Source organism: Rathayibacter sp. AY1C2 (genome assembly GCF_002931195.1).
GTDB lineage: Bacteria > Actinomycetota > Actinomycetes > Actinomycetales > Microbacteriaceae > Rathayibacter.
The window spans coordinates 1-57671 of the sequence record NZ_PSWG01000010.1 but is presented as its reverse complement, the minus strand read 5'-3'; the positions used below and the strand labels follow the sequence as shown (position 1 = coordinate 57671).

Here is a 57671-nt window from a genome sequence, read left to right as displayed (position 1 = left end):
TCAGGTCGAGCACCTCGCCGCCGCCCTCCTCCTCCGGCGCCTCGCCGAAGGTCGCGGCGGTGTCGAGGGCGTCGCCCTGCTCGATCTTGGCGTCGATCAGCGTGCGCAGCTCCTCCTGGTACGCGTCGTGGAACTTCGCGGCGTCGAAGTCCTCGGAGTAGGAGTCGACCAGGTGCGCCGACATCTCGAGCTCGCGCGCCGCGATCCGGGTGCTGCCCTCCAGCGACGGGAACTCGACCTCCCGCACCTCGTCCGCCCAGAGCAGGGTCTGCAGCATCAGGAGCTTGCCGCGCACGCGCAGCGCGGCGAGGCGGGTCTTCTGCCGCAGCGCGAACTCGACGATCGCGGTGCGGTCCGTCTGCTCGAGGGTGCGGCGCAGCAGGACGTAGGCCTTGGGGGAGGAGGAGTCGGGCTCCAGGATGTAGGCGCGGTCGAACATGATCGGGTCGACCTGCTCGCTGGGCACGAACTGCACGACGTCGATCTCGCGGTCGCGCTCCTCCGGCAGCGCCTTGAGCTCGTCCTTGGACAGGACCACGGTGCGCTCGCCGTCGTCGTAGGCCTTGTCGATGTGGTCGAAGGTGACGACCTCGCCGCAGATCTCGCACTTGCGCTGATACCGGATCCGCCCGCCGTCCTTGTCGTGGACCTGGTGCAGCGGGATGTCGTGGTCCTCGGTCGCGCTGTAGATCTTCACCGGCACGTTGACCAGGCCGAAGGTGATCGCGCCCTTCCAGATGGCTCGCATGCGCCCAGTGAACACCGTGTCCCCCGGCCGCCGGAAGCCCTGTCGGACGCGAGGGAGCCCCCGACCGTCGAAGGGACCCGCTGCAGCGGGTGGTCTCGACGGTCCGGGGTCCCCCCAGGGCGGAACGACGGTGCCGTCCGGTCGTCGCGCGGGGCGACGGCCGGACGGCACCGGGGCGGTGGCGGCTAGGCGCGCTCGGCGCGCCGGCGGCGCAGCGCGGCGAGCAGGAGCCCGCCGACGCCGCCGGTGATCAGCAGTCCGCCGAGGCCCAGCGGCAGGCCGACGTCGGCTCCCGTCGAGGCCAGGGGCGGGCGGCCGCCGGGGTGCGGCGCCACGGCGGTCGGCGTGCTGCTCGGGGTGGGAGCGGCCGTCGGCGCGGTGGTGGGCGCGGTCGTCGGGGCGACGGTCGGCTGCGCGGTCGGAGCGACGGTCGGCTCGGCGGTCGGGGCCACGGTGGGCTCCGGCGTCGGGGTCGGCGTGGTCGGGTCCTTCTCGGCGTCGATCGCGGAGGTGTCCGCGGCGAACGAGGCGGTCACGAAGGCGATGGCCTTCGACGTGATGCCGAGCGCCTCCTGGTTGATGTTGTCGATGTCGTCGGCGGCGGAGTGGTAGTTCGGGTCGTGCGTGATGCCGGCGGTGCCGCCGAACAGCGCGACCTCCTCCTCCGTCTTGACGTCGTCGGCGCCGGTGAAGACGCCCGAGGACGGGATGCCGACCGAGATGAAGCCGTCGTAGTCGCTGCGTCCGTCGAACGCGGTGTCGATCCAGGGCTGGTCGATCGAGTCGAAGTAGTCGGTGAACGCCTTCTCGGTCGCGATCGAGCCGGCGGGCACGTCCACGGGGGCCTCGTAGGTGGACTGGTCCGCGTCGTAGACGGAGATCACGTAGTTCGGCGAGGCGACCATGTCGAAGTTCATGTAGGTCGCGATCTTCGAGGCGTCCTCCTCCGTCAGGGAGTCGACGTAGGTGTAGGAGCCGACCAGGCCCACCTCCTCGGCGCCCCACCAGGCGAAGCGGACCGCGTTGGTCGTGTCGCCCGCGGCGGCCAGCTGCACGGCCGTCTCGAGCAGCGTCGCGGATCCGGAGCCGTTGTCGTTGATGCCGGGGCCGGCGGGCACGCTGTCGAGGTGCGCGCCGAGCATGACCACGTTGTCGTGGTCGCCGCCCGGGGTCTCCGTGACGATGTTGAAGGTCTCCACCTCGGTCGTCGTCTGGTCGATGAGGACCGAGACGCTCGCGGGGAGTGACGCCAGCAGCGCCTGACCCTCGGCCTGCGTGACGCCGACGCCGGGGACGGCGGCCTCGTCCTGTCCGCCGAACGTCCCGTTGAGGGCGTCGCTCGGCGCGTTGTCGTAGATGATGATCGCGGCGGCGCCGGCGGCACCGGCGGCGACCGACTTCTCGAGGAAGCTGCAGGAGCCGCGGCTGACGAGCGCGACCTTCCCGGTGGCGTCGAGGCCGGTCCAGGCGTCCGTGGTGCAGCCGAGCGGATCGACGGGGGCGATGAGCTCACCGGTCACGCCGCCCTCGGGCGTCGACGGAGTGAACTCCATCGGGGTGCCGACGGCGCCGGTCCCGGTGGTCAGCGTGAACGCGTCGATCGTCTGCGTCGCGGTGGTGAAGTCCTGGCGCTGCGTCGTGTAGCCGGCGCCCGCGAGGACCTTCTCCACGTACTCGCCGCTCAGCTCGTAGCCCGGGGTGCCGATCGCGCGGGTGCCGCCGTTGGCGTCCGCGATCGACTGGAGCGCCTCCAGGTGGGTCATGATGCCGTCGACCGTGACGGTGTCGGCGAAGTCGACCGGCTCGACGGCGCTCGCCGTCGGCGCGAAGGCGAAGCCGGCGACGAGGGCGCCCGCTCCGATCATCGCGCTCGAGCCGATCAGCGAGCGGCGTCGGCGGCCGCTCGGGGTGTTCGTGGTGGTTCGCGCCACTGGGGCTCCCTCTCCTCGAGAACGGGCCGCCGCGTCGGCGGCCCCGACGCGCACCTCCCGAAGACTGGGAGGGGATCGCGTCCTCTGCGAGGGTATTCACAGGAAACGGTGCGGCCCAGTCCCCCCTGCCAGATTTCATCCGGACGAAACACGGACCGGGCCGGCGGGTCGGTCAGGCTGTCGCCGGGCTCTCGGCCCACTCGCGGAGCATCGCGAGCGTCTCCTCCGGACGGTCGCGGTGGGGGCTGTGACCTGCGCCGGCCACGACCGCGTACCGGATGCGCGGATTCGCGCGCAGCACCAGGGCGGCGAGGGAGGGAGGGAGCAGCGTCTCGACCTGCGGATCGCCGGCCAGCACGAGGACCGGCGGGCGGAGGCCCGGCAGGTCCGCCAGCAGGTCCCACGGATCGTTGTCGTCGATCGTCGCCGCCACCGCGGCCGGATCGGCGGCCCGCACCGCGGCGAGCTTCTCGGCCCGGTCCCGCTCGTCCCAGAGCGGCTGCGCGACAGCGAGCTCCTCGGCCGAGACCACGAGACCGGCGAGCTCGCCCGCGCGGACGGCGGCCCGCTGCTCCGGGGCGAGCCGGAGCACCGGGTCCAGCAGCGCCAGGCGCCCCGCCCAGCCGGACTCGCGGGCGGCGGCGCGCACCGCGACCGCTCCGCCGAGCGAGTGCCCGACGACGAGGTCGAACGGTCCCCGCGCGAGGGCGTCGTCGGCGTAGGCGTCGTGGCGGGCGGAGCCGCGGCGCGGCCCGTCGCCGTGTCCGCGCAGGTCGGGAGCGGAGACGCTCCAGCCCGCCGCGGTCAGCTCGCGGCTCAGCCGCCACCAGGTGCGGCCCGAGCCGCCCAGGCCGTGCAGGAGCAGGACCCTGCCCGCCGTCATCGCCGGAGCCTCAGTCGAAGCGCGGGTCGCGGCCGGTGCGCTCACCGGTCGCGAGCCCGGCGATCGCGGCGAGGTCCTCGTCGTCGAGGGCGAAGCCGAAGACGTCCAGGTTCTCGCGGATCCGCTCCGGCGTCACCGACTTCGGGATCACGACGACGCCGAGCTGCACGTGCCAGCGCAGCACCGCCTGCGCCGGCGAGACGCCGTGCTTCGCGGCGACGCGGGCCAGGGCAGGCTCGTCGAGGAGGCGCCCGCGTGCCAGCGGCGACCAGGCCTCGGTGACGATCCCGTGGGCGGTGTCGAAGGCGCGCAGCTCCTCCTGGGGCAGCCGCGGGTGCAGCTCGACCTGGTTGATCGCGGGCACCACTCCCGTCTCGTCGAGCAGGCGCTGCACGTGCTCCTCGGCGAAGTTCGAGACGCCGATCGAGCGGGCCCGCCCCTCGCTCTGCAGGCGCTCGAGGGCACGGTAGGTGTCGACGTAGCGGTCGCGCGAGGGGATCGGCCAGTGCACGAGGTAGAGGTCGACGTAGTCGGTGCCGAGCAGCTCGAGGCTCCGGTCGAAGGCGGCGAGGGTCTCGTCGAAGCCGTGGTCGTCGTTCCAGACCTTGGTCGTCACGAAGACCTGCTCGCGGGGGAGGCCGCTCGCGCGGATCCCCTCGCCGACTCCGCGCTCGTTGCCGTAGAGGGTGGCGGTGTCGACGTGCCGGTAGCCGGCCTCCAGGGCGACGGCGACCGTGCGGGCCGCCTCCTCGTCGCCGATCTTGTAGACGCCGAGCCCGAGCTGGGGGATCGCGCGGCCGTCGTTGAGGGGGATCAGGGGGACGCTCATGCCTCCCATGCTGGCACGCGCCTCAGACGCTCCAGTCGAGCTCGCCGTGCGGTCCCACGTGCACGTCGTCCTCGATCAGCGCCGCGAGACCGGCCACCCCGAAGAGGAGGCGTCGCTCGGCGCGCTCCGCGTCGCTGCGCTCGTCGATGCCGCGCGCGGCGAAGTGCACGTCGTGGCCCGCCTGCAGGCCCTCGACGCCGAGCCGGCCGCGGAGCGCGCGCACGGGGCGCCGGCCGATGCCGAGTCCGCGCCAGAGGGAGCCCGTCTCGAGGACCACCGCCGTCTCGGAGGCGACGACCCCGTGCTGCTCGCGGTGCGCGGTGAGCTGCCACCCGTAGCCGAGGTGGTGCAGGCGGGTCGAGTGCGGGCCGCGCCAGGCGTGCGAGGACTCCTCGCGGCGGAAGTAGACGGGACTCGGGCGGAAGGACCCCTGCCAGAGCGCGGCGGCGAGCTCCGTGCACCACTCCGGGGTCTCCGGATCGGACCAGGGGTCGAGGAGGTCGGTCCGGGCGGCGGCGCGCCGGTGCTCGCGCACCAGCTCCTCCGCGTCCTCCCGCAGTCCCATGCCGTCCCCTCGTCGTCGTGGGCCTTCACCCTAGGGTGCCCGACAGGCGCGGGACAACCGGGGTGGCGGCCTAGGAGGGCAGCGTGACCGGCTCGGTGTCGGGCAGCGGGCTGGCGTCGCGCCCGCGGAGATCCGGGTGGTAACGGCGGCCGAGCAGGGGCACCAGGAAGCCGACCAGGGCGAAGGCGGCGGCGACGACGATGGCGGCGGTCGGCCCGGCCTGGTCGATCTGCACGCCGGCGATCGCGGAGCCCAGCGCCGCGCCGATCAGCTGACCGGTGCCGACCCAGCCGTAGGCCTCCGCCGTGTCCGAGAAGCGCACGCTCGAGGCGGTGATCGCGAACAGAGCCGCGAGAGCGGGGGCGATGCCGATGCCCGCGAGGAACAGCGTGACGCACAGCCACCAGAAGTCGGTCGAGACCGCCGCCAGACCCATGCCGACCGTGACGATCAGCATCCGTCGCGCGGTCGCCCACCGGCTGATCGGGATGTGGCCGAGGGCGAGGCCGCCGACCAGGGACCCCGCCGCGAACACGGCGAGCACGACGCCCGACTCGACTCCGCCCTCGCCGAACACCGCGACCACGCCCGCCTCGACCGCCGAGCAGGCGCCGATGAGGAGGAAGCCGACGACCGTGGCCAGCAGCACCGGGGGCTTCGTGAGCACCACGCCGAGGCGGCGCTTCGAGCGCGGGATGCGGACGCGGCCCACCTCGGGCGAGGCGATGAACCAGATCCCGCCGCCGATCAGGAACGCGGCGGCGGTCAGGATGCCCGCGACCGTCGACACCTGGATCGACACGAGCGTCGCCAGCACCGGGCCGAGCACCCAGATGATCTCCTGCGCGGAGGCGTCGAGCGAGAAGAGCGGGGTCAGCTGCGAGCTGGTGACCATCTTGGGGTAGATGGTCCGCACGGCGGGCTGCACCGGCGGCATGCTCAGGCCGGCGACGAACCCGATCACGACGAACTGCCACACCTCGAGCGGGAGCACGGCCATCGCGATGATCGCGCCCGCGCAGACCACGAGGGTGATCGTCAGCACGCGGCGCATTCCGAGCCGCCCCATCAGGCGGCTGGTCAGCGGCCCGGCGATGGCCTGCCCGATCGACATCGAGCCGAGCACCAGGCCGGCGGCGGCGTAGGAGTGGTGCACCCGCTCCACGTGCAGGAGGAACGCCAGCGAGAGCATGCCGAACGGGAAGCGCGCGGTCAGCTGCGCGAGGATGATGCGCCCCACCCCGGGGGTCTTCAGGAGATCGGTGTAGCTGCCCACCGGACGACACTAGCGCTCCGGAGGGGACTGCGGTTCGTCGAGGGAGACCGCTGCCCGAGGGCCCCTCGACGGGTCGCGGTTCCCTCGGCGGAGGGGCGCGTCAGCCGGCCAGCACCTTGCGGATCCGCTGCAGCGACACGCTCTCGGCGGTGCCGAGCGACTGCGCGAAGAAGCTCACCCGCAGCTCCTCGATCATCCAGCGGGCGCGCGCGATCCGCTCCGGGGCGTGCGCGGGCAGCGGCACGACGCCGCCTGCCGAGCGGTAGAGCTCCTGGGCCGCCTGCACCTCGTTCAGCCAGACGCGGTCGCGCCCGACGTTCTCGGCGATCTTTCCGAAGCGCTCGGTGATCCCGCCGAGGTAGCGCGGGAGGTGCCGCAGCCGCTCCACTCCGGTCGCCGAGACGAAGCCCGGGTAGACCAGACCGGAGAGCTGCTCCCGCGCATCCGTGAGGGCGGGCAGGAGCGCCATGCTCGTCGAGGCCTTGAGCGCCTTCTCGACGCCCCGGGCGGTGGTGAGGATCGTCGTGACCGTCTTCACGGTCTCGAACATCGCGTCCATGACGCTCGCCGAGACCCGGTCGCGCACGGCGTCGAACTCGGCGCGGAGGAAGAGCATCCCGTCGGGCTTCATCCGCCAGAGGACCGCGTCGACGCAGGCGAGCAGGCAGTCGGTGAAGAGCGCGGTCGTGTTCTGGTACGGGCTCTGCGCGAGCACGAGCTTCTCGTTCGAGGTGAGGTGCTGCTGCACGTAGGCGACGGGGCTCGGCGTCGCGAGCAGGAGGAGGCGGCGGACGCCTCTCGGGTGCTCGCGCGCCTGGTCCTCGGCCGTGGCGAGCAGGCGGATCGAGACAGAGTCGCCGTCGTCGATCAGGGCGGGGTAGGCGCGGATGGTGTTCCCGCCCTGCCGGGTGTCGGTGACGCGGGGCAGCTCCGGCATGTCCCAGGTCTTCAGACCCCGGCGCTCGAGCGCGTCGGGGACCCGGGCCTCGACCACGCGGGCGACCTCGTCGCGGACCCGACCGCGCAGGCGCTCGGCCAGCGGGGCGAGCTCCTTGCCGGCGGCGATCGTGCGCCCCCGCTCGTCGGCGACGGCGAAGGTGACCCGCAGGTGCGAGGGGATGCGCTCGAGGTCGAAGTCCTCGGGCTGCACCACCACGCCGGCCTCGCGGCGGATCGCTCCGGCCAGGGTCGCCGCGAACGACTCCGTCGGCGGATTCGGCACGTCGTGCGGCAGGGACGCGGTGAGCTTGCGCGCCCAGTCGTTCGCGGGCACCACGTTCCGGCGCAGGTGCTTGGGCAGCGCCTTGATCATCGCGGTGACCAGCTCGGCCCGGAGCCCCGGCACGAGCCAGTCGAAGCCGAGGGGCGTCACGCGGGGCAGGAGGGCGAGCGGCACGTGCACCGTCACTCCGTCCTCCTCCGTCCCCGGCTCGAACCGGTACGAGAGGCGGAAGCGCTGGTCGGCCTGGCGCCACTGCGTGGGGAACGCGGTCTCGTCGATCTGCTCCGCGTCCTCGGGGAGGAGCGTCTCCTGCGTCATCGTCAGCAGGTCGGGCTCGTCGTGCTGGGTCGTCCGCCACCAGGAGTCGAACGAGCGCACCGAGGTGATGTCGCGGGGGAGTCGGCGGTCGTAGAAGTCGAACACGGCCTCGTCGTCGACGAGCAGGTCGCGGCGGCGCGTGCGCTCCTCCAGCCGCTCGAGCTCGGCCCGCAGGGCCCGGTTCTTGCGGTCGAAGGCGTGGCGCGACTCCCACTCGCCCTCGACGAGGGCGTGCCGGATGAACAGCTCGCGGGCGTACGAGGCGTCGATCCGCGAGAACTGCACGCGGCGGCGGGCGATGATCGGCACGCCGTAGAGCGTGACCTTCTCGTAGGCGACGGCCGCGCCCTGCGCCTTCTCCCAGTGCGGCTCGCTGAACTGCCGCTTGACGAGGTCGCCCGCGATCGCCTCGGCCCAGGCCGGATCGATCGCGGCGTTCGAGCGGGCGAAGAGGCGGCTGGTCTCGACCAGCTCGGCGCTCATCACCGCGTCGGGGAGCTTCTTGGCCAGGGCGCTGCCGGGGAAGATCGAGAACTTCGCGTTGCGGGCGCCGATGTACTGCACGTTCTGGCGCTCGCGGCTCTTCGCCGCGCGCTGCGCCTGCTGCGAGGTGGTGTCCTTGATGCCCAAGTGCGAGAGCAGGCCGGCCAGGAGGCTCCGGTGGATCCCGTCGGGGTCGACCTTCGGCTCGCCCAGCTCGAGCTTGAGGGGGCGCGCGAGCTGGCGCAGCTGGCGGAACACGTCCTGCCACTCGCGCACGCGCAGGTAGTTGAGGTACTCGGCCTTGCACAGGCGCCGGAAGGCGCTCGAGGAGAGCTCCTCCTGCTTCTCCTCCACGTAGTTCCAGAGGTTCAGCAGGGTGAGGAAGTCGCTGGTGGGATCGACGAAGCGCGCGTGCTGCTGGTCGGCCTGCGCGCGGCGCTCGAGAGGGCGCTCGCGGACGTCCTGGATCGTGAGGCCCGCGACGATCGCCATCACCTCGCGGCTGACGCCGTGGCGGCGCGACTCGATCACCATCCGGCCGAAGCGCGGATCGATGGGGAGCCGCGCGAGGTCGCGCCCGATGCGCGTGAGCTGCGGCGCGGCCTCCGCCCCCTTGCGCGGGACGCCGCTCGAGTGCGCGCTCGGCGGCGTGCCGCGCACCGGAGCGGCGTCTCGCGGCGCGGCGGAGGGGGAGCCGGGGACGCGGAGGGCGCCGAGCTCCGTGAGCAGGTCGAGGCCGTCCTTGATGCCGCGGGAGTCGGGCGGAGTGAGGAACGGGAACGAGGCGATGTCGCCCAGTCCGAGCGAGATCATCTGCAGGATGACCGCGGCCAGGCCCGTGCGCAGGATCTCGGGATCGGTGTACTCGGGGCGGCGGAGGTAGTCCTCCTCGGAGTAGAGGCGGATCGCGATGCCCGCGCTGGTGCGGCCCGAGCGGCCGGAGCGCTGGTTCGCGGAGGCCTGCGACACCGCCTCGATCGGCAGCCGCTGCACCTTCGAGCGCGCGCTGTAGCGCGAGATGCGGGCCGTGCCGCCGTCGATCACGTAGCGGATCCCGGGGACGGTGAGACTCGTCTCCGCCACGTTGGTCGCGAGCACGACGCGGCGGCGGACGCCGGGGGTGCGCCCCTTCTCGAAGACGCGGTGCTGATCGGCCGCCGACAGGCGCCCGTAGAGGGGGAGCACCTCGGTGCCCGGCAGGTTCCGACCGCGGATGGCGTCCTCGGCGTCGCGGATCTCGTTCTCGCCCGAGAGGAACACCAGGACGTCGCCCGGATCCTCGCGCGCCAGCTCGGCCAGGGCGTCGGCGATGCCGGTCATCAGGTCGCGGCTGCCGCTCGTCGCGTCGGGGACGTCGGTGTCGTCGTCCTCCTCCGGTTCCTCGGCGACCAGCGGGCGGTAGCGGATCTCGACCGGGTAGGTGCGGCCGGAGACCTCGATGATCGGCGCGGGCTCGCCGGCGGCGTCGGCGAAGTGGGCCGCGAAGCTCTGCGGATCGATCGTCGCCGAGGTGATGATCACCTTCAGGTCGGGGCGCTGCGGCAGCAGGCGGTGCAGGTAGCCCAGGAGGAAGTCGATGTTGAGGCTGCGCTCGTGCGCCTCGTCGATGATGATCGTGTCGTACCGGCTGAGCATCCGGTCGTGGTTCATCTCGTTGAGCAGGATGCCGTCGGTCATCAGCTTGATCCGCGTCGAGGCGGACGCCTTGTCGGTGAACCGGACCTGGTAGCCGACCAGCCCGCCGACCTCGTCGTCGAGCTCCTCCGCGATGCGCTCGGCGATGGTGCGCGCGGCGATGCGCCGGGGCTGCGTGTGCGCGATGCTCTCGCGGCCGAGCTCCAGGCAGATCTTCGGCAGCTGGGTCGTCTTGCCCGATCCGGTCGCGCCGGCGACGATGACCACCTGGTGGTCGCGGATCGCGGCGGCGATGTCGTCGCGCCGCGCCGACACGGGGAGTTCGGGCGGGTAGCGGATGCTGAGCACGTCTGACATGAGCCCTCCATCCTACGCCGCGTGCGACAATGCCCTGTCTCGTGAAACATCGCGGGCCACCCTGCCCGGTCGGGCGCTCCGGCGCCGGTCGACCGCGGCGCACGATCCCGTGGAGCACCCCGATGAATCCGCAGTCCCTGCTGGTCGTGCTGAACATCGTGCTGCTGCTCTTCGCGATCCGGGGCGTGCTGTCGAACCCGAGGCTCTCGAAGGTCGCGAAGGTCTCCTGGGTGGCGTTCATCGTGATCGCGCCGTTCATCGGCAGCCTCGCCTACCTGGCGGTGGGCCGTCGCGGTGGGAGCGGCGGAGGCGGCACGGTCGTGCGCGGCACGGAGCGGCCGTCGGGCTGGTTCTTCGAGCGCTGAGCGGCCGGGCGGGCCGGCGGCGGGGGAGACCCGCGGACCTCGGCGTCCCGCGGACCTCCTGACCCTCCGTCCCGCGGCAACCCCCTGACCGGAGGCTCCGCCCACGTCTAGCGTGGGGCGCATGGCCGATCGTCTGCGCTCCAGTGTCAGCCCCTACCTCCGCTCGCACGCGGACAATCCGGTCGACTGGTTCCCCTGGGGCGAGGAGGCGTTCGCCGAGGCGGTGCGCCGCGACGTCCCGGTGATGGTGTCGATCGGCTACTCCACCTGCCACTGGTGCCACGTGATGGCGCGGGAGTCGTTCTCGGATCCGGTGCTCGCCGCTCGGCTGAACGCGGACTTCGTCGCGGTGAAGGTCGACCGCGAGGAGCATCCGGACGTCGACACGGCCTACCTGACGGCCGCGAGCGCGTTCACCCGGCAGCTCGGCTGGCCGCTGACGGCCTTCGCCACCCCCGCCGGCGAGACCTTCTTCGCCGGCACCTACTTCCCGCCGCGCGCCGTCGGCGGCGTGCCCGCCTTCTCCGACGTCCTCGACGCGGTCTCGGAGGCGTGGCGGCTGCGGCGCGACGAGGTGCAGGCGACGGCGGGCGGCCTGGCCGCGGCCCTGCGCGAGGCGACCGCGGCGCTGCCCGCCGATGCCGCACTGCCCGGCGACGCCGAGCTCGACGGCGCCGTCCGCGCACTCGCGGACGAGGAGGACCGGGTGCACGGCGGCTTCGGCGGCGCCCCGAAGTTCCCGGTGGCCCCCGTGCTCGGGTTCCTGGCCTCGCGGCCCTCGGGAGCGGCGCTCGCCGAGCGCACGCTGCTCGCGCTGGCCGCGTCCCCTCTCCGCGACCGCGACGGGGGCTTCTTCCGCTACGCGACGCAGGCCGACTGGAGCGATCCGCACTACGAGCGGATGCTGTACGACAACGCGCAGCTGCTGGACGTCGCGGCCGTCCTGCTCGGGCACGACGGCGCCCGGGTGGAGGAGCTGACCGGGATCGCGGAGGGCGTCGCCGCGTTCCTCCTGACCACTCTCGAGCGGCCGGGCGGCGGCTTCGCGTCGGCGCAGGACTCGGAGAGCATCGTCGACGGTCAGCGCTCGGAGGGCGGCTACTACCTCGCCGAGGACCGGTCCCGCCTCGCGCCACCCGCTCTCGACGAGAAGGTCGTCACCGGCTGGAACGGCCTGGCGATCCGCGCGCTCGCCCGCGCCGGACGCGTGCTCGGACGGGAGGAGTGGATCGACGCCGCCCGGCGCGCGGCGGACGCGGTGCTGCAGCGGCACCTCGTCGACGGCCGCGTCGCGGTGCGCGCCTCCCTCGACGGTGCCGTCTCCGCGGCCCGCCCGGCGCTGGAGGACCTCGGGATGCTGGCCGGCGGGCTCCTCGAGCTCGCCCTGGCGGAGGGCCGCCCGCGCTACGCGGTCGCGGCGCGCACCCTGATCGACGGCGCGCTCGACGCGGCCGACGGCCCGCTGCCGTTCGCGCTGCCCGGGGGAGGAGACCCGGCGCTGACCGCGCGGGGACTCCTGCTCGCGGCCGATCCCTCCGAGGGCGCCTACCCCTCCGGCCTGTCGGCGACGGCGGACGCGGCGCACGAGCTGTACCTGCTCACCGGATCGCAGCGCTACCGGGAGGCGGCCGAGGCGGTCGTCGCCTCGATCGCTCCGGGCGCGGTCCGCCAGCCGATGGGCTTCGGCGCCGTGCTCGGGCTCGCTTCGCGGCTGGCTCGCCCGGTGCGGCAGCTGGTCGTCGTGGGCCCCGGAGCGGCGGAGGCGGTGCAGGGCGCGCGGTCCGCCGGGATCGGCGTGCTGGTCGGCGTGTCCGACGAGGGCGCCCGGGACTGGGCGGACGCGGGCTTCGAGCTGTTCGAGGGGCGGATCTCGCGGGAGGGGCTGCCGACCGCCTACTCCTGCGAGGCCTTCGTCTGCGCCCTGCCGACGACCCGCCTCCCGGAGGAGCTGCTCACGCGGCCGTGACCACCAGCGGCGCCTCGGGGTCGGCGGCCCACTCGTTGAGCGAGCCGTCGTAGACGACCGCCGTGTGGACTCCGAGCACCGCCAGTGCGAGCGCATCGGCCGTCGCGGCGATCCCGCCGCCGCAGTAGAGGACGATCCGCTCGGCCTGGAGAGCGTCTCCGAACAGCGAACGCAGCCGCTCCGGCGGCAGGAGCGTGTTGTCGGCCCGGTCGACGAGCCGCCCGGCGGGGACGCTCCGCGAGCCCGGCAGGTGTCCGAGGCGGGGGCGGCGCCCCTCCTCCCCGGTGAACTCCTTCGGCGGGACCGCGCAGACCAGCGCCCCGGGAGCCTCGCCGCGCACGACGCTCTCGACGCCGGCCTTGTCGATCCAGAGCGGCCGCTCCTCGCGCACGCTGATCCCTCCGCCCACGGCGGGCTCGACGTGCCCCGTCTCGATCGGGCGCTCCTCCCGCCGCCAGGCCGGGAGCCCGCCGTCGAGCACCGCGACGGCGTCGTGCCCGGCCGAGCGCAGCAGCCACCACAGGCGCGAGGCCCACTGGCCGACCGCGGAGTCGTACACGACGACCACCGAGTCGTCGTCGATGCCGAGCGCGGCCGTCGCGGCGGCGAAGCGCTCCGGGTCGAGCCGGGTGAAGGGCAGGGGAGCCGCCGGATCCGACAGCTGCTCGAGCAGGTCGCCGAACACGGCGCCGGGGACATGCCCCTCGAGGAGGTACTGCTCGTCGCCGCTGAGGTAGCCGGGCCGCCCGTCGAAGCCGGGCACGAGCAGCACGCTGGCGTCGACGACGACGAGGTGCTCGCGGCCGAGCTGGTCGGCGAGCCACTGGGTCGAGACGATCGGCCGGGCGAGGTACGGGACGGAGGAGGTGCTCACCCGTTCCACGCTAGGCGCGACCGCCGACAGGTGCGCCCCCGTGCGTCACGCACGGTCACGGACGCCGCCGGGCGCTCAGCACTCGATGACGTTGACCGCGAGGCCGCCCTCGCTCGTCTCCTTGTACTTCGACGACATGTCGATGCCGGTCTGGCGCATCGTCTCGATGACCGCGTCGAGCGAGACGCGGTGGTCGCCGTCGCCGTGCAGCGCGAGGCGGGCTGCGCTCACCGCGGTGGAGGAGGCGATCGCGTTCCGCTCGATGCAGGGGATCTGCACGAGGCCGCCGACCGGGTCGCAGGTCAGTCCGAGGTGGTGCTCCATCGCGATCTCGGCCGCGTTCTCGACCTGGCGCGGAGTGCCGCCGAGCACGGCGCAGAGCGCTCCGGCGGCCATCGCGCAGGCCGAGCCGACCTCGCCCTGGCAGCCCGCCTCCGCACCGGAGATCGAGGCGTTCGTCTTGCAGAGCGAGCCGATCGCGGTGGCGGTGAGGAGGAAGCGGCGCAGTCCCGCGCGATCGGCGCCCGGGACGAAGCGGAGGTAGTAGTGCCCGACGGCGGGGATGATGCCCGCCGCTCCGTTCGTCGGAGCCGTCACGACGCGCCCGCCTGCGGCGTTCTCCTCGTTCACCGCGAGGGCGAAGGCGTGGAGCCACTCCACCGAGGTCGCGCGGGCGCGGTCGAGCGGATCCTCCTCGAAGGCCTCGAGCCGCTCGCGGAGCACCGAGGCGCGGCGGCGGACGCCCAGGCCGCCCGGCAGCACGCCGTCGGTCGCCAGGCCGTGCTCGACGCAGGCGGCCATGGCGTCCCAGATCGCGTCGAGGCGGGCGTCGATGTCGACCCCGGGGTGCAGAGCGCGCTCGTTCGCGGCGGCGATCTCGGCGATGCCGGAGCGGGTCCGATCGCAGGTCGCCAGCAGGTCGAGCCCGGAGACGAAGGGGTAGGGGTGCGGGGCCAGCGCAGCCAGCTCGGCGCGCTCGCCCGCGCGCCGGATGAAGCCGCCGCCGATCGAGTAGTAGGTCTCCTCCCACACCGGCAGCGCGTCGTCGCCGACCCAGACGCTGAAGGTGAGGGCGTTCGGGTGCTCCGGCAGCCTCGTGCGCGGCTCGAAGACGACGTCGTCGCGCGTCATCGCGAGGCGCTGCTCGCCGGCCAGCAGGATCGTCCCCTCCGCGTCGAGGCGCTGCCATGCCCCGCGCACCAGCGCCGGGTCGCACGTCTCGGGGTCCAGGCCGGCGAGACCGGCGACCACCGCGTCGGGGGTGCCGTGGCCGATCCCGGTGGAGCCGAGCGAGCCGTAGAGGGTGCAGCCCACCCGGCTCACGCGGCCGAGGAGCCCGGCGTCGCGGATCCGCTCGGCGAGGGCGAGGGCGGCGCGCATCGGTCCGACGGTGTGCGAGCTGGACGGGCCGATCCCCACGCTGAACAGGTCGAGGACGGAGACGTAGGCGCTCATCCGTCGAGCGTACGCCCGTCCGCGGACGGGGGAGGGCGGGCACCCTCGTGGACGCCCGCCCTCCTCACCGTGCCGCTCCGGTCACCACTCGCAGTGCACGTGGTTGTCGTGGCCGGGCTTGCCCGGGCCGAGCGTGAGCGTCGCGCCCAGGGCGGTGCAGGCGTCCTGCACGGCCTGGTGGTCCGCTCCGTTGAGGACGGTCACGCCGTCGATCCGGTCGATGTCGACCGCGTGGCCGGTGTAGTGGCGCGACGACGCCGTGTGGTCCTCACCGGCGAGGGAGGTGACGCGGAGGTCGAAGCCGTACTCCGTGTTGAGGCGGAGCAGGCCGTTCAGCATGGCCGGGTCCAGGGCCACCTCGGTGACTCCCGCGTCCCCGCCGGAGCTGGTCCGGGCGGGCTTCCCTGCCGCCGTGTCGCGGATGTTGACGAGCGAGGTGGACTCCGGGTCCGCGCCCGAGTCGGCGCCCAGCTCGTAGAGCTCGATCCCCGGGTTGTCGAGGATGGCCTGGGCGGTGGCCGCCGCGTCGCCGCTGGGCGGAGGAGTCGTGCCTCCGCCGCCGCCGGTCCCGGCGATGAGGGCCTTCCAGGTGGCAGGTCCGACGATGCCGTCGGCCGTCAGGCCTGCTCCGCTCTGGAAGCCGGTCACTGCGGATTCCGTCCCGGCACCGAAGACGCCGTCGACGGCGAGGGAGGCGCCGTTCGCGTTCAGCTGGGTCTGCGCCGCACTGACCGCGTCGCCGGTGGAGCCGCTGCGGACGGTCACCGCGAGTGCTCCCCAGGTCGCCTCGCCGATCACGCCGTCGGCGGCGAGGCCCTTCGCGGACTGGAAGGCGTTCACGGCACTCGCAGTGCCGGAGCCGAAGGCACCGTCCACGGCGAGCGACTGGCCGGAGCCGCGGAGCAGGTACTGCGCGGTGGTCACGTCGTCGCCGCTGGATCCCGAGGAGAGCACGGGCCAGTCGGCCGCCTGAGCGCTCGTCGCCCCGCCGACGGTGACGCCGACGGCGAGCAGGAGCGCGGTGATCAGCGCGAGGACGCGGGAGCGGGCGCTCCGCGGTCGGACGGTGGTGTCGGTGTCGACGGTGGTCGTGTCGATGGTGGTCATGATCCTCATCCCTCGCTCTCGACGGCCTCGCGGGCCAGGGTCTCCCACTGCGCGTAGGCGTCCGGCACGCCGGACTGCTGGACGGCCTGCGCGGCCTCCGTCACCGGCAGCGACTCCCAGCCGGCGACGTCGAGGAGGCCGGCGTTGCTGGTGGGACTGTTCGCGGCTCCGTAGAAGGCGCGCGACGCGTAGACGGGGTCGACCAGCTCGGCCGCGGTGCCCCAGCCGTAGGACGGGCGCTGCTGGAAGAGTCCGACGGAGTCGCGGTCTCCGCCGGAGAGGTTGCGCAGGCGCGACTCCTGCATCGCCGTCGCGATCGCGATCACCCAGCCGTACTCGGGGACACCGGCGGTCCTCCCCTCGGCGATGATCGTGCGGACGTTGGAGAGCTGCTCGTCGTTCAGGGTGGCGAACGTCTCGCCCGGCTGCCCCGGGTCGGGCGTCGAGCCGGAGCCGGAGCCGGTCAGCGACTGCCAGGTCTGCGGGCCGACGACGCCGTCGACGGTCAGGCCGGCCGCGGACTGGAAGCCCTCCACGGCGGCGCGGGTCGCGGCTCCGAACTCGCCGTCGACGGTGAGCCCGGCGCCGGTCTTGTTCAGCTGCACCTGGAGAGCGGTCACCGCCTCGCCGGAGTCGCCGAAGGAGACGGTCGTGATCAGCGCCGTCCAGGTCTGCTCGCCGACCATGCCGTCGGCCGAGAGGCCCCGGTCGCTCTGGAACGCGGAGACCGCGGCTGCGGTGCCGGCACCGAAGACTCCGTCCGCGTCGACCGAGCGGCCAGCGGCGTTCAGCAGATGCTGGACCGTGCGGACATTGGCGCTGTTCTCGCCCTGGGCCACGACCGGCCAGGCGGCGGCCGAGGCCGAGACGGCCGCGACCGAGACGGCCGGGGCGGGAGCGGCGAGGGCGGCCGGAGCGCTTGCGAGCGATCCGAAAGCCAGAGCGCCGCAGGCGGCACCAGCGACGAGCAGCCGACCTCGTGGGGATGTGGTGGTGGGATTTCTCATCGTCTCGTACACCTCTTCGTGGCCGGGTCCGGCCGGATTCGTCGTCACGATCTGGAGAGCGGTTCTCCCTTGCCCCTCAGGCCTACTCCGACCCCTCGGCCTCCGGGGGAGGACGGATGCGGTCTCCAGTGACTGTCCACGGAACACGGAGGGGGATCCGTCGCGCGGGGGAGGCGTCCCGCGGCGCGCGGCGGCACACTCCGCCGGAGAAGGAGGCCGAGTGCTCGCTCGGTGAGGGCCGGGCGGCGCATCGTCGGCCGCAGGCCGGGCAGGAGCCGCCGCGGTCATCCGTTCCTGCGGCACCGGTCAAGCCCCGGAGACCTGCGATCCGATCGATCGGGAGCCGCTCGACGCGGCCGACCCGTCGGTGATCCCGCACGCCCCCCGTCGGTCGTCATCGTCGGAGGAGCCGACACCTGCCGCGAGACGCCGCTTCAGTACGCGTCACATCGCGGGAGGCGTGCACAGGTGGCGTCTCGCGGAGAGGAACGGGTCAGCGCAGCGTCTTGCGCGCCGAGATCTGGCCGGTGTCGAAGCCGAGCAGGTGCAGGCCGCCGTGGAAGCGGGCGTGCTCGACCTTGATGCAGCGGTCCATCACGACGGTCAGGCCCTTCGACTCGCCGTACTCGGCCGCCTCCTGGTTCCAGATCCCCAGCTGCACCCAGACCGTGGGCGCGCCGACGGCGAGGACGTCGTCGATCACGGCGGGGATGTCGCTCGCCTTGCGGAACACGTCGACGATGTCGGGCACGACCGGGAGCTCGGCGAGGCTGCGGTAGACCGGCTGCCCCAGGATCTCGGTGGCGTTCGGGTTCACGAAGTAGAGCTCGTAGTCGCTCGACTGCTGCAGGTAGGTGGCGACGAAGTAGGAGGAGCGGGCCGGGTTCGGCGAGGCGCCGACGATCGCCACGGTCCTCGCGCGGCGGAGGATGTCGAGTCGCCTGCGGGCGTCGGGGCCCACCCAGGTGCGCTGCGAGCGCAGCATCTTCGCCAGCGGCGAGTTCGCCGGGACCGAGCAGCTCAGCCCGTTGGACAGCTGGACGACCGTGTCGGCGGTGTCGGTGGTGCTCATGCTCAGACCTCCACGGCCGGGGTGTGCAGGGTGGTGGTCGTGTCCTCGGGGAGCTCGGTCGGAGCGTCGGGGGTGCCGTGCTCCTCGACCGCGCGGGCGAGCGCCTGGTCGAGATCGTAGATGATGTCGTCCGCGTCCTCGATGCCGACGGAGAGGCGGACGAGTCCGGGGAGGACGCCCGCGTGGAGGAGCTGGTCCTCGGTGAGCTGGGCGTGGGTGGTCGAGGCGGGGTGGATCACCAGCGTCTTGGCGTCGCCGATGTTGGCGAGGTGGCTGGCGAGGTCGACCGATTCGATGAAGGTCTGGCCGACGGCGCGGCCGCCCTTGACCACGAAGCTGAAGACCGAGCCCGGTCCCTTCGGCAGGTACTTCTGCGCGCGGTCGTGGTGCGGGTGCGCGGGCAGCCCGGCCCAGTAGACCGCCTCGATGCGGGGGTCGGCGTCGAGCCACTCGGCGACGCGGCGCGCGTTGTCGACGTGCGCCTGGATCCGGTACGGCAGCGTCTCGACGCCCTGGGCGAGCAGGAACGCGGAGTGCGGAGCGAGGACCGGCCCGATGTCGCGCAGCTGCTCCGCGCGCAGGCGCGTGAGGAAGCCGTACTCCCCGAAGTTGCCGTCCCACGACAGGTCTCCGTAGGAGGCGACCGGGTCGTGCAGCAGCGGGAACTTCTCGGGGGAGTAGTGGAAGCGCCCCGACTCGACGACGACGCCGCCGAGCGTGGTGCCGTGTCCGCCGAGGAACTTGGTGGCCGAGTGGATGACGATGTCGGCGCCCCACTCGATCGGGCGGACGAGGTAGGGCGTGGCGACCGTGGAGTCGATGATCAGCGGGATGCCGGCGGCGTGCGCGACCGCGGCGAGGCCCTCGATGTCGGCGATCTCGCCGGAGGGGTTCGCGATCGTCTCGGCGTAGAGCACCTTGGTCTTCTCGGTGATCGCCGCCGCGTAGTCGGCCGGGTCGCTCGAGCGGACGAAGGTGGTGTCCACTCCGAAGCGGCGGAGCGTGACGTCGAGCTGGGTGATCGATCCGCCGTAGAGGTTGGCGGAGGACACCACGTGGTCGCCCGCGCCGACGAGCGCCGCGAAGGTGATGAACTGCGCCGAGAGCCCGGAGGCCGTGGCGACGGCGCCGAGGCCGCCCTCGAGGCTCGCGACGCGCTCCTCGAAGGAGGCGACCGTGGGGTTCGACAGGCGCGAGTAGACGTTGCCGTACTTCTGCAGCGCGAAGCGGGCCGCGGCGTCGGAGGTGTCGTCGAAGACGAAGGCGCTGGTCTGGTAGATCGGCAGAGCGCGGGCGCCCGTCACCGCGTCGGGGATGTTGCCCGCGTGGATCGCACGCGTCTTGAAGCCGTACTCACGATCTGCCATGCGATCGACGCTAGCGGGAGCCGCCGACACCGCCGCGCCGGAGCGACGCATCGCGTAACAGAGCGGCCCCGCAGTGCAGAGCGACCGTGCGCGACAGAGCGGTCGAGCGGATCGGAGCGCCGATCAGAGCGCCAGCTGCACCGCGGCCAGTCCCATCGCCGCGATCGCCGCCCACGACACCAGGGCGACGAGGAGAGCACGCCACCCCGTCGTCACGAGCGCGCGCACCCGGACGGCGCTGCCGAGCGCGAAGAGGGCCGCGGCGAGGAGCCAGGTCTGCGCGGTGTCGGCGGCGGCGAGCAGTCCCTCCGGCAGGGGGAGGAGCGTGCGCAGCAGCACCGCGGCGAGGAACCCGACCACGAACAGCGGCACGATCGCCGGGCGCGTCCCGCCGGTCCCGCCGCCGCGCCTCGTGACCGCCGCCGCCACCGCGACCATCGGCGCCAGCATGACCACTCGGGTGAGCTTCACCACGACCGCTACGGCCAGCGCCGACGCTCCCGCCACCTGGGCCGTCGCCACGACCTGGCCCACGTCGTGCACCGAGGCGCCGACCCAGTGCCCGAACTGCACGTCGGAGAGCCCGAGCGGCTGCTGCAGGGCGGGGAGCACCGCGATCGCGAGCGTGCCGCAGAGCGTCACCAGCGCGACCGGCGTCGCCTGCTCCTGCTCCTTCGCCCGGGTCGCGCCGGCCATCGCGCCGATCGCCGAGGCCCCGCAGATCGAGAAGCCCGCCGCGAGCAGCAGCGGCTCCTGCCCGGGCAGCCGGAGCGCCCGGCCCAGCGCCCAGGTCAGTCCGAAGGTGGCCAGGACGATCCCGACGACGACCAGGATCGCGCCCCAGCCCAGCGCAGCGATGTCGATCAGCGAGAGCTTCAGCCCGAGCAGGACGATGCCGGTGCGCATCAGCGAGCGGGACGAGAACTTCAGGCCCGGCGCCAGCGCCCCGCTCAGCAGGGGGCGCGCCGCGGGCAGCTGCGCCACGAGGATCCCGAGCGCGACCGCCGCGGTCAGCATCGGCACTGCCGGCACCGCCGCGTGCAGCAGGGCCGCGATCACCGCCGCGACCGCGCAGGCCGCGACTCCCGGGCCCAGCCGCCGGATCAGACCCACGAGGGCAGCCACATGTGGGCCTGCCAGAAGGCGAAGGACGTCTGCGCGCCGATCCAGAGCGGCAGGAAGTAGGCCGTCAGCGCGGCCGCCGCCACCGCGAAGACGAGCACCACGAGGACGCCCCGGGTGCGCCGCCTCCGCTCGTCGCCCGGACTCCCGATCACGATCCCGGCCGTCAGCGCCAGCGCCAGCATCATGTAGGGCTCGAAGACGACGCAGTAGAACTGGAACACCGTTCGGTCGAGGTAGAGCAGCCACGGCAGGTAGCCCGCGACGATCCCCATCAGCACGAAGCCGGCGCGCCACTCCCGGTACCGCGCGAGCCGGTAGAGGAGGTACACCAGCGCCAGGACTCCGGCGTACCAGATGAGCGGATTGGCGACCGAGGTGATCGCCTCGTCGCAGCGTGCGGCGGTGCAGCCGTCGACGCCCGTCGCCTGGTCGACGAAGTACATGCTGGTCGGTCGGAGCATGAGCAGCCAGGTGAGCGGGTTCGCCTCGTAGGGGTGCGAGGCCCGCAGGTTGATCGAGTAGTCGTACATCTGCACGTGGTAATGCCAGAGGCTCTGCGCCCAGTCCGGCACCCACGCCAGAGCCCCGGTCCAGGCGTTGCCGGGGGCCTCCGACGCCCACTGCCGGGCCCATCCGCCGGAGGTGCGCAGCCAGCCCGTCCAGGTGACGAGGTAGGCGATCACGGCGATCGGCACGACCAGGAGGAAGGTGACCGGACCTTGCTTGAGGATCGCGCCGCTGCCCCAGAACGGCACGCCCGCGCGGCGCCGCATCAGCGCGTCGACGACCACCGCGTACACGCCGTACGCCGCGAGGAAGTAGACGCCTGTCCACTTCACGCCCGCGGCCAGGCCGAAGAGCACGCCGGCCGCGAGCAGCCAGGGCCGCCACCACAGGACCGGCCCCCAGCTCGGCAGCGCTCCCGCCGCCACCTTCCGCGCCAGCTGCAGCTCGGCCCAGCGCCGGTCCAGCAGCACCGCCGCGACCCCGCAGAGCGCGACGAACATCAGGATCCCGTCCAGGAGCGACACCCGCGACATCACGATCGCGTGGCCGTCGAGCGCGAGCATCAGCCCCGCGAAGGAGGAGAGGAGGGTGGAGCGGAACAGGAGGCGGCCGATCACGATCACCAGCGCGACGGCGAGGATCCCCACGACGGCGGTCGCGACGCGCCAGCCGACGCTGTCGTCCGCGCCGAACACGCCCATCCCGAGCCCGATGATCCACTTGCCCAGCGGCGGATGCACCACGAAGGACGGCGCCCCCGTGAAGGTGTCCACGTCGCCGGCCGCGAAGCCGGGGTCCGGGTTCTCGGGCCAGGCGCCCTCGAACCCGAGGTTCCAGAGGGTCCAGGCGTCCTTCACGTAGAAGGTCTCGTCGAACACGAGCGAGCGCGGGTGGCCGAGGTTCCACAGCCGCAGCACCGCGGCCAGGGCGACCACCAGCAGCGGCAGTCCGAGCTCGTACAGCCGGCGGCGCGCGGGGGAGGCGACGAGCCGGGCGTGCAGGTCGTCGAACCAGGAGCCGCGCGGCACGTCCGGGAGCGGGGTGCGCTCGCGCGGGGCGGACGCCTCGGCGGGCTCCACCGGGACCGAGCGCGCCGATCCCGCCGCGTCCAGGAGCAGGTCGTCGAAGTCGCGCTGCGGTCGGTCCGTCACCCGGCCATGCTAACGGGGCGCCTCCTCCCGGGACGGCGGCGATCCGCGGCGGGAGGCCCCGGACACGGCCTGGGAGACTGGCGGCATGATCATCCTCGCCGGCACTCCCATCGGAAACCTCGGCGACGCCTCCCGCCGGCTCGTGGAGGCACTGGGCTCCGCCCGCCACGTCGCCGCCGAGGACACGCGCGTGACCATCCAGCTGATGCGCGCCCTGGGCGTCGAGAACCGGCCCGCCCTCTACGCGCTGCACGACCACAACGAGCGCGAGCGCGCCGCCGAGCTGGTGGAGCTGGCCCGCGAGGAGGACCTGCTCGTGCTGAGCGACGCGGGCATGCCCACGGTCTCGGACCCGGGCTACCACCTGGTCGAGGCGGCGGTGGCGGCGGGAGTCGCGGTCACCGCGCTGCCCGGTCCCTCGGCGGTGCTGATGGCGCTCGCCGTGTCCGGGCTCCCGACGGACCGCTTCAGCTTCGAGGGGTTCCTGCCCCGCCGGCACGGCGAGCGGGTCTCGACCTTCCGGGCGCTCTTCGACGAGCGGCGCACCATGGTCTTCTTCGAGTCCCCGCACCGGATCGGCGACGCGCTCGCCGACCTGGTCGAGGCGATGGGCCCGGAGCGGCGCGTCGTCGTCTGCCGCGAGCTCACCAAGATGTTCGAGGAGGTCCGGCGCGGCACGGCGGCCGAGCTGGCCGAGTGGGCCGCCGACGGCCTGCGCGGCGAGATCTGCCTGGTCGTCGAGGGAGCCCCCGCGCGGGAGGCGTCGCTCGAGGACGCGCTGGCCGACGTGCTGGCCCGCGTCGAGGCCGGATCGCGGCTCAAGGAGGCGTCGGCCGAGGTCGCCGAGATCACCGGGCTCTCCCGCCGCGCGCTCTACGAGGCGGCGCTCGCCTCCCGCCGCGGCTGAGGGCTCCCTCCCCGGCGGCGACCGCGGCCGGTCGTCCACAGCGTCCGTCACACGCCGGGAGCGGTGCCGCACGGTGAATAGGATGGTCGCCATGTCCGACGGCGCCTCCTTCTACCTCACGACCCCGATCTTCTACGTGAACGACGTCCCGCATATCGGGCACGCGTACACCGAGGTCGCCGCCGACGTGCTCACCCGCTGGCACCGCCAGGCGGGCGACGACACCTGGCTGCTGACCGGCACCGACGAGCACGGCCAGAAGATCCTCCGCACCGCCACCGCCAACGGCACGACCCCCCAGGAGTGGGCCGACCGCCTGGTGAGGACCGCCTGGCAGCCGCTGCTCGAGACCATCGACATCGCCAACGACGACTTCATCCGCACCACGGACGCGCGGCACGAGGTCAACGTCCAGAAGTTCCTGCAGAAGCTGTACGACGAGGACGCTATCTACACCGGCGAGTACGAGGGCTACTACTGCGTGGGCTGCGAGGAGTACAAGCAGCTGTCCGACCTCGAGGAGGGCACCGGCGACTACGCCGGCCAGTACGTCTGCAAGATCCACTCGAAGCCGGTCGAGCTGCTGAAGGAGAAGAACTACTTCTTCAAGATGAGCGAGTACACCGAGCGGCTGCTCGCGCTCTACGAGGAGCGTCCCGACTTCGTCCAGCCCGAGTCGGCGCGCAACGAGGTCGTGAGCTTCGTCCGCCAGGGCCTGGCCGACCTGTCGATCTCCCGCTCCAGCTTCGACTGGGGCGTGAAGGTCCCTTGGGACGACTCGCACGTGGTCTACGTCTGGTTCGACGCGCTGCTCAACTACATCACCGCGGTCGGCTATGGCCAGGACGAGGCGGAGTTCGAGCGCCGCTGGCCCGCGACCCACATCGTCGGCAAGGACATCCTGCGCTTCCACGCCGTGATCTGGCCCGCCATGCTCATGGCCGCGGGCCTCGAGGTGCCCCGGCAGGTGTTCGGCCACGGCTGGCTGCTGGTCGGCGGCGAGAAGATGTCGAAGTCGAAGCTCACCGGCATCGCGCCCGAGCAGATCACCGACACCTTCGGCTCCGACGCCTTCCGCTACTACTTCCTCCGGGCCATCACCTTCGGCCAGGACGGCTCGTTCTCGTGGGAGGACCTGTCGGCGCGCTACCAGTCCGAGCTCGCGAACGGCTTCGGCAACCTCGCCTCGAGGGTCGTCGCGATGCTGCACCGCTACTACGACGGCGTCGTGCCCGCGCCGGGGGAGCCGACCGAGGCGGAGGAGCGCGTGCAGCGCATCGTCGCCGAGGCCGCCGCGTCGGCCGACCGGTCGATCGACGCGCTCGCGATCCACGACGCGATCACCGCCGTGTGGAGCATCGTCGAGGAGCTCAACGGCTACATCACCGAGCAGGAGCCGTGGGCACTCGCCAAGCGCGAGGAGCGCGAGCGCCTCGGCACGGTGCTCTACACCGCGACGGAGGGGCTCCGCGCCCTGGCCGTGCTGCTCTCGCCGGTCGTGCCGCGCGCGACGGCGTCCCTCTGGGAGGCGCTCGGCGTGACGGAGTCGCTGGGCGCCCTCACCGCGCAGCCGATCCGCGAGGCGGGCCGGTGGGGAGTCCTCCCCGTCGGCACCACCGTCGGCACGCTCGCCGCGCTCTTCCCGCGCATCGAGGCTCCCGCGTCCTGACGGCCGCGCCTCGACCCGTGGACCGAGCAGCCGAGCGGCCCGGAGTCGCCGGCGGAGGATCCGCAGGGGAGTGCACGATGACCGCGATCCGAACGCGAGGGGCCGGGTGCGAACGGCCCGCCGCTCCGTGGGGGCGCAGATGACGCGCGAGGTCCTCGACGCTCTCGGGCAGGCGGCCGAGCTCACCCGGCGCCACGTCGGGCACCCCGAGCGCGCCGCCGCGCTCGCCCTGCGCCTGCACCGGGTGACCGCTCCGACCGAGCTCGTCTACACCCGGTTCCCGCCGACCCTCAGCCTGGTGCTGGCCGGCCGGAAGCGCTCGGTGGTCGGCGACTCCGACGAGCGGTGGGGCGCCGGCCGCTTCCTGATCACCCCCGTCGATCTGCCGGTGGTCGCGGCCGTCGTGGAGACCGGCGACCGCGGCGACTTCCTGTCGGCCAACTGGCGTCTCGACCCGCTCGTGGTGGCCGAGATCGCGGCGCTCGCCCCCCGGACGGCCCCGCGGGCTCCCGCCCCGCGGATCGGCACGGTCACGGAGGAGATGGCCGACTCGCTGCGCCGACTCTTCCGTCTGCTCGACGCCCCCGCCGACATCCCGGTGCTCGCCCCCGCGATCACGCGCGAGCTCGTGCTGCGGCTGCTGCAGACGGACCAGGCGCCCCGGCTGCTGGCCGCGTCCAGCACCGTCCGCTCGGAGGCCGTCTCCCGCGCGGTCGAGGCGATGAGCGCGTCGCTGTCGCGCGGATGGACCCTCGGCGCGCTCGCCGCGGAGGCGGGCACCAGCGTGCCCACACTCACCCGCCGCTTCCGCGAGCTGACCGGGATGTCGCCGCTGGGCTACCTGCGGCGGCTCCGCCTCGGGGAGGCCAGGAGGCTGCTCCTGGTCCGGGGCGACACCGCCGCGCAGGCCGCGGCCGCGGTCGGCTACGCGAGCGCGTCGCACTTCGGGCGCGACTACCGCCGCGCCTACGAGACGACCCCCGCGGCCGACGCCGCGCTCCACCCCGGGCCGCTCGTCCAGATCCACTGAGCGGCGGGCGCTGTCGCGGGGACTCCGAGCGGCGCGTGCCGCGGCGTCAGACGCGGGCGCCGACGATGCCTCCGTCGACGTCGAGCGTCGTGCCGTGGACGTACGAGGCCTCGTCCGAGACGAGCCAGCGCACGGCCAGGGCGATCTCGTCCGGACGTCCGGGCCGGCCGGCGGGGGCGGACGCGGTCATCTGCTCCAGGATCGCCGCGGCGTGCTCGTTGCCGGGCGTGAGAGTCGCGCCGGGCGCGACGGCGACCACGCGCACGCCGCTCGGGCCGTACTCAGCCGCCCACGCCCGCGTGAGGTGCTCCAGCGCCGCCTTGGTCGCGGGGTAGAGCGCGGTCCCCGGCGTTCCCACCCGTCCCATCCACGAGGTGATGTTGACGACCACTCCGCTCCCGCGCTCGGCCATGGCCGGGGCGATCGCCGCGACGAGCTGGTGCGGCACGCGGATGTTCGTGGTGAGGAGGGACTCGACATCGGCGTCGCTGAGGTCGGCCGTCGGCCCCACCGGGAACACTCCGGCGTTGTTGACGAGGACGTCGATCCGCCCGTCGAGGAGGGTCAGCGCCCGGGCGGCGACGGCGCGGGTCTCCTCCGGCGTGCCCGCGAGGTCGGCGACGAGCGCGGAGGCGGTGCCCCCGTCGGCGCGGATGCCGCGGACGACGGACCCGACCCGCTCGGGGTCGCGTCCGTGCACGAGGACGTGAGCGCCGGCCCCGGCGAGCCGGCGGGCGATGGCCGCGCCGATCCCGCTCGAGGATCCGGTGACGAGGGCGTGGCGTCCGGCGAGGGAGCCGGATGCGGAGTGGGCGAGGAGCTCGGTGTCTGTCATGGCTCCAGCCTCCCGGCGGCGCGGGAGGCGGGCTGTCCCGATCCGATCGGGTGCTGACCCGATCCGCTCAGGGCGCCTCAGCGGCCGCCTCTCGGCCCTCGTCCACCCGGGACTCCGGTCCGCGCGAGCCCTCCCGGTAGCCTGGAGCGCATGACCGACAGCCAGCACGTCCGCTCCCGCGAGGCCTCGTCCGGCCGCGACCTGACGTACCCGCCGCTGCCCGAGGCGCTCGTCGTCCCCGTCTACGACAACCACACGCACCTCGAGATCGCCGACGGCCTCGAGCCGCTCGACCACCGCGAGCAGCTCGACCGGGCCTCCACCGTCGGCGTCCGCGGCGTCGTCCAGGTCGGCACGGACGTCGAGACGAGCCGCTGGTCGGCCGAGCAGGCGGCGAGCGAGCCGCGCATGCTGGCCGCCGTCGCGATCCACCCCAACGAGGCGCCCGAGCTGGAGCAGCGCGGCGAGCTCGACGCCGCCCTCGCCGTGATCGCTGAGCTGGCGGAGCAGCCGCGGGTGCGCGCCATCGGCGAGACCGGGCTCGACTTCTTCCGCACCGGCGAGAGCGGCCGCGCCGCGCAGTTCCGCTCCTTCGAGGAGCACATCCGCATCGCGAAGGAGCACGACCTCGCGCTGCAGATCCACGACCGCGACGCGCACCGCGAGGTCATCGAGACCCTGCGCCGCGTCGGCGCCCCCGAGCGCACCGTCTTCCACTGCTTCTCCGGGGACGCGGAGATGGCGCGGATGTGCACGGACGAGGGCTGGTACCTCTCCTTCGCCGGCACCGTGACGTTCAAGAACGCCGAGCCGCTGCGGGAGGCGCTCGTCGCGACTCCTCGGCACCTCATCCTGGTCGAGACCGACGCGCCGTACCTCACTCCGTCGCCCTTCCGCGGCCGCCCGAACGCGCCCTACCTCCTCCCGCACACCCTGCGCTCGATGGCCGCGACCCTCGAGACCGACGTCGGCCACCTCGCCGCGACGATCGCGTCGAACACGGAGGCCGTGTACGGCGAGTGGGGCGGCGAGGTCGGCTCCGAGCCGACGGAGCCGGTCGGACCCCTCGCATGAGCGGCCGCCACGCCGCCGAGCCGACGGCCGCCGCGATCCCGCGCCTGCTGGGCCCGGCCGAGATCCGCGACCTCGCCGGCCTCCTCGACGTCACGCCGACCAAGAAGCTCGGCCAGAACTTCGTGCACGACGCCAACACGGTCCGCCGCATCGTCAAGCTCGCTCGGGTGCGCCTGGGGGAGACCGTCGTCGAGATCGGCCCCGGCCTCGGATCGCTGACCCTCGGCCTGCTCGAGGCGGGCGCGCAGGTCGTGGCCGTCGAGATCGACGGGCGCCTCGCCGAGCAGCTGCCGCGCACCGTCGAGCTGATGGCGCCGGGCGCCGATCTCGCGGTCGTGCACGCCGACGCGATGAAGGTGCTCGACCTGCCGGGGGAGCCGGTCCGGCTCGTCGCCAACCTCCCGTACAACATCTCGGTGCCGGTGCTCCTGCACTTCCTCGAGCACTTCGCCAGCATCCGGTCCGGAGTGGTGATGGTGCAGTCCGAGGTCGGGCACCGGCTCGCCGCCGGTCCCGGCTCCAAGGTCTACGGCGGCCCGAGCGTCAAGGCGGCGTGGTTCGGCTCCTGGACGACGGGCGGCGCGGTCTCGCGTCAGATCTTCTGGCCGGTGCCGAACGTCGACAGCGTGCTCGTCGCGTTCGACCGCGGCGAGGAGCCGGGCGACGAGACCCTGCGCCGCGCCGTCTTCGCGGTCGTCGACGCGGCGTTCGCGCAGCGGAGGAAGATGCTCCGCCAGTCGCTCGCGACCCTCTTCGGCGACAGCGCCGCGGCGATCGTCGCGCTCGAGCGGGCCGGCGTCCCGCAGACCGCGCGCGGCGAGGAGCTGGACGTCGCCGCCTTCGTCCGCCTGGGCCGCGAGCTCGATCCGGCGCGGGTCCCCGTGCGCGGCGCGGCGGTGCCCGACGGGTCGCCGGCGGAGACCGACGGGGACGACGCGGACGGCGACGGGGAGCCCGCCCCGGGTGCGGACGAGGGCGCCTCCGCCACCCTGTAGCGTGGATGCATGGCCCACCGCGCGACGTCGAACCGGGTCCACGCGCGGGCGCCAGGCAAGATCAACGTGTTCCTCAAGGTCGGCGCCGTGCGCGACGACGGGTACCACGAGCTGGCCACCGCGTTCCAGTCGCTCTCCCTCTACGAGGACGTGTTCGCGGAGGAGGCGGCCGACTTCTCGGTCTCCTTCTCGGGCTCGATCGACACCTCCCGCCTGGCCGTCGACGGCTCCAACCTCGCGATCAAGGCGGCTCGGGCGCTCGCCCGGGCGACCGGCTACCGCGGCGGCGTGCACCTCGAGATCGAGAAGAACGTCCCCATCGCCGGCGGCATGGGCGGCGGCTCGGCCGACGCAGCCGCGACCCTGCTCGCCTGCGACGCGCTCTGGGGCACGGCCTGCACGAGGGAGCAGCTGCTCGGCATCGCCGCGAGCCTCGGCGCCGACGTCCCCTTCTCCTTCACCGGCGGCACCGCGATCGGAGTCGGCCGAGGCGACGAGCTGAGCCCGGCGCTCGCCAAGGGCCGCTTCGAGTGGGTGCTGGTCCTCTCGGAGGAGGGCCTGTCGACCCCCGAGGTCTACAGCGAGCTCGACCGGCACCGCGAGCGCCACCTGCACGACTTCCGCCCGATCTCGGCGACCCCCGCCATCGATCCCAACGTGCTGCAGGCCCTCCGCGCCGGCGACGCCGCCATGCTCGCCGACGCGATGCACAACGACCTCCAGGCGCCGGCGCTGCACCTGCAGCCCGGGCTCGCCCGCATCCTCGAGCTCGGCGAGGGCCGCGGGGCGCTCGGCGGCCTCGTCTCGGGGTCCGGACCGACCGTGGCGTTCCTCGCTCCGGACGCCGATGCGGCGGCCGACCTGCAGCGCGAGCTGAGCTCCGCGCGGCTGAGCGCCGTGCGGGTCTCCGGCCCGGTCCACGGGGCGCGCCTGGTGTCGACCTAGTCTCGGAGGCGGTGCCTCCGGAGCGGGGCGCGCGAGCCCCGCGCCCGGCGCCCTCCACAGACGGTCCGCAGAGAAGTTCCGACCTCGTGGCTTAGAGTGCCGCTCATGTCCCGCCGAGCCACCCTCTTCGCGATCCTCTCCGGGATCGTGGCCGCCGTCGTCGCCCTCGCGGCCGCCGAGGTCGTCGCGGTCTTCACCGGAGCGGGCGGCAGTCCGCTGGTCGCGGTCGGCGGCTTCGTCATCGACATCGTGCCCCCGGGCGTGAAGGACACGGTCATCGCGCTCTTCGGCACCGGCGACAAGCTCGTGCTGCTGGTCTCGATCGGCCTCGCGATCGCGCTGCTGGCCGTCGGCGCGGGGGTCCTCGAGTACCGCCGCCCGCCGTTCGGCGTGCTGCTGCTGGCCGTCGTCGCGGGCGCCGGTGCGCTCGCCGCCGTCAGCCGCGAGGGCGCGTCCGGGATCGACGCGGCGCCGAGCGTCGTGGGCATGGTGGCCGGTGCCGCGGTGCTGCGCTCGGCCTCCGTCCGCCTCCGCGGCTGGCAGGAGGAGCGTGAGAGCGACTCCCCGGACCGCCGGTCGTTCCTCCGCCTGGTCGGGATCGCCGGAGTCGCCGCGGTCGCCGCCGGCATCGGCGCCCGCTTCCTCACGTCCGCCTCCGCCGCCGTTACGGCCGTGCGCGAGGCCGTGTCCCTGCCGGCTCCCGCCTCGGCCGCCGCGCCCGTCCCGGCCGGCGCCGTGCTCGACGACATCGACGGCATCAGCTCCTACGTCACTCCCAACTCCTCGTTCTACCGGATCGACACCGCGCTCTCGGTGCCGTCGGTCGAGCCCGCCGACTGGTCGCTGATGATCACCGGAATGGTGGAGGAGGAGATCGAGATCACCTGGGACGAGCTGCTCGCACTGCCGCTCGAGGAGCACCTGGTCACCCTGTCCTGCGTGTCCAACGAGGTCGGCGGCGACCTGATCGGCACCGCCCTCTGGCTGGGCTACCCGATCCGCGAGCTGCTGGCCCGGGCCCGGCCGACCGCCGGCGCCGACATGGTGCTCTCGCGGAGCATCGACGGCTTCACCGCCTCCAGCCCGCTCGACGTGCTGCAGGACGAGGACCGCGCGAGCCTGCTCGCCGTCGGGATGAACGGCGAGCCGCTCCCGGTCGAGCACGGCTTCCCCGTCCGGATGGTCGTCCCCGGCCTGTACGGCTACGTCTCGGCGACGAAGTGGGTCGTCGAGCTGAAGGTCACGACCTTCGCGGAGGACCTGGCGTACTGGTCGACGCGCGGCTGGACCGAGCGCGGTCCGATCAAGATCGAGTCGCGGATCGATGTGCCGCGCCAGGGCCAGCCCGTCGAGGCGGGGACGGTCGCCGTGGCGGGAGTCGCCTGGGCGCCGCACACCGGCATCGCGAAGGTTGAGGTGCAGATCGACGGCGGCGCCTGGCAGGAGGCGCGCCTCGCCGAGCAGGTCACCGCGGACACGTGGATCCAGTGGGTCCTCGAGTGGGACGCGACGGTCGGCGACCACGTCGTGACCGTGCGCGCCACCGACGCGGACGGCACGGTGCAGACCACGGTCGAGCGCCCGCCTGCCCCCGACGGCGCCACGGGACTGCACCGCCGCTCGGTGTCCGTCTCGGAGCCGGCACCCGCGGGCTGAGGTCCGGGGGCCGCGACCCGGCCGCACTGTGATCGACCCGCGGCGGACCGCTCAGGCGGCACCGCCTAGGCTGGATCCCTATGGCACATCTGCTGGGCGCCGAGGCGCTGCGACTCGAGTACCCCACACGCGTGATCTTCGACGACGTCTCCCTGGGGATCGAGGAGGGCGACCGCATCGGGATCGTCGGACGCAACGGCGACGGCAAGTCGACCCTCCTGCGCCTGCTCGCGCAGCGCATCGAGCCGGACAGCGGCCGCGTCACGCACCGCCGCGGCGTCACGCTCGGGATGCTCGACCAGGCCGACACGGTCGATGAGGACCTCACCGTCGCCCAGGCCGTCGTCGGCGGGCTCCAGGAGCACGAGTGGGCGGGCGACGCGCGCACCCGAGACGTGATCGCGGGCCTGCTGCGCGACGTCCCCTGGGACGGAGTGGTCGGCTCCCTCTCGGGCGGCCAGAGGCGCCGGGTCGCCCTCGCGAAGCTGCTCGTCGGCGACTGGGACGTCGTCTTCCTCGACGAGCCCACCAACCACCTCGACGTCGAGGGCATCGCCTGGCTCGCCGAGCACCTCAAGCGCCGCTGGGCGGCGTCGTCGGGCGGGCTCGCGGTCGTCACCCACGACCGGTGGTTCCTCGACGAGATCTGCACCGCCACCTGGGAGGTGCACGACCGTCTCGTCGAGCCGTTCGAGGGCGGGTACGCGGCGTACATCCTGCAGCGAGTGGAGCGCGACCGGATGGCCTCGACCATGGAGGCCAAGCGCCAGAACCTGATGAAGAAGGAGCTCGCCTGGCTCCGGCGCGGCGCCCCCGCCCGCACGGCCAAGCCCAAGTTCCGGATCGACGCCGCGAACCAGCTGATCGAGGACGAGCCCCCGGTGCGCGACTCGGTCTCGCTCTCGCAGCTCGCCGTCTCGCGCCTGGGCAAGGACGTCGTCGACCTGCTCGACGTCACCGTCCGCTACGGCGAGCGGACCGTCCTCAACCGCATCGAGTGGCGGATCGCGCCCGGCGAGCGCACCGGCATCCTCGGCGTGAACGGCGCCGGCAAGTCGACCCTCCTCGGCCTGGTCGCGGGCAGCGTGGAGCCGACGAGCGGCCGGGTGAAGCGCGGCACCACTGTGCGCGTCGCGATCCTCGACCAGCAGCTGCGCGAGCTGACCGGGGTCCAGCACCGGCCCGTCCGCGAGATCATCGCGGAGCAGCGCACCAGCTACTCCATCGGCGGCAAGGAGATGACCCCGGGCCAGCTGCTCGAGCGGCTCGGCTTCTCGAGCGCGCAGCTCTCGACGCCCGTGAAGGACCTCTCGGGCGGTCAGCGCCGGAGGCTCCAGCTCCTGCTCATCCTGCTCAGCGAGCCCAACGTGCTGATCCTCGACGAGCCGACCAACGACCTCGACACCGACATGCTCGCCGCGATCGAGGACCTGCTCGACTCCTGGCCGGGCACCCTCCTCGTCGTCTCGCACGACCGGTACCTGCTCGAGCGCGTCACCGACCAGCAGTACGCCGTGATGGACGGCGCGTTCCGCCACCTGCCCGGCGGCGTCGAGCAGTACCTCGACCTGCGCCGCGCGCTCGAGAAGGGTGCGCCCGCGGCGGCGTCGTCGGGCTCCTCCTCCGCCGCGCCGGCGTCGAGCGGACTCGCGGGGGCCGAGCGCCGCACCGCTGAGAAGGAGGTGTCGGCGATCGACCGGCGCCTGCACAAGCTCACGCAGCTGACGAAGACCGTGCACGAGAAGATGGCGACGCACGACCAGGACGACTACGACGGGATCCTGGCGCTCAACGCCTCGCTCCGAGCCTACGAGGACGAGACGGCCGAGCTCGAGCTGCGCTGGCTGGAGCTCTCGGAGCAGCTCGAGGGCTGACGCCGGTCTCCTCCGCGGCACCGGCAGCTGTCCCGTACCGCGTGGGCGGGACGCTGTCGCGGGCCCGGGCCGACCGGCTCAGCCGAAGTCGAGGGAGAGCTTCCGGAGGAGCTGCGCCAGCCGCTCCTGCTGGGCGTGGGTGAGCGCGCCGAGCAGCTCCTGCTCCGCGTCGACCAGGCGGGTGATCGCCGCGTCGACCCGGGCGAGCCCCGACGGCGTCATCTGCACCAGCACCCCGCGCCCGTCGTTCGGGTCGTCGAGGCGCTCGACCAGGTCGCGCTCGACCAGCCGGTCGATGCGGTTGGTCATGGTGCCGCTGGTGACCATGGTCGCCTGGAGGAGCTGCTTGGGGCTCATCCGGTAGGGCGCGCCCGCGCGCCGCAGGGCCGAGAGCACGTCGAACTCCCACGTCTCGAGCTCCGACCGGCCGAAGGCGCTGCCGCGCGCGCGCTCGAGCTGCTTGGCCAGCCGGCGCATCCGCGAGAAGACCTGGAGCGGCGTGAAGTCGAGATCGGGCCGCTCCCGGACCCAGGCGTCGACGATCCCGTCGACCTCGTCATTCGCACTCACTGTTTCCCACCGCCAAGTTTGCCGGAGTCCTCCAGAAGTGACCATGCAACGTCAGTCTTTTATCCATTGGTAAATGCTTCCAGAAGCAAGAAACGCGGATACCGCTTTTCGAAAGGCAACCGGCGCTCGGCCCCGTACATTTCAGTAACTTCCTTTAAGGCGAAACCGGCAGACGTTATGCTTCGCACGTAATCTGCAAGTGGGCGATGAATATGGGTTGTCGAGAGGTTGGTCGTTTGCTGGCCAATCTTGAACCTTCCTGTTATTGCGGAGGTTTTGAGGTAATCAAAGTCCGGCAAATCCTCGTAGCCCCAGTAGCGTGGCCAGAAATTCGGATGGACAACAGTCGCGACGAGGCGACCTCCTCGCTTGAGAAGGTGTCTGGCAGATATAAGAAAAGATGAGAGGTCAAGTGTGTCCATGAGAACCATATTTGCGGTGATCAGATCGTATGAAGTGCCGTCATATCTTCGGGACCAATTTTCCAATGTCGAGACGTGAGTTTCTGTTGCAGAGTTATTTGAGAAGCGTCTCGCTAATTCGATAGAAACAGGACTCGGATCGACTCCGGTGACAACTACTCCGGGGAGTGATGCGATGTCGTTGGTCAGGATGCCGGTTCCGCAACCAGCATCCAGCACGGACTGCGCGGTACCGATTCGTTGCAATATAGCTGGTTTAAGGACCGCATTAAAACTCGTATCTTTGCCGCTGATCTGTTGCGCGTGTCTGATGGCGGCAATTCGGTCCCACTCTCGTGTTAGCTCGTCTTGCTTCGTGACTCGATTGATAGTGAATTCGCTCATGGTATTAATTGCTTTTCGTCACGTGTCTAAGCACGGCCGCGAGGTCCTTAGCCAACTGAAAAGGGATGGTATCGCTTGGTCGGAACTCTCTGATTACATGCGTATCGTCCTGTGATGTTCCGATGGCGATTTTCACGTGATTAGTGTCTGGATTAACGATGGTAAAGCGAGTCGTTAGGGAGATACCTTCCATTCCATAATGACTAATTTTTGCCCCAAGAGTTTTTAATCGATTAGTGAGTGCGGTTTCGCGACCTATTACTAGGGTAAGACTCCTTGACCGCGCTTTTATTGCAAGTACTTCCTCGACACTATCATCTACCCATGAAAGATCTCGGGAAACTATCAGGCAACTGCTCGAGGCTTCAATCAGCCGCTTCATGTACTTTCGAATGCGATTCTGCTGATTCCGTTTTGAGAACTTGTGCACTCCACGTTCCCTCGCTCGTTGAAGTCCCATGACCAGATCGGCAATTACGGCACCAGTCAGCAGTAGAAGCACTAACCACGTCCAGGGCGCGCGGCTTTCTAGCAGTTCAAAATCGGCAACGAGGAAGAAAAGCCCTAGGCTAGATAGCCCAATCACTCCAGATGTTATGAACACTCGTAGCAAGATAAGTCACCCATCTATAGTTGAAGCTAGTGTCGTTGAAGGGAAATGTAGCAGTCAGATCGAATGGTTTGCGTTGCTATGAGGATGCGGCGTATGCCGACCGAAGAAGGACTGCGCCGCGAGGTGGCAGGATGGACGGCGCGCGATCGCGCGGTCCGCCATGGTGTAACGGCAGCACGGCAGCCTTTGGAGCTGTCCGGTCCAGGTTCGAATCCTGGTGGCGGAGCGGCACCAGGACGGTGCGCTCACGGAGGAGAACGCGAAGAACATGGCAGACAATACGCTCGCCGTCGTGATCCTGGCGGCAGGCCAGGGCACCCGCATGAAGTCCCGCACCCCGAAGGTCCTGCACCGCCTCGCCGGGAGGCCGCTGCTCGGGCACGTGCTCGACACGGCCGCCTCGCTCGACGCGGCGCACGTCGTCACCGTGGTGCGCCACGAGCGCGACCGGGTCGCCGAGGCCGTCCTCGAGCACACCCCCTCCGCACTGGTGGTGGACCAGGACGAGACGCCCGGCACCGGCCGCGCGGTCGAGCAGGGCCTCGCGGCGCTCCCGGAGTCCTTCGCCGGCACGGTCGTCGTGCTGAGCGCCGACGTCCCGCTGCTGGACGCGCCGACCCTCCGCCGCCTGCTCGACGAGCACCTCGCCGCGGCGAACGCGCTCACCATGCTCTCCTGCGTGCTCGAGGACCCGACCGGCTTCGGCCGTATCGTCCGCGGCGGCGACGGCGCCTTCGCCTCCATCGTGGAGCAGAAGGACGCCAGCCCCGACGAGCTCGACCTCACCGAGATCAACGCCGGCGTCTACGCCTTCGACGCCGCCGCGCTCCGCTCGGTCATCGGCGCGATCGGCACCGAGAACGCTCAGCGGGAGAAGTACCTCACCGACGCCGCCGCCGCGCTCAAGGCCGCCGGCCGCGCGATCGAGGCCGTCCCTGTGCAGGACCGCTGGCTCGTGGCCGGGATCAACGACCGCGCCCAGCTCGCCGCCGCGGCGCTCGAGCTCAACGCGCGCATCGTGCGCCGCTGGCAGCTCGAGGGCGTCACGATCCAGGACCCGGCGACGACCTGGATCGACGTGGACGCGGTCCTCGCCCCGGACGTCGAGATCCTCCCGGGCACGCAGATCAAGGGGCCGACCGTCATCGCCACCGGTGCGGTCATCGGCCCGGACACCACGCTCGACTCCTGCGAGGTCGGCGAGGACGCGGTCGTGAAGCGCTCCGACGCCACGCTCGCCGTGATCGGCGCGAAGGCCCAGGTCGGCCCGTTCTCGTTCCTCCGCCCCGGCACCGTGCTCGGCGCCCGCGGCAAGATCGGCACCTACGTCGAGACCAAGAACGCCGTCATCGGCGAGGGATCGAAGGTCCCGCACCTCTCCTACGTCGGTGACGCGGTCATCGGCGAGGAGTCGAACATCGGCGCCGGCTCGATCTTCGCCAACTACGACGGGGTGAGCAAGGCGTCCTCCGTGGTGGGCTCGCACGTGCGTGCGGGGTCGCACAACGTCTTCGTCGCCCCCGTTAGAATCGGTGACGGAGCGTACACGGGCGCCGGCACGGTCATCCGCAAGGACATCCCCGCCGGAGCCCTCGGGATCACCGTCGCTCCGCAGCGCAACATGGCCGGGTGGGTGCAGACCCACCGTCCGGGCACCGCAGCGGCCGACGCCGCCGAGGCGGCCCTGGCGTCGGATCCCACCGGATCCGACCAGGCGCCCACCGGAGGAAGCGGAGCACAGTGACCGGCATCACCGCCAGCAACAAGAAGAGCCTGGTCCTCGTCTCGGGGAGGGCGCATCCGGCACTGGCGGAGGCGGTCGCCGACGAGCTCGGGACCGAGCTCGTCACGACCGAGGGGCGCACCTTCGCCAACGGCGAGCTCTACGTCCGCTACGGCGAGTCGGTCCGCGGAGGCGACGTGTTCGTCCTCCAGTCGCACACGTCCCCGATCAACGAGTGGCTGATGGAGCAGCTGATCATGGTCGACGCGCTCAAGCGCGCCTCCGCCAAGCGGATCACCGTGGTCGCCCCCTTCTACCCCTACGCGCGCCAGGACAAGAAGGGCCGCGGCCGCGAGCCGATCTCGGCCCGCCTCGTCGCGGACCTCTTCAAGGCGGCGGGAGCCGACCGGATCATGTCGGTCGACCTGCACGCGGCGCAGATCCAGGGCTTCTTCGACGGCCCCGTCGACCACCTCTTCGCAATGCCGGTGCTGCTCGAGCACTTCCGCGAGAAGCTCGACCCCTCGACCCTCACCATCGTCTCGCCCGACATGGGCCGCGTCCGCGTCGCCGACATCTGGAGCGACAAGCTCGGCGTCCCGCTGGCGATCATCCACAAGCGCCGCGACCCGAAGGTCGCCAACCAGGTCTCCGTCCACGAGATCGTCGGCGAGGTGAAGGGCCGCGTCTGCCTCCTCGTCGACGACCTCATCGACACCGGGCGCACCATCGCGAAGGCGGCCGAGGCGCTGAAGAAGGCGGGCGCGATCGGCGTGGTCGTCGCGGCGACCCACGCCGTCTTCTCGGACCCGGCGGTCGAGCTCCTGAGCTCCGAATTCATCGACTCGGTCGTCGTCACCGACACCCTGCCGCTGCCGCCGGAGAAGACCTGGGACCGCCTGACGATCCTGCCCATCGCTCCGCTGCTGGCCCGCGCCATCCACGAGGTCTTCGACGACGGCTCCGTGACGTCGATGTTCGACGGCGACGCGTAGGACCCCGCGCCCCGGGTGTGCCCTGCACAGCGCACCCGGGTCCCGCCCCGGCTCCACCGCCTAGGGTGAGGCCGTGCCCCAGCGTTCGGATGCGACCCTCGCCCTGGCGGCGGTCTTCCTGGTCTGGTCGCCGGCCGCCGCCGCAGCGGGCTGGTGGCTGCTCCTCGGGCTCGCCGTCGCTGCGGCCGCCGCGGCCCTGGGCGCCGTCGCCGATGCCGGGCGCACCGTCCACGACGGCCCCTCCTCCGAGTGGCTCGGGATCGTCGGGCGCGCCTTCGCCTCGGCCGCGCTGGCCCTGACCGCGGCCCAGTCGGTCCTCGGGGGAGCGGCCCGGCCCCTGGCCGTCCTGCTGCTCGTGGCCGTCGCGCTCTTCGGCCTGCGCGGCGGGCGCCTCCCCGCTCGCCCGGTCCTGCTCCTCGTCGGTGCGGTCGTCGTCCTGCTGGCCGCCGCCGCCGTGATTGTGCTGGTGTCCCCTCCGGACCCCGCGCCGCTCGACCCGCTGCGCGACGGAGGGCCGCTGGGAGCCGGCACCGCCGCGGCGCTGCTCCTGATCCTCCTGCCGACCTTCCGCTCCGGCGCGGTGACGGCTCTCCGCCCCGCCCTGCTGCGCATCGGGATCGCCACGGCGGCCGCCGCCGCGCTCGGTGCCGGTCTGCTCCTGGCGGCCGGTCCCGAGGTCCTCGCGTCCTCGGAGACCCCCCTGAGCGCTGTCACCCGGGGCACGCCTGCGTCCGGGCTCGTCGGGGCCGCCGCGGTGATCGCGGTCCTGCTCGCGCTCCTCGACCTCGGGAGGAGGGACGCGCGCGCCCTCGTCCGTCTCGCCGGCGCGGGGGAGATCCCGGCGGTGCTCGCCACCAGGAACCGCAGGACCGGCGTGCCGGCGGCGGCCCAGCTCGTCCTCTGCCTGGTCGCCGTGCTCGCGGTCGTGATCCTCGACGCCGACGCGCTGCTCGCCTTCGCCGTGGCCGCCCTGCTGGTGGCGACCATCGTGCGGCGCCTCGACCACGGAGCGGCCGGGGCGAGCGGGCCCGCCCTCGCGTCGGCCGCGGTCTCGCTGCTGCTCCTGCTCGCCCTCCCGGCGGCCACGGCGGCCGCCGCAGCGGTGCTCCTGGCGGCGCTCCTGATCGCGCGGGCGTTCCGGACCTGAGGGGTCAGCCGGCCCGGGCGTCGAGCGCCCGCTCGGGGAGCCGGACGCCACCGCCCGGCTCCGCTGACGACGGGGGAGCTCCCTCCGCGACGAGGAAGGCGCCCCCGCCCGAGGATCCGTGGGTCCTGCGGGCGGGGGCGCCTTCCTCGTGCGACGCAGGTCAGTGCGTGGAGGGGTCCTGCTCGACCTCGGTGCGGTCACCCGACCACAGCGTGTGGAAGGTGCCCTCCTTGTCGACGCGCTTGTAGGTGTGCGCTCCGAAGAAGTCGCGCTGGCCCTGCACGAGAGCGGCCGGGAGGCGCTTGGAGGCGAGCGAGTCGTAGTACGACAGCGCGGCGCCGAAGCCGGGGATCGGCACGCCCGAGAGCGCGGCGGTCGAGACGATGCGGCGCCAGGCGGCCTCGCCGTTGGCGACGGCCTCGGCGAAGTACGGGTCCTCGAGGAGGGTCGTGATGCCGGCGTTCTCGTCGTAGGCGTCGACGATGCGGTTGAGGAACTGGGCGCGGATGATGCAGCCCGCCCGCCAGATCTTGGCGACCGCTCCCTTGTCGATCTCCCAGCCGTACTTCTCGGCTCCGGCGATGATCGCGTCGAAGCCCTGCGAGTAGGCGACGACCTTGGAGGCGTAGAGCGCGGCGCGCACGTCGTCCTCGAAGCCCTCGTACTTCTCGACCGGGGTCGGGCGCGAGGTGACGCGGGCCTGCACGGCCTCGCGCTGCTCGGGGTGGGAGGACACGGCGCGGGCGAAGACGGCCTCGGCGATGCCGCCGACGGGGACGCCGAGGTCGAGCGCGTTCTGCACGGTCCAGACGCCGGTGCCCTTCGAGCCGGCCTGGTCGAGGACGACGTCGATGAAGGGGTTGCCGGTGTCGGCGTCGACCTGGCGGAGCACCTCGGCGGTGATCTCGATGAGGTACGACTCGAGGTCGCCCTTGTTCCAGGCGTCGAAGACCTCGGCGATGGCGGCGGGCTCGTGTCCGCCGACGGTGCGGAGCAGGTCGTACGCCTCGGCGATGAGCTGCATGTCGGCGTACTCGATGCCGTTGTGGATCATCTTGACGAAGTGGCCGGCGCCGTCGGTGCCGATGTGGGTGACGCAGGGCTCGCCCTCGGCGACCGCGGCGATCGACGAGAGGATCGGGCCGAGGGTCCTGTAGGACTCGACCGAGCCGCCGGGCATGATCGACGGGCCCTTGAGCGCGCCCTCCTCGCCGCCGGAGATGCCGGTGCCGACGAAGTGGATGCCGGTCTCGCGGACGGCCTTCTCGCGGCGGATGGTGTCGGTGAAGAGCGCGTTGCCGCCGTCGACGATGATGTCGCCGGGCTCGAAGACCTTCGTCAGCTGCTCGATCACGGCGTCGGTGCCGCGGCCGGCCTGGACCATGATGATCGCGGTGCGCGGGGTGGCGAGCGAGGCGGCGAAGTCCTCGATGGTCTCGGACGCGACGAAGCCCGCCTCCGGGTGCTCCGTGATGAGGGTCTCGGTGCGGCCGTAGGAGCGGTTGAACACCGCGACCGTGTTGCCCTCGCGGCTGGCGAGGTTGCGGGCGAGGTTCGAGCCCATCACCGCCAGACCGACGACTCCGATGTTGGCTGTGGCGGTGGGCTTGTCAGACACGGTTCTCCTCGACGTTCGCGTTCAGGGGCGAGCCCAGGCTAGCCCCGGGTCGCTCCGGGGAGCCCGGGTCCGAGCCGTCTCCCGGCTGCACATCGGTCGTGCGGCGCGCGCACGGTCTTGCGCGCGCCGCGACGACCGCGACCGGAGCCGGTCAGGCGCCGTGGCCGAGGGGGACGCGCTCCGACGGGATCGGCGGCGGCGGGGGAGTGCCGTCGCCGAACGGGCGGCCGCCGAGCTCCTCGCGGCGCGAGGGGACGAGCCAGCCGGAGAGGTCCGGGCCCTTGGGGACGACGCCGGTCGGATTGATGTCCCGCTGCACCTCGTAGTAGTGCGACTTGATGTGGGTGAAGTCGATCGTGTCGCCGAACCCCGGAGTGGCGAAGAGGTCGCGGGCGTAGCCCCAGAGCGCGGGCATCGCCGACAGCAGGTTCCGGTTGGCCTTGAAGTGGCTGTAGTAGACGGCGTCGAAGCGGGCGAGCGTCGTGAAGAGCCGCACGTCCGCCTCGGTGATGGTGTCGCCGACCAGGTAGCGGCGGGTGCTCAGCCGCTCCTCCAGCCAGTCCAGCCGCGCCCAGAGGCGGTCGTAGGCCCGCTCGTAGGAGCGCTGCGACCCGGCGAAGCCGCACTTGTAGACGCCGTTGTTCACGTCGTGGAAGACCAGCTCGGCGATCTCGTCGATCTCCTCGCGGTGCTCCTCGGGGTAGAGGTCGGGGGCGCCGTCGCGGTGGAACGCGGTCCACTCGGTGGAGAAGTCGAGCGTCATCACCGGGTAGTCGTTGGTGACGACCTGGCCGCTCGGGATGTCCACGAGGGCCGGGACGGTGATCCCGCGCGGGTAGTCGGGGAAGCGGGCGAAGAACGCGTCCTGGAGGCGGGGGATGCCCAGCACCGGGTCGACCCCGCCCGGATCGAGGTCGAAGGTCCAGCTGCGCTTGTCGTGCGTGGGCCCGCAGATGCCCATCGAGAGGGCGTCCTCGAGACCGAGCAGGCGCCGCACGATCACGGCGCGGTTCGCCCACGGGCAGGCGCGGGAGACCACGAGGCGGTAGCGCCCGGCCTCCACCGGGTACCCGTCGCGGCCGTCGGCGGTGATCCGCGTCGGGATGTAGTTCGTGTCGCGGTGGAAGCCGTTCTTCTCGACGTAGGAGCCGAAGTCGTCGCTCGTCATACCCGCACGGTAGGCGGTCCGCCTGGACGTCCGGCTCCGAGTCCGGCGGCGACCGCCTGCTGGCGGGCGGCCGCGATGCCGGGTAGGATCGGCAGCTGAACTTCGGCGAGGGATGCACGTGCATCCGTGATCGACGCGGTGGAAGCAGGCGAGGCCCCTACGGGGCGCCACGGACTTCTCCTCACGCTGACATGCGTTCGAGTCGACAAACCGTCCGTGGCCGCAGGCCACGACCCGATCCGGTGGCGTGCGCGCCGCCCAAGGAGAACATCATGGCTGAACTGACCAACAAGGTCGTCGTCGAGGTCCGCACCTCGTTCGGCAAGGGCGCCGCCCGCAAGATCCGCGCGCAGGACAAGATCCCCGCGGTCCTCTACGGCCACGGCACCGAGCCCCAGCACCTCACCCTCCCGGGCCACCAGGTGCTCCTGCTCACCCGCAAGGCGAACGCGATCCTCGAGCTCGACATCGAGGGCGCCGCGCAGACCACGCTGGTGAAGGACATCCAGCGCGACCCGGTGCGCCAGATCATCGAGCACATCGACCTCGTCGTCATCAACAAGGGCGAGAAGGTCGAGGTGGACATCCCCGTGCACGTCGAAGGCGACGCCGCTCCCGGCACCCTCGTCTCGATCGAGTCGAACACCCTCTCGCTCGAGGTCGACGCCACGCGCATCCCGCAGAACATCGTCGTCTCCGTCGAGGGCCTCGAGGCCGGCACGCAGATCACCGCTGCCGACGTCACGCTCCCCGAGGGCGCCACGCTGGTCACCGACGCCGAGATCCTCATCGTCAACGTCACCGCCGAGGTCGAGCAGGACCTGGGCGAGGACGACGAGACCCCGGCCTCGGGCGACGTCGTCGCCGAGACCGCGGAGTAGTCCGCACCACCCCGGGAACGGGCCCGCTCGCAGCCGCGGCGGGCCCGTTCCGCGTCCGGCGGGGGAGTCCCTCCGCCGCCCCCGAGGAAGAGGAACGACATGGGTGACACCTGGCTGGTCGTCGGACTGGGCAACCCGGGCGCGCAGTACGCGCGCAACCGGCACAACGTCGGCCAGATGGTGCTCGACGAGCTCGCGACGCGGATCGGCGGCTCGTTCCGCCGGCACAACCGCGCCAACGCCGTGGTCGCCGAGGGCTTCCTCCGCCCGGGCGGACCGAAGCTCGTGCTGGGCAAGCCCAACAGCTTCATGAACCTCTCCGGCGGGCCGACGGCGCAGCTGCTCGACTTCTACTCGGTCGACCCGGCGCACCTGATCGTCGTGCACGACGAGCTCGACATCCCCTTCGACACCCTGCGCCTCAAGCAGGGCGGCGGTCACGGGGGGCACAACGGCATCCGCGACATCCTCGCGGCGACCGGAGGAGCCGAGTTCCTGCGCGTGCGGGTCGGCATCGGCCGCCCGCCGGGCCGCCAGCAGGCCGCCGACTTCGTGCTGAAGGACTTCGCCGGCCCGGAGCGCGAGGCGCTCCCGATCCTGGTCTCGGACGCCGCCGACGCCGTCGAGCTCATCGCCGACTCCGGCCTCTCCGCCGCCCAGCTGAAGTTCCACACCAGCGCCTGACCCACCCTCCACCGAGGGAGCCCCGAACCGGCGAGGGAGACCGCAGCCCCGGGCTCCCTCGACGGTTCGGGGTTCCCTCGACGGTCGGCCCGCGGGGCGGCCGTAAACTGGATCCGTGCCCCTCAACGAGATCATCTCGGCGCTGTCGCGCGCCTCCACGTTCGACGATGCTCTCGCGTACGCGGTGCGGGACGCCGACTTCTCGGTGGCCGACGGCCTCCGGGTCCCCCTGCTCGCGGGCCTGATCGAGAGGCGCGCGGAGGCGGGACGCCCGCAGGCGGCGCTGGTGGTCACGGCCACGGGCCGCGACTCCGAGAACGTGCGCGCCTCCCTCGGCTGCATGCTGCCGGATGCGGACGTCGTCGAGTTCCCCGCGTGGGAGACGCTGCCGCACGAGCGCCTCAGCCCGAGCGCCGAGATCGTGGGGCGGCGCCTGGACGCGCTGCGGCGGATGAAGCAGTGGTCCGGCGAGCGGCCCCTCGTGGTGGTCGCCTCCGTGCGCGCGGCGCTGCAGCCGGTCGCCGACAACCTCGCCGACATCGAGCCGATCCGACTCGTGAAGGGCGCCCGCGGCTACGACCTCGGCCGCATCTCGGCCGAGCTGGTCGACCTGGCCTACGCCCGGGTCGACATGGTCACGCGCCGCGGCGAGTTCGCCGTGCGCGGCGGCATCCTCGACGTCTTCCCCGCGGTGGCCGAGCACCCGAGCCGAGTGGACTTCTTCGGCGACGAGGTCGACTCCATCCGCGGCTTCTCCGTGGCGGATCAGCGCTCGCTCCCGGGCGAGGCCGACTCGGTGGTCCTCCCGCCGAGCCGCGAGCTGCTGCTGGTGCCGGCGGTGCGGCAGCGGGCCCGCGAGATGCTGCACGAGTTCCCGAGCCTGTCGGCGATGCTCGCCAAGATCGCCGAGGGCATCCCGGTCGAGGGGATGGAGTCGCTCGCCCCCGCGCTGCTGGAGCGGCTGGTCCCGATCTCGCACTACCTGCCCGAGGGGGCGGCCGTCGCTGTCCTCGCCCCCGAGCGCGTGGCGACGCGGGCGATCAGCCTCGCCGAGACGAACCGCGAGTTCCTGCAGGCGGCCTGGAGCGCGGCGACCGCCGGCGCCGAGGCCCCCATCGACCTCGCCTCGGGCGAGTTCATCTCGCTCGGCGCGCTCCGCGACTCCGTGAAGCTCAGCGCCCCGGGCGCCGACGCTCCCGACCACCCGTGGTGGACGATGAGCACGTTCCGCCAGGGCCCCGCCGCGGGCGAGGCCGAGGTGCTGCCGGAGGAGCTCGGGATCGACGAGATCCTCGCCGTCCGCGTCGAGGGCGAGCCGGTCCCCGGATTCGGAGCGAGCGTCGAGGGCGCCCTCGCCCACGTCCGCGCGCGCCTGGCCGACGGCTGGACCGTGGTCCTGACCGCGCCCGGCACCGGCACGGTCGAGCGCACCGACCAGGTCCTCGCCGAGCACGAGGTCGCCGCCCGCATCGTCGCCGACCTCCCCGCAGGGCTCGAGCCGGGTCTGGCCTACGTGGTCCAGGCCTCCGTCGATCACGGCTTCGAGGTGGAGGAGGCGAAGCTCGCCCTGCTCACCGACACGGAGTTCTACGGCCGCACCGTCGGCTACGACTCCCGCGCGGTGAAGAAGCTCGCGTCGCGTCGCAAGAACGTCGTCGACCCGCTGCAGCTCACGCCCGGCGACTTCGTGGTGCACGCCACGCACGGCATCGGCCGGTTCGTGGAGCTCTCGCAGCGCGAGGTCTCCAGCGGGGGCCGCAACGCGATCAAGACCCGCCGCGAGTACCTGGTGCTCGAGTACGCCCCCAGCAAGCGCGGCTTCCCCGGCGACAAGCTGCTCGTCCCCACGGACCAGCTCGACCTGCTCTCCCGCTACGTCGGCGGCGAGGCTCCGGCGCTGAGCAAGATGGGCGGGAGCGACTGGGCGCAGGCCAAGAGCAAGGCCCGCCGCGCGGTCCGCGACATCGCGGTCGAGCTCGTGAAGCTCTACTCCGCCCGGATGGCCTCCCGCGGGCACGCGTTCCCGCCGGACACCCCCTGGCAGCGCGAGCTGGAGGAGGCGTTCCCGTTCGCCGAGACCCCCGACCAGCTCACCGTCATCGACGAGGTCAAGGCCGACATGGAGCGGCCGATCCCGATGGACCGCCTGCTCTCGGGCGACGTCGGCTTCGGCAAGACCGAGGTCGCCGTGCGCGCCGCGTTCAAGGCGATCCAGGACGGCAAGCAGGTCGCGATGCTCGTGCCGACCACGCTGCTCGTCCGCCAGCACCTCGAGACGTTCCAGGAGCGCTTCGCCGGCTTCCCCGTCCACCTGCGGGCGCTCAGCCGGTTCCAGAGTGCGAAGGAGTCGAAGGAGACGATCGAGGGCCTGGCCGACGGCACCGTCGACATGGTCATCGCGACCCACCGGCTCCTCAGCGACAACATCGTCTTCAAGGACCTCGGCCTGCTCGTGATCGACGAGGAGCAGCGCTTCGGCGTCGAGCACAAGGACAAGCTCAAGGCGCTGAAGAAGAACGTCGACATCCTCTCGATGAGCGCCACGCCCATCCCGCGGACGCTCGAGATGGCGGTGACCGGCATCCGCGAGATGTCGACCCTCGCGACCCCGCCGGAGGAGCGCCACCCGATCCTCACCTTCGTCGGCCCCTACTCCGAGAAGCAGGTGTCGGCCGCGATCCGCCGGGAGCTCCTGCGCGAGGGCCAGGTGTTCTTCGTGCACAACCGCGTCTCGACGATCAACCGCGTCGCCTCGCAGCTCGCCGAGCTGGTGCCCGAGGCGCGGATCGCGGTCGCGCACGGCAAGCTCAGCGAGTCGCAGCTCGAGCGGATCATCGTCGACTTCTGGGAGCGCAAGTTCGACGTCCTGGTGTCGACGACGATCGTCGAGACCGGCCTCGACATCCCGAACGCCAACACGCTGATCGTCGACCGCGCCGACAAGTACGGTCTCTCGCAGCTGCACCAGCTGCGCGGGCGGGTCGGCCGCGGCCGCGAGCGCGCCTACGCCTACCTCCTCTACGACGAGACGAAGCCGCTGAGCGAGACCGCGCACGACCGGCTGCAGACCCTGGCCGCCAACTCGGACCTCGGCGGCGGCATGCAGATCGCGCTGAAGGACCTCGAGATCCGCGGTGCGGGCAACCTCCTCGGCGGCGAGCAGTCCGGGCACATCCAGGGCGTGGGATTCGACCTCTACCTGCGGATGATCGGCGAGGCCGTCGACACCTTCCGCGGCGAGGTCGCCGAGGGGCAGACGGAGCTGCGGCTCGAGCTGCCCGTCGACGCGCGCATCCCGGAGGAGTACGTCGACAGCGAGCGGCTGCGCCTGGAGGCGTACCAGAAGCTGTCGGCCGCGTCGTCGCCGACGGCGAAGGAGGGGAGCATCGACCTCGTGGTCGAGGAGCTGACCGACCGCTACGGCGAGCTGCCCGAGGCGGTCGAGAACCTCATCCTGGTGTCGCGGCTGCGGATGCGCGCACAGAAGGCGGGCCTGAGCGACGTGGTCGCGATGGGCTCGAACGTCCGCGTGGCTCCCGCTCATCTGCCCGACTCGATCCAGGTGCGCCTGCGCCGGATGTACCCGACCGCGAAGTACCTGCAGCAGGCCGACGCGGTCGTCGTGCCGATGCCCGTGCTCGACGGCGTCCCGCTCGGCGACCGGGCGCTCATCCAGTGGGTGGCGTCGCTCCTGGACGCGCTGTTCCCGGAGCCTGTCACCGTCTGAGGTCCTCGGGGCGGCGCTCCCCGGTGGCGCGCCGCCCTGCTCCGGAGGCCGTAACCGCTGCGGGAGGGCCCGCTGGCAGGATGGAGGGCATGCCGCTCCTCGCCGCCCGACGTCCCCGAGAGCCGGAGCCGCTCGCCGGCCCGCTGGTCGCCGTCCGCGGGGTCGCGGTGCGCGCCTCGGGCGTCGAGCTGCTCGCCCCGTGCTCGCTCGGGGTGGAGGCGGGGGAGCGCGTCGCGGTGACGGGCCGCAACGGCACCGGCAAGACCACGCTCCTGCGGGTGATCGCCGGCCTCACCGCTCCGAGCGAGGGAGTCGTGGCGGTGGCCGGGCGCGCCCCGGAGGAGCGCTCCGCCGCCCACCGCCGCGCCGTCGCCGCCCTGATCGGCACTCCGCCCTTCGAGCGGGACCTGACCCTCGAGGAGCACCTCGCGATGGTCGCCGTCTCGTGGGGCGAGCCGGTCGCCGACGCCCGCCGCGAGGCCGCAGCTGGTCTCGACGCGCTCGCGCTCGCTCCGCTCGCCCGCCGCTTCCCGCACGAGCTCTCCTCCGGGCAGACGCAGCTGTTCTCCCTCGCGCTCGTGCTGGCCCGTCCCTCCGCGGTGCTGCTGCTCGACGAGCCGGAGCAGCGGCTCGACGTCGAGCGGGTGCCGCTGGTCGCGGAGGTCCTGCGGCGCGCAGCCGCGTCCCGGGCGCTCGTCGTCGCGACCCACAGCCCTGTGCTGATCGAGGGTCTGGGCGCGCGGGTCGTCGAGCTGGAGCGGGCGTGACGCGCGCGGAGGGGGCCCGCGTCGCCGAGGTGCGGGCTCTGCACCGGCACCGCGCCGCGGCTCCGCCGAGTCCGCGCGCCTACGTGGGCTACCTCGCCGCGATGACCGTCCTCGTCGTCGTCCTCCCTCTCGCCCGGGCCCTCGCGCTCCTCGCCGCCGAGGCGGGAGCCGCGCCGGAGCCGCTGATCGCCCTCGCCGCGGGTCTCGCCCTGCCCGCCGCCGTGCTCCTGGGCCGGGTGCGCGGACCCGCGGTGGGCGAGCCGCACACCACGGCCGTGCTGCTCGCGACCGATCTGCGCCGCTGGTCGGTGCTCCGCCGACCCGTGGTCCGGGCGTCGGCCGGTCTCGTGGCGGGCTGCTCCGCCGGCGCGTCGCTCCTCGCCCTCGCCGCCTCCGCGCCGCTCCTCGCGGCCGTCGCCGGCGGTGCCGCGTTCGCCGGCCTCCTCGCCGTCGCCTGGCTCGCCGGTCAGTGCCTGCCCTCGCGCCTCCCCGCGCTCGCGGCGGGCCTCCTCGCCTCCCTCGCGGTCCTCGGGGCCCTCCTGCCCGGTGCGCCCACGCCGGGCGGCCTCCTCGCCTCAGCCGTGAGCGGAGCGGAGGAGGTGCGCGCCGCGACCGTGCTGCTCGCGTCGGCCGCGGTCCTCCTGGCCGCGGCGCCCCGGCTGCTCGACGCCGCGCGCGGGCCTCGCCTCCTCGCCCAGGCCCGGCAGTGGTCGGCGACCACCCGGCTCGGAGCGACGGGCGACCTCGCCGAGTCGCTCGACGGGTACCGCGCCCTCCCGGCGATCGGGCGGGGGCTCCGAGCGGTCCGCCTCTCCCCGTTCGCCCTCGCGGTGCCGGTGCGCGACGCGATCGGCGCGCTGCGCACTCCCGGCCGCTCAGCGGTCGCGGTCGTCGCCCTGGCCGTTGCCGGCGCCGCCGCCGTGCTCGCCGCGGTCGTGCCGTCCTCCCTCCTCGCACTCCCGGCCGCCGCGGCGGGCGTGCTCGCCTACCTCGGCGCCGGCGTCTGGAGCGACGGCTTCCGCCACGCCGCCGCGACAGCGGGGCAGCCGGCGCTCCTCGCCCCCGGTCCGTTCGAGCTGCTCCTCCTGCACGCCGTGCTCCCTCTGGTGCTCGCGGTCGGAGTCGCGGTGCTCGGCGCCCTCGCCGCCTCGCTGCTGCTCCCGGGCGCGGCGGTGCCGGTGGCCGCCGCGACCGCCGTCGCCGCCGTCGCCGCGCGGGCGATGGATGCGACCCGGGGTCCGCTGCCGCCGCAGCTGCTCAGCCCGGTGCCGCTCCCGATCGGGGACGGCGCGGGAGTCGCGGTGGTCCTCTGGAACCTGGCGGGTGCACTGGTCAGCGCCTCGACCGCGGTGTCCGTCGCGGCGTCGCCCGGTCTCCTCGCCGCGGTGCCGCTCGTCGCCGGCGGCTGCCTCCTCGTCGCGCGGCGGCGTCTCGCGCGGGCCTGAGGCTCCCGGGCGCCCGCGCCGCCCGGATGTCCGCGGCGGCGGCCGGACCGGATGCGAGGATGGCGGGGTGACCGCGCATCCCCGGCTCGACGAGCTCATCCGCACCGTCCACGTCCTCCGCGCCCCGGGCGGCTGCCCGTGGGACGCCGAGCAGACCCACGAGTCGCTCGTGCGCTACCTGATCGAGGAGTCGCACGAGCTCGTCGACGCCATCGAGGCGGGGGACCGGGCCGACCTGATCGAGGAGCTCGGCGACGTCCTCTACCAGGTGCTCTTCCACGCCGACCTGGCGGCCGAGAGCGCCGAGCCCTTCACCATCGAGGACGTCGCGGCGCACATGAACGCCAAGATGATCGGCCGCCACCCGCACGTCTTCGGCGACGCCACGGCCGAGACGGCCGACGACGTCATCGCGGTGTGGGACGAGCTCAAGCGCACCGAGAAGCCGCACCGCACCAGCGTGCTCGACGGGATCCCGCAGGGCATGCCGGCTCTCGCGCTCGCCGACAAGGTGATCGGCAAGGCGACCTCGCTGGGCGTCGTGGACGCCGGCCAGGGCCCGCTTCCCATCGAGTCGGAGGAGGACCTCGGCCCGCTGCTGCTGGCCATCGTCGCCTCCGCCCGCGCCCAGGGGCTCGACGCCGAGCGCGCGCTCCGCACGGCGACGCGCGACCTGCAGGACGAGATCCGCGCGGTGGAGCAGGAGCGGCGCGCGGACTGAGGCGCCCGCCGGCCCGCCCCGGCCGATCTGGGAGAATCGCCGTCATGGCCTCCCCGATCACCCCGCCCCGCGGCATGCGCGACTTCCTCCCCGCCGACAAGGCGAAGCGCGAGCACGCGCTCGGCGTCATCCGCCGCGTGTACGCCTCCCACGGGTTCGACGAGATCGAGACGCCCGTGGTCGAGGACTTCGACCGCCTCCACTCCGGGCTCGGCGGCGACAACGAGAAGCTCGCCTTCAGCGTCCTGCGCCGCGGGCTCACCCGCGACGACCTGGCGGCGGTCGACGACGCGTCCGCCCTCGCCGACCTCGGCCTGCGCTTCGACCTCACGGTGCCTCTCGCCCGCTTCTACGCCTCGCACCGCGCCGAGCTGCCGGCCGTCTTCCGCTCGGTGCAGATCGCGCCGGTGTGGCGCGCCGAGCGCCCTCAGAAGGGGCGGTACCGCCAGTTCGTGCAGTGCGACATCGACATCATCGGCGAGCCCGGGCAGCTGGCCGAGGTCGAGCTCATCACGGCGACCGCCGCGGCGCTCGACGCGCTGGGCCTCGAGGACTGCACCATCCGGATCAACGACCGCCGCATCCTCACCGGAATCCTCGAGCACTGCGGCTTCGCCCCCGAGCGCTTCGGCCCGGCGCTGATCTCGATCGACAAGCTCGACAAGATCGGCGCCACCGGGGTCGTCGCCGAGCTCGAGGCCGACGGGCCGGACGCGGCCGCGGTCCTCGGGGGATACCTCGCGCGGATCGAGGAGGCGGTCGCCGCCGGGGGAGTGGCGCTCGAGCAGTCCGCGATCCTCGACGTGCTGCCCGAGGGCATCGACCCGGAGGCGGTGCTCGCGCTCGAGACCCTGGCCCGGTCGCTGCGCTCGCTCCCCGCCGGCGTCTCGCTCCGCTTCGACCCGACGCTCGTGCGGGGCATGGGCTACTACACCGGCACGATCTTCGAGATCGCGCACCCGTCCTCGGGCTCCTCGGTCGGCGGAGGCGGGCGGTACGACGGGATGATCGGCCGCTTCCTCGGTCAGGACGTGCCGGCCTGCGGCTTCTCGATCGGCTTCGAGCGGATCGTCGAGCTGATCGGCGGTGCCGTCGTCGAGCGTCCCGACGCCGTCGTCCTCGTCCACGAGCGGGACGCGGCGCCCGAGCTGCTGCTCGCGCTCAAGCAGGAGCTGATCGCCCGGGGCTCGCGCGTGCGCCTCGAGCGCCGGGCGAAGAACCTCACCCCGCTGCTGGACCGCGCGGCCGCCGCGGGCTTCACCCGCTTCGCTCTCGTTCCGCGCGATGCCGCCTCCGCCGCCGACCTCTCCTTCAAGGACCTCGGCTGATCCGCGCCGGCGGCGCCGGGTGAGCGACGCCGGCTGCCCGCGCTGAGCCGCGCCCGCGGGAGGGGCCGGGGCCGTCCTGTCGGGCCTGAACAGGGTCTCAGCCGATCCGTCAGGGGATCATGCCGATCTGGTCGGATCCTTGTCGGATCCGTGAGAGCCTTAATACCCGCGAAATCTGCGGACACACCCGAGAAATCTCCCCCGGATAGCGTCGAGGCACCCGATCGGCGCGGCTTGGCGCGCCTGCACGGGCACCCCGTCGCGACCCCGCGCACCTCACCGCAGCAGCCCTGACGATCCCCACCCGAGGAGTCCCCTTGACCCTGTCGCCCCTCCGCTCCCTCCCGGCCTTCGACCGCCGCAGCCTCCTCCGCCTGGCGGGTGTCGCCGGCCTCGCGATCGGCGGCGCCTCCGTCCTCGCATCCTGCGCCTCCGACTCCTCCGGCGCGTCCGCCGCGGACGGCGGCGACCTCGGCACCCTCAAGGTCCAGCTCTCCTGGATCAAGAACGAGGAGTTCGCGGGCGAGTTCTTCGCCGACTCGAAGGGCTACTTCACCGAGGCCGGCCTGGCAGGAGTGACGCTCACCCCCGGCCCCTCGACGGGCGTGGCCGAGCTCCTCTCGGGCAGCGCGGACGTCGCGCTCAGCGACGCCGTCTCGATCGGCACCGCGATCGCCCAGCAGGAGGCCCCGCTCAAGATCATCGGCGCGACCTACCAGAAGAACCCCTTCACGGTCCTCTCGATCAAGACCGCCGGGAACATCGCCACTCCGGCCGACCTCGCCGGGAAGAAGATCGGCGTCCAGGCCTCGAACACCTCCCTGTTCCAGGCGCTGCTCGCCGCGAACGGCCTCTCCGAGTCCGACCTCACGGTCGTCCCCGTCGAGTACGACCCCTCCGTCCTCGTCAACGGCACCGTCGACGGCTTCATCGCCTACCTGACGAACGAGGCCATCACGGTCGCCGGCGAGGGCTACGAGGTCGTCAACCTGCCCTTCGCCGACAACGGCCTCCCCTTCGTCGCCGAGACCTTCTCAGTGTCGGAGCAGGCGATCGCCGAGAAGCGCGACGCTCTGAAGGCGTTCCTCGTCGCCGAGATCAAGGGCTGGACCGACGCCGTCAACGACCCGGAGGCGGGCGCGATGCTCGCCGTCGAGAACTACGGCAAGGACCTCGGCCTCAACGAGGAGTCCTCCAAGAAGGGCGCCACCATCCAGGCCGAGGAGCTGGTCGTCTCGGACGAGACGGTCTCGAACGGCCTCTTCACCATCTCCGAGACGCTGCAGTCCGAGACCATCGCGTCCCTCGCGGGCGCCGGGATCGACGTCACGGCCGAGGACCTCTTCGATCTGACCCTCCTCGACGAGGTCTACGAGGAGAACCCCGAGCTGATGAAGTACGCGGCCTGATCCTGATCCACGAAGGGCACCACTCGTGACCGACACGACCGACGCCGGCACCCTGCGCGACCAGGGTGCCGGCGGCACCGGCATCCAGATCCACGGCCTGTCGAAGACGTTCCGGATGGGCTCGCGCAGCGTCGCGGCGCTGCAGGACACCGACCTCCACACCGACCAGGGCAGCTTCCTCGCCCTGCTCGGCCCGTCGGGGTGCGGCAAGTCGACCATCCTGCGCATCCTCGCGGGGCTGGAGGAGCCGACGTCCGGCTCCATCCGGGTCGACGGCCGGACCCCCCAGGAGCTGCGCCGCGACAACAAGCTCGGCATCGCCTTCCAGGACCACGCGCTCCTGCCATGGCGCAGCGTCATGGCGAACATCCGCCTGCCGTTCGAGATCGCGGGCAAGAGCGTCGACCAGTCCTACATCGACGAGCTGATCGACCTCGTCGGCCTCCGCGGCTTCGAGAAGGCCAAGCCGGCCCAGCTCTCCGGCGGCATGCGCCAGCGCGTGTCGATCGCCCGGTGCCTGATCCTCAAGCCCGAGGTCCTGCTGCTCGACGAGCCGTTCGGCGCCCTCGACGACATGACGCGGCAGAAGCTCAACCTCGAGCTGCTGCGGATCTGGACCGAGAAGCCCGCCACGACGCTCCTCGTCACGCACGGCATCTCGGAGGCGATCTTCCTCTCGGACCGCGTCGCGGTGATGAGCCCGCGCCCGGGACGGGTGAAGGAGATCATCGACATCGACCTCCCCCGCCCGCGCACCCCCGAGATGCAGCGCACCCCCGAGTTCCACGCCTACGTCGACCAGGCCTCCGAGCTGCTGTTCGGCGACGGCGGCGCGGCCGCGGACGACCGCGTCTAGGAGGCATCGTGGCCACCACGCTCCCCGCGGCCCCGCGCCGCGCCCTGTCCCTGCCTCCGTGGCTCACCGGGCTGATCGGCGTCGCCGCGATCGTCGCCGTCTGGTGGATCGTGGCGCTCGTCACCGCGCCCACCGGCGCCGCGACCTACGCGCCCGTCCCCACTCCCGTGCAGGTCGTGCAGACCGCGATGGAGGACGGCGCCGGCTTCTACTGGCGCAACTTCTCCGTCACGATCGGCGAGGCGGCCGTCGGCTACTTCTGGGGCAACCTCCTTGCGCTCGTGCTCTCGGCGCTCGTGCTGGTCCTGCCCTGGCTGGAGGGGGTCGTCTCGCAGCTCGCGGTCATCACCTACTGCGTGCCGATCGTCGCCATCGGAGCGATCGTGCTGCTGATCCTCGGCGGTGCGGACGCTCCCGGGAAGGCGAGCGCGACGGCGATCTTCCTGGCCGGCCTCTCGGTGTTCTTCACAACGGTCGTCGGCAGCCTGCTCGGGCTGAAGGCGGCCGACAAGGCGGCGCTCGACGTCGTCACGGTCTACGGGGGCTCGCGGTTCACCCAGCTGCGCAAGGTCCGTCTGATCGCGGCGCTGCCCAACATCCTGTCGGCGCTGCAGATCGCGGTGCCCGCGGCCTTCCTCGGCGCGATCCTCGGCGAGTACTTCGGCAAGATCGAGACGGGCGTGGGCCCGATCCTGGTCGCGGCGCAGGTCTCGCTGAACTCGCCCCGCGTCTGGGCGCTCTTCCTCCTCTGCGCGGGCGTCGCGCTCCTCGGCTACGGCATCGTCGGACTGATCGGGCGCCTCATCGCGCCCTGGTCCTCCGGAAAGCGGGCATGACCATGACGACCACCGTCCCCGACCGCACGGAGCAGTCCACGGCCACGTCGATCCTCGCGGTCGACGAGCTGCGGCGCCAGCTGCGCACGGCCGCCCTCGGCGCGACTCTCAAGAGCCTGCGCAAGAGCCTGCTCGTCGCCCTGTCGACGATCGTGATCGTGCTGGCGATCTGGATCGGTGTGGTCCTCTTCAGCGGGGTCTCGCCCTACGTGGTCAAGGGCCCGTGGGACGTCTGGCAGCACCTGGTGACCGATGCGAAGGCCGCGGAGCACCGCGCCGAGCTGGGCGGCCTCTTCGCCGTGACCATGGGCGACGCACTGATCGGCTTCGCGGCCGGCCTGGTCGTGGCGATCCTCGGCGCGATCCTGTTCCGTCTGTCGAAGGGCATCGAGCACGCGCTGATGCCGTTCGCGATGCTGCTGCGCTCGGTGCCGCTGATCGCGATGGCGCCGCTGATCATCCTGGTCTTCGGGACCGGCTCGATCGCCTCGGTCGCGGTCATCGGCGGGATCGTCGTCCTGTTCCCCGCGCTGGTGACGATCGCCTTCGGCCTCAACAACGCCTCCCCGCAGATGCTCGACGTGGTCGCGGTCTACGGCGGCAGCACTCTCACCGCGATCCGCAAGGTGGCCATCCCCGGCTCGCTGCCCTCGCTCTTCGCCGCGATCCGCATCTCGGTGCCCGGAGCGATCACGGGCGCGCTGCTCGCCGAGTGGCTCTCCACCGGTGCGGGCATCGGCGGGGCGATCAACGCCTGGTCCGCCCAGGCCCGGTTCGCGGACGTCTGGTCGGCGGTCGTGCTCGTGACCGGCGTCTCGCTCGTGCTCTACATGCTCGTGCAGGTGCTCGAGACCTTCGTCCTCTCCCGGATGTCCCTCTCCCTCACCTGACCCCGTCCCTTCCCCCTTCCGCGGGACGCCACTCGAGTGCGGCTCGCCCGGTGGGTCGCATATGCCGGTGGCGTCTCGCGGGAAGGGGAGGGCAGGGGGAGCGGAGCGACGGGGCCGGGTCAGACGGTGACGATCGCGTCGACGCGGTGGCCGGCCAGCACCTCGCGGCCGCCGAGCCCGTCGAGCTCCATGACCACCGCGATCCCCTCGAGGCTCCACCCGGCGCGCTCGATCAGGCGGCGGCTCGCGTCGAGCGTGCCCCCGGTCGCCAGCACGTCGTCGACCAGCAGCAGCCGCGAGCCGCGGGGCGCCGCGTCCTCGTGCACCTCCAGCATCGTCTCGCCGTACTCGAGGGTCGCCTGCTCGCGCAGCACGGCCCGCGGGAGCTTGCCGGGCTTGCGGATGGTGACGACGCCGAGACCCGCCGAGTAGGCGGCCGCTGCGGCGAGCAGGAAGCCGCGCGCCTCCACGCCCGCGATCGCGTCGATCCGGCCGCGGTAGGGCTCGATCAGCGCGTCGGCCACCGCCCGCAGGGCCTCGCCGTCGCCGAAGACCGGCGTGAGGTCGCGGAACAGGATGCCCGGGCTCGGGAAGTCCGGGACGACGGCGGTGAGACGGTCGACGTGGTCGGCGGCGGTCGTGGTCACGGGGAACCTCCGGGTCGGCGGGTGCGCCCGGGCCGTCCGGCGATCGGGCCCTGGGAGTCTACGACCGGCCGCGGTCTCCTGCGCTTCGGAGGCGGTCAGTAGACTCCTTCCCGACCGCTCCCGTCTCCGGGAGCCCACCCGTCAAGAGGAGATAGTTGTGGCCCTTATCGAGGCAGTCGTCGCCCGAGAAATTCTGGACTCCCGTGGCAACCCCACGGTCGAGGTCGAGGTCCTGCTCGAGGACGGCGCGTCCTCGCGAGCGGCCGTCCCGTCCGGCGCCTCCACCGGCGCGTTCGAGGCGTACGAGCTCCGCGACGGCGACTCCGACCGCTACCTCGGCAAGGGCGTGCAGAAGGCCGTCGACGCCGTCATCGACGAGATCGGCCCGGCCATCGAGGGCTTCGACGCCACCGACCAGCGCCTCGTCGACGCCGAGCTGATCGAGCTCGACGGCACCGAGAACAAGTCCCGCCTGGGCGCGAACGCGATCCTCGGCGTCAGCCTCGCCGTGGCCAAGGCCGCCGCGCAGTCGTCGGACCTCGACCTGTTCCGCTACGTCGGCGGCCCGAACGCGCACACCCTGCCCGTGCCGCTGATGAACATCATCAACGGAGGCGCGCACGCCGACACCGGCGTCGACATCCAGGAGTTCATGGCCGTCCCGCTGGGCGCCGAGTCCTTCTCCGAGGGCCTGCGCTGGGGCGTCGAGATCTACCACGCGCTCAAGGCGCAGCTGAAGAAGGCCGGCTTCGCCACGGGCCTCGGCGACGAGGGCGGCTTCGCCCCCGACCTGCCCACCAACCGCGAGGCGCTCGACTTCATCCTCAAGGCCGTCGAGGCCGCCGGCTTCACCCCCGGCAAGGACATCGGGCTCGCGCTCGACGTCGCCTCCTCGGAGTTCTACGAGGACGGCGCCTACACGTTCGAGGGCAAGAAGCTCTCGGCCGAGGAGCTCTCCTCCTACTACGCCGACCTCGTCGCCAACTACCCGCTGGTCTCGATCGAGGACCCGCTGGACGAGGACGACTGGGCCGGCTGGACCCACCTCACCGCGGCCATCGGCGACAAGGTGCAGCTCGTCGGAGACGACCTGTACGTCACCAACCCGGTGCGCCTCGCCCGCGGTATCGCCGAGAAGGCCGGCAACTCGATCCTGGTCAAGGTGAACCAGATCGGCACGCTCACCGAGACGCTCGACGCCGTGGCCCTGGCCCAGCGCAACGGCATGACCGCGATCCTCTCGCACCGCTCCGGCGAGACCGAGGACACCACCATCGCCGACCTCGCGGTCGCGGTGGACGGCGGCCAGATCAAGACCGGCGCCCCGGCCCGCTCGGACCGCGTCGCGAAGTACAACCAGCTGCTGCGCATCGAGGAGATCCTGGGAGGTGCGGCGACCTACGCGGGTCGCTCCGCCTTCCCGCGCTTCTCCGCGTAGTCTCGGCACGCCGGACCGGCCCCGGAGCCCAGCACCTCGGTGCGGGCGCCGGGGCCGCTCCACTTCCCCCGCCGCGATCGAGGAGGCACCCGCCCATGGCCCGTCCGCCCCGCCGCCCCTCCGCTCCCGGGAGCGGAGGGGCGGCGGGGCGGACGGGCCATGGGCGGGTGCCTC

The 57671-nt window shown here is 72.5% G+C and carries 46 protein-coding genes and 1 tRNA gene (1 of these 47 running past the window's edge); 26 read left to right on the top strand and 21 right to left on the bottom strand.

All coding sequences use genetic code 11. From position 1 onward, the window contains the following. From C5C55_RS09200 to hrpA, 7 genes are all read right to left on the bottom strand, one after another. A protein-coding gene (locus C5C55_RS09200) for a Ku protein (RefSeq protein ID WP_104233705.1) crosses the window boundary here: on the bottom strand, positions 1 to 748 show its 5' portion. The gene continues 245 nt to the left of window position 1, outside the view; only the first 748 of its 993 coding nucleotides appear in the window; its start codon is at positions 746 to 748; its stop codon lies beyond the left edge, outside the window. Positions 749 to 933: 185 nt separating this feature from the next. After that, the gene (locus tag C5C55_RS09195; RefSeq protein ID WP_104233704.1) at positions 934 to 2679 is read right to left on the bottom strand and encodes a M28 family peptidase; all 1746 of its coding nucleotides are present in this window, start codon (positions 2677 to 2679) and stop codon (positions 934 to 936) included. Positions 2680 to 2851: 172 nt separating this feature from the next. After that, entirely contained in the window at positions 2852 to 3562 is a 711-nt protein-coding gene (locus C5C55_RS09190) for an alpha/beta fold hydrolase (protein WP_146080924.1), read from the bottom strand. A gap of 10 nt (positions 3563 to 3572) precedes the next feature. Next, positions 3573 to 4391: an aldo/keto reductase gene (locus C5C55_RS09185; RefSeq protein WP_104226933.1), complete on the bottom strand. Its 819-nt coding sequence runs from the start codon at positions 4389 to 4391 to the stop codon at positions 3573 to 3575. Positions 4392 to 4413: 22 nt separating this feature from the next. Next, positions 4414 to 4956, bottom strand: a complete 543-nt coding sequence (locus C5C55_RS09180) for a hypothetical protein (RefSeq protein ID WP_104233702.1) — start codon at positions 4954 to 4956, stop codon at positions 4414 to 4416. 70 nt (positions 4957 to 5026) lie between these two features. Further along, the gene (locus C5C55_RS09175; protein ID WP_104222308.1) at positions 5027 to 6232 is read right to left on the bottom strand and encodes an MFS transporter; all 1206 of its coding nucleotides are present in this window, start codon (positions 6230 to 6232) and stop codon (positions 5027 to 5029) included. A gap of 100 nt (positions 6233 to 6332) precedes the next feature. Continuing rightward, positions 6333 to 10247 (bottom strand): ATP-dependent RNA helicase HrpA, encoded by a 3915-nt coding sequence (hrpA, locus tag C5C55_RS09170; protein WP_104233701.1) that lies wholly within the window; start codon positions 10245 to 10247, stop codon positions 6333 to 6335. A gap of 122 nt (positions 10248 to 10369) precedes the next feature. Here hrpA and C5C55_RS09165 point away from each other — a divergent pair, with 122 nt between their 5' ends. Both C5C55_RS09165 and C5C55_RS09160 read left to right on the top strand, forming a co-directional pair. Continuing rightward, positions 10370 to 10612: a PLDc N-terminal domain-containing protein gene (locus tag C5C55_RS09165; RefSeq protein WP_160033960.1), complete on the top strand. Its 243-nt coding sequence runs from the start codon at positions 10370 to 10372 to the stop codon at positions 10610 to 10612. Positions 10613 to 10733: 121 nt separating this feature from the next. After that, the gene (locus tag C5C55_RS09160) at positions 10734 to 12578 is read left to right on the top strand and encodes a thioredoxin domain-containing protein (RefSeq protein ID WP_104233699.1); all 1845 of its coding nucleotides are present in this window, start codon (positions 10734 to 10736) and stop codon (positions 12576 to 12578) included. Here C5C55_RS09160 and C5C55_RS09155 read toward each other — a convergent pair. The 8 genes from C5C55_RS09155 to C5C55_RS16745 all read right to left on the bottom strand — a co-directional run bounded on the left by C5C55_RS09155 (position 12565) and on the right by C5C55_RS16745 (position 22243). Further along, complete coding sequence (locus C5C55_RS09155; RefSeq protein WP_146080923.1) at positions 12565 to 13452, bottom strand: sulfurtransferase; 888 nt, start codon at positions 13450 to 13452, stop codon at positions 12565 to 12567. The two genes, C5C55_RS09160 and C5C55_RS09155, sit on opposite strands and share 14 nt — an antisense overlap. A gap of 75 nt (positions 13453 to 13527) precedes the next feature. Next, positions 13528 to 14907: an L-serine ammonia-lyase gene (locus tag C5C55_RS09150; RefSeq protein ID WP_104222318.1), complete on the bottom strand. Its 1380-nt coding sequence runs from the start codon at positions 14905 to 14907 to the stop codon at positions 13528 to 13530. A gap of 81 nt (positions 14908 to 14988) precedes the next feature. Continuing rightward, positions 14989 to 16014, bottom strand: a complete 1026-nt coding sequence (locus C5C55_RS09145) for a peptidoglycan-binding protein (RefSeq protein ID WP_104233697.1) — start codon at positions 16012 to 16014, stop codon at positions 14989 to 14991. Positions 16015 to 16019: 5 nt separating this feature from the next. After that, positions 16020 to 17021, bottom strand: coding sequence for a peptidoglycan-binding protein (locus C5C55_RS09140; RefSeq protein ID WP_104233750.1), 1002 nt, complete (start codon positions 17019 to 17021; stop codon positions 16020 to 16022). A 493-nt stretch (positions 17022 to 17514) separates the two neighbouring features. Further along, on the bottom strand, positions 17515 to 18093 hold the full coding sequence (locus C5C55_RS09135) for a CoA-binding protein (RefSeq protein WP_104233696.1): 579 nt from the start codon (positions 18091 to 18093) through the stop codon (positions 17515 to 17517). Between the two features lie 2 nt (positions 18094 to 18095). Further along, positions 18096 to 19460 (bottom strand): O-acetylhomoserine aminocarboxypropyltransferase/cysteine synthase family protein, encoded by a 1365-nt coding sequence (locus tag C5C55_RS09130; protein WP_104226921.1) that lies wholly within the window; start codon positions 19458 to 19460, stop codon positions 18096 to 18098. Between the two features lie 123 nt (positions 19461 to 19583). Beyond that, positions 19584 to 20573 (bottom strand): YeiH family protein, encoded by a 990-nt coding sequence (locus tag C5C55_RS16750; RefSeq protein WP_244230664.1) that lies wholly within the window; start codon positions 20571 to 20573, stop codon positions 19584 to 19586. Then, positions 20564 to 22243, bottom strand: a complete 1680-nt coding sequence (locus tag C5C55_RS16745) for a dolichyl-phosphate-mannose--protein mannosyltransferase (RefSeq protein ID WP_258072528.1) — start codon at positions 22241 to 22243, stop codon at positions 20564 to 20566. Before C5C55_RS16745 ends, C5C55_RS16750 begins: the two co-directional genes overlap by 10 nt. An 85-nt stretch (positions 22244 to 22328) precedes the next feature. Here C5C55_RS16745 and rsmI point away from each other — a divergent pair, with 85 nt between their 5' ends. The 3 genes from rsmI (at position 22329) to C5C55_RS09105 (ending at position 25849) form a co-directional block, all read left to right on the top strand. Then, positions 22329 to 23150, top strand: coding sequence for a 16S rRNA (cytidine(1402)-2'-O)-methyltransferase (rsmI, locus tag C5C55_RS09115; protein WP_104233694.1), 822 nt, complete (start codon positions 22329 to 22331; stop codon positions 23148 to 23150). 91 nt (positions 23151 to 23241) lie between these two features. Then, positions 23242 to 24819 (top strand): methionine--tRNA ligase, encoded by a 1578-nt coding sequence (gene metG / locus C5C55_RS09110; RefSeq protein WP_104226924.1) that lies wholly within the window; start codon positions 23242 to 23244, stop codon positions 24817 to 24819. A 139-nt stretch (positions 24820 to 24958) separates the two neighbouring features. Next, positions 24959 to 25849 carry an AraC family transcriptional regulator gene (locus tag C5C55_RS09105; RefSeq protein ID WP_104222370.1) on the top strand — a complete coding sequence of 297 codons (891 nt, stop codon included), beginning with the start codon at positions 24959 to 24961 and terminating at the stop codon, positions 25847 to 25849. Positions 25850 to 25895: 46 nt separating this feature from the next. Here C5C55_RS09105 and C5C55_RS09100 read toward each other — a convergent pair whose 3' ends face one another. Continuing rightward, positions 25896 to 26684: an SDR family NAD(P)-dependent oxidoreductase gene (locus C5C55_RS09100; RefSeq protein ID WP_104233693.1), complete on the bottom strand. Its 789-nt coding sequence runs from the start codon at positions 26682 to 26684 to the stop codon at positions 25896 to 25898. Positions 26685 to 26834: 150 nt separating this feature from the next. Here C5C55_RS09100 and C5C55_RS09095 point away from each other — a divergent pair, with 150 nt between their 5' ends. The 5 genes from C5C55_RS09095 to C5C55_RS09075 all read left to right on the top strand — a co-directional run bounded on the left by C5C55_RS09095 (position 26835) and on the right by C5C55_RS09075 (position 33228). Next, positions 26835 to 27758: a TatD family hydrolase gene (locus tag C5C55_RS09095; protein ID WP_104222332.1), complete on the top strand. Its 924-nt coding sequence runs from the start codon at positions 26835 to 26837 to the stop codon at positions 27756 to 27758. Then, a complete protein-coding gene (gene rsmA, locus C5C55_RS09090; protein WP_104233692.1) occupies positions 27755 to 28753 on the top strand; it encodes a 16S rRNA (adenine(1518)-N(6)/adenine(1519)-N(6))-dimethyltransferase RsmA in 999 nt (332 codons plus the stop codon). Before C5C55_RS09095 ends, rsmA begins: the two co-directional genes overlap by 4 nt. Positions 28754 to 28762: 9 nt before the next feature. Then, on the top strand, positions 28763 to 29698 hold the full coding sequence (locus C5C55_RS09085) for a 4-(cytidine 5'-diphospho)-2-C-methyl-D-erythritol kinase (protein ID WP_104233691.1): 936 nt from the start codon (positions 28763 to 28765) through the stop codon (positions 29696 to 29698). Positions 29699 to 29803: 105 nt separating this feature from the next. Further along, a complete protein-coding gene (locus tag C5C55_RS09080; RefSeq protein WP_104233690.1) occupies positions 29804 to 31354 on the top strand; it encodes a molybdopterin-dependent oxidoreductase in 1551 nt (516 codons plus the stop codon). An 80-nt stretch (positions 31355 to 31434) separates the two neighbouring features. Continuing rightward, entirely contained in the window at positions 31435 to 33228 is a 1794-nt protein-coding gene (locus C5C55_RS09075; protein ID WP_104233689.1) for an ABC-F family ATP-binding cassette domain-containing protein, read from the top strand. 78 nt (positions 33229 to 33306) lie between these two features. Here C5C55_RS09075 and C5C55_RS09070 read toward each other — a convergent pair whose 3' ends face one another. Together C5C55_RS09070 and C5C55_RS09065 are read right to left on the bottom strand one after the other, a co-directional pair. Beyond that, on the bottom strand, positions 33307 to 33798 hold the full coding sequence (locus C5C55_RS09070) for a MarR family winged helix-turn-helix transcriptional regulator (RefSeq protein ID WP_104222340.1): 492 nt from the start codon (positions 33796 to 33798) through the stop codon (positions 33307 to 33309). Positions 33799 to 33857: 59 nt separating this feature from the next. Next, positions 33858 to 34604, bottom strand: coding sequence for a bifunctional 2-polyprenyl-6-hydroxyphenol methylase/3-demethylubiquinol 3-O-methyltransferase UbiG (locus tag C5C55_RS09065; RefSeq protein WP_104233687.1), 747 nt, complete (start codon positions 34602 to 34604; stop codon positions 33858 to 33860). 767 nt (positions 34605 to 35371) lie between these two features. Here C5C55_RS09065 and C5C55_RS09060 point away from each other — a divergent pair. The 4 genes from C5C55_RS09060 to C5C55_RS09045 all read left to right on the top strand — a co-directional run bounded on the left by C5C55_RS09060 (position 35372) and on the right by C5C55_RS09045 (position 39082). After that, positions 35372 to 35443, top strand: a tRNA-Gln gene (locus C5C55_RS09060). 42 nt (positions 35444 to 35485) lie between these two features. Beyond that, positions 35486 to 36961, top strand: coding sequence for a bifunctional UDP-N-acetylglucosamine diphosphorylase/glucosamine-1-phosphate N-acetyltransferase GlmU (glmU, locus tag C5C55_RS09055; RefSeq protein ID WP_104233748.1), 1476 nt, complete (start codon positions 35486 to 35488; stop codon positions 36959 to 36961). After that, entirely contained in the window at positions 36958 to 37935 is a 978-nt protein-coding gene (locus tag C5C55_RS09050) for a ribose-phosphate diphosphokinase (protein ID WP_104233686.1), read from the top strand. Before glmU ends, C5C55_RS09050 begins: the two co-directional genes overlap by 4 nt. A 73-nt stretch (positions 37936 to 38008) precedes the next feature. Further along, the gene (locus tag C5C55_RS09045; protein WP_104233685.1) at positions 38009 to 39082 is read left to right on the top strand and encodes a hypothetical protein; all 1074 of its coding nucleotides are present in this window, start codon (positions 38009 to 38011) and stop codon (positions 39080 to 39082) included. Between the two features lie 160 nt (positions 39083 to 39242). Here C5C55_RS09045 and gndA read toward each other — a convergent pair whose 3' ends face one another. Both gndA and C5C55_RS09035 read right to left on the bottom strand, forming a co-directional pair. Further along, positions 39243 to 40700, bottom strand: coding sequence for an NADP-dependent phosphogluconate dehydrogenase (gndA, locus tag C5C55_RS09040; RefSeq protein ID WP_104233684.1), 1458 nt, complete (start codon positions 40698 to 40700; stop codon positions 39243 to 39245). A gap of 151 nt (positions 40701 to 40851) precedes the next feature. After that, a complete protein-coding gene (locus tag C5C55_RS09035) occupies positions 40852 to 41868 on the bottom strand; it encodes a glutathione S-transferase family protein (protein ID WP_104233683.1) in 1017 nt (338 codons plus the stop codon). Positions 41869 to 42140: 272 nt separating this feature from the next. Here C5C55_RS09035 and C5C55_RS09030 point away from each other — a divergent pair, with 272 nt between their 5' ends. The 11 genes from C5C55_RS09030 to C5C55_RS08985 all read left to right on the top strand — a co-directional run bounded on the left by C5C55_RS09030 (position 42141) and on the right by C5C55_RS08985 (position 55412). Next, entirely contained in the window at positions 42141 to 42749 is a 609-nt protein-coding gene (locus C5C55_RS09030) for a 50S ribosomal protein L25/general stress protein Ctc (RefSeq protein ID WP_104233682.1), read from the top strand. Between the two features lie 99 nt (positions 42750 to 42848). Next, positions 42849 to 43433 (top strand): aminoacyl-tRNA hydrolase, encoded by a 585-nt coding sequence (gene pth, locus C5C55_RS09025; RefSeq protein WP_104233681.1) that lies wholly within the window; start codon positions 42849 to 42851, stop codon positions 43431 to 43433. Between the two features lie 115 nt (positions 43434 to 43548). After that, positions 43549 to 47160: a transcription-repair coupling factor gene (gene mfd / locus C5C55_RS09020; protein ID WP_104233680.1), complete on the top strand. Its 3612-nt coding sequence runs from the start codon at positions 43549 to 43551 to the stop codon at positions 47158 to 47160. A gap of 89 nt (positions 47161 to 47249) precedes the next feature. Next, the gene (locus C5C55_RS09015; RefSeq protein WP_104233679.1) at positions 47250 to 47927 is read left to right on the top strand and encodes an ATP-binding cassette domain-containing protein; all 678 of its coding nucleotides are present in this window, start codon (positions 47250 to 47252) and stop codon (positions 47925 to 47927) included. Beyond that, positions 47924 to 49372, top strand: coding sequence for a hypothetical protein (locus C5C55_RS16855; protein ID WP_258065119.1), 1449 nt, complete (start codon positions 47924 to 47926; stop codon positions 49370 to 49372). Before C5C55_RS09015 ends, C5C55_RS16855 begins: the two co-directional genes overlap by 4 nt. A 67-nt stretch (positions 49373 to 49439) precedes the next feature. Then, positions 49440 to 50093 carry a MazG family protein gene (locus tag C5C55_RS09010; protein ID WP_104222356.1) on the top strand — a complete coding sequence of 218 codons (654 nt, stop codon included), beginning with the start codon at positions 49440 to 49442 and terminating at the stop codon, positions 50091 to 50093. Between the two features lie 44 nt (positions 50094 to 50137). Beyond that, positions 50138 to 51421, top strand: a complete 1284-nt coding sequence (gene hisS, locus C5C55_RS09005) for a histidine--tRNA ligase (RefSeq protein WP_104222357.1) — start codon at positions 50138 to 50140, stop codon at positions 51419 to 51421. A 317-nt stretch (positions 51422 to 51738) separates the two neighbouring features. Next, positions 51739 to 52830 (top strand): ABC transporter substrate-binding protein, encoded by a 1092-nt coding sequence (locus C5C55_RS09000; protein ID WP_258065120.1) that lies wholly within the window; start codon positions 51739 to 51741, stop codon positions 52828 to 52830. Between the two features lie 115 nt (positions 52831 to 52945). Further along, the gene (locus C5C55_RS08995; protein ID WP_104222373.1) at positions 52946 to 53686 is read left to right on the top strand and encodes an ABC transporter ATP-binding protein; all 741 of its coding nucleotides are present in this window, start codon (positions 52946 to 52948) and stop codon (positions 53684 to 53686) included. Positions 53687 to 53694: 8 nt separating this feature from the next. Next, positions 53695 to 54522, top strand: a complete 828-nt coding sequence (locus C5C55_RS08990) for an ABC transporter permease (protein ID WP_244229606.1) — start codon at positions 53695 to 53697, stop codon at positions 54520 to 54522. Then, positions 54519 to 55412, top strand: coding sequence for an ABC transporter permease (locus tag C5C55_RS08985; RefSeq protein WP_104222359.1), 894 nt, complete (start codon positions 54519 to 54521; stop codon positions 55410 to 55412). The genes C5C55_RS08990 and C5C55_RS08985 overlap by 4 nt, the downstream gene beginning before the upstream one ends. Before the next feature lie 119 nt (positions 55413 to 55531). Here C5C55_RS08985 and C5C55_RS08980 read toward each other — a convergent pair whose 3' ends face one another. Then, on the bottom strand, positions 55532 to 56059 hold the full coding sequence (locus C5C55_RS08980; protein ID WP_104222360.1) for an adenine phosphoribosyltransferase: 528 nt from the start codon (positions 56057 to 56059) through the stop codon (positions 55532 to 55534). Positions 56060 to 56216: 157 nt separating this feature from the next. Here C5C55_RS08980 and eno point away from each other — a divergent pair, with 157 nt between their 5' ends. Continuing rightward, positions 56217 to 57497: a phosphopyruvate hydratase gene (gene eno / locus C5C55_RS08975; protein WP_104222361.1), complete on the top strand. Its 1281-nt coding sequence runs from the start codon at positions 56217 to 56219 to the stop codon at positions 57495 to 57497. The last annotated feature ends 174 nt before the right edge of the window (positions 57498 to 57671 follow it).

Coding starts and splice junctions, on each gene's coding strand:
- C5C55_RS09190 (WP_146080924.1), bottom strand. CDS start 3,562: ATGACGGCGGGCAGGGTCCTGCTCCTGCACGGCCTGGGCGGCTCGGGC.
- C5C55_RS09185 (WP_104226933.1), bottom strand. CDS start 4,391: ATGAGCGTCCCCCTGATCCCCCTCAACGACGGCCGCGCGATCCCCCAG.
- C5C55_RS09180 (WP_104233702.1), bottom strand. CDS start 4,956: ATGGGACTGCGGGAGGACGCGGAGGAGCTGGTGCGCGAGCACCGGCGC.
- hrpA (WP_104233701.1), bottom strand. CDS start 10,247: ATGTCAGACGTGCTCAGCATCCGCTACCCGCCCGAACTCCCCGTGTCG.
- C5C55_RS09165 (WP_160033960.1), top strand. CDS start 10,370: ATGAATCCGCAGTCCCTGCTGGTCGTGCTGAACATCGTGCTGCTGCTC.
- C5C55_RS09160 (WP_104233699.1), top strand. CDS start 10,734: ATGGCCGATCGTCTGCGCTCCAGTGTCAGCCCCTACCTCCGCTCGCAC.
- C5C55_RS09150 (WP_104222318.1), bottom strand. CDS start 14,907: ATGAGCGCCTACGTCTCCGTCCTCGACCTGTTCAGCGTGGGGATCGGC.
- C5C55_RS09145 (WP_104233697.1), bottom strand. CDS start 16,014: ATGACCACCATCGACACGACCACCGTCGACACCGACACCACCGTCCGA.
- C5C55_RS09140 (WP_104233750.1), bottom strand. CDS start 17,021: ATGAGAAATCCCACCACCACATCCCCACGAGGTCGGCTGCTCGTCGCT.
- C5C55_RS09135 (WP_104233696.1), bottom strand. CDS start 18,093: ATGAGCACCACCGACACCGCCGACACGGTCGTCCAGCTGTCCAACGGG.
- C5C55_RS09130 (WP_104226921.1), bottom strand. CDS start 19,460: ATGGCAGATCGTGAGTACGGCTTCAAGACGCGTGCGATCCACGCGGGC.
- rsmI (WP_104233694.1), top strand. CDS start 22,329: ATGATCATCCTCGCCGGCACTCCCATCGGAAACCTCGGCGACGCCTCC.
- metG (WP_104226924.1), top strand. CDS start 23,242: ATGTCCGACGGCGCCTCCTTCTACCTCACGACCCCGATCTTCTACGTG.
- C5C55_RS09105 (WP_104222370.1), top strand. CDS start 24,959: ATGACGCGCGAGGTCCTCGACGCTCTCGGGCAGGCGGCCGAGCTCACC.
- C5C55_RS09100 (WP_104233693.1), bottom strand. CDS start 26,684: ATGACAGACACCGAGCTCCTCGCCCACTCCGCATCCGGCTCCCTCGCC.
- C5C55_RS09095 (WP_104222332.1), top strand. CDS start 26,835: ATGACCGACAGCCAGCACGTCCGCTCCCGCGAGGCCTCGTCCGGCCGC.
- rsmA (WP_104233692.1), top strand. CDS start 27,755: ATGAGCGGCCGCCACGCCGCCGAGCCGACGGCCGCCGCGATCCCGCGC.
- C5C55_RS09085 (WP_104233691.1), top strand. CDS start 28,763: ATGGCCCACCGCGCGACGTCGAACCGGGTCCACGCGCGGGCGCCAGGC.
- C5C55_RS09080 (WP_104233690.1), top strand. CDS start 29,804: ATGTCCCGCCGAGCCACCCTCTTCGCGATCCTCTCCGGGATCGTGGCC.
- C5C55_RS09075 (WP_104233689.1), top strand. CDS start 31,435: ATGGCACATCTGCTGGGCGCCGAGGCGCTGCGACTCGAGTACCCCACA.
- C5C55_RS09065 (WP_104233687.1), bottom strand. CDS start 34,604: ATGAGCGAATTCACTATCAATCGAGTCACGAAGCAAGACGAGCTAACA.
- glmU (WP_104233748.1), top strand. CDS start 35,486: ATGGCAGACAATACGCTCGCCGTCGTGATCCTGGCGGCAGGCCAGGGC.
- C5C55_RS09035 (WP_104233683.1), bottom strand. CDS start 41,868: ATGACGAGCGACGACTTCGGCTCCTACGTCGAGAAGAACGGCTTCCAC.
- C5C55_RS09030 (WP_104233682.1), top strand. CDS start 42,141: ATGGCTGAACTGACCAACAAGGTCGTCGTCGAGGTCCGCACCTCGTTC.
- pth (WP_104233681.1), top strand. CDS start 42,849: ATGGGTGACACCTGGCTGGTCGTCGGACTGGGCAACCCGGGCGCGCAG.
- C5C55_RS09015 (WP_104233679.1), top strand. CDS start 47,250: ATGCCGCTCCTCGCCGCCCGACGTCCCCGAGAGCCGGAGCCGCTCGCC.
- hisS (WP_104222357.1), top strand. CDS start 50,138: ATGGCCTCCCCGATCACCCCGCCCCGCGGCATGCGCGACTTCCTCCCC.
- C5C55_RS08995 (WP_104222373.1), top strand. CDS start 52,946: ATGGGCTCGCGCAGCGTCGCGGCGCTGCAGGACACCGACCTCCACACC.
- C5C55_RS08985 (WP_104222359.1), top strand. CDS start 54,519: ATGACCATGACGACCACCGTCCCCGACCGCACGGAGCAGTCCACGGCC.